57 protein-coding genes and 1 pseudogene (2 of these 58 cut by a window edge) are annotated in these 57671 nt (G+C 59.4%); 43 read left to right on the forward strand and 15 right to left on the reverse strand.

The window, feature by feature from the left end; genetic code table 11:
* The 6 genes from fmt to rsgA all read left to right on the forward strand — a co-directional run.
* A protein-coding gene (gene fmt / locus EDD77_RS07330; RefSeq protein ID WP_058965139.1) for a methionyl-tRNA formyltransferase crosses the window boundary here: on the forward strand, positions 1-841 show its 3' portion. Its footprint begins 74 nt before the window's first position; only the last 841 of its 915 coding nucleotides appear in the window; its start codon lies beyond the left edge, outside the window; its stop codon occupies positions 839-841.
* A gap of 24 nt (positions 842-865) precedes the next feature.
* A complete protein-coding gene (gene rsmB, locus EDD77_RS07335) occupies positions 866-2170 on the forward strand; it encodes a 16S rRNA (cytosine(967)-C(5))-methyltransferase RsmB (protein ID WP_058965138.1) in 1305 nt (434 codons plus the stop codon).
* Between the two features lie 3 nt (positions 2171-2173).
* Positions 2174-3214 (forward strand): 23S rRNA (adenine(2503)-C(2))-methyltransferase RlmN, encoded by a 1041-nt coding sequence (gene rlmN, locus EDD77_RS07340; RefSeq protein WP_058965137.1) that lies wholly within the window; start codon positions 2174-2176, stop codon positions 3212-3214.
* Complete coding sequence (locus EDD77_RS07345) at positions 3211-3951, forward strand: Stp1/IreP family PP2C-type Ser/Thr phosphatase (protein WP_058965136.1); 741 nt, start codon at positions 3211-3213, stop codon at positions 3949-3951. Before rlmN ends, EDD77_RS07345 begins: the two co-directional genes overlap by 4 nt.
* A gap of 1 nt (position 3952) precedes the next feature.
* Positions 3953-5860: a Stk1 family PASTA domain-containing Ser/Thr kinase gene (gene pknB / locus EDD77_RS07350; RefSeq protein WP_058965135.1), complete on the forward strand. Its 1908-nt coding sequence runs from the start codon at positions 3953-3955 to the stop codon at positions 5858-5860.
* A gap of 103 nt (positions 5861-5963) precedes the next feature.
* Entirely contained in the window at positions 5964-6839 is an 876-nt protein-coding gene (gene rsgA, locus EDD77_RS07355) for a ribosome small subunit-dependent GTPase A (RefSeq protein ID WP_058965134.1), read from the forward strand.
* A gap of 90 nt (positions 6840-6929) precedes the next feature.
* Here rsgA and EDD77_RS07360 read toward each other — a convergent pair whose 3' ends face one another.
* Positions 6930-7409 (reverse strand): DUF2798 domain-containing protein, encoded by a 480-nt coding sequence (locus tag EDD77_RS07360; RefSeq protein ID WP_058965133.1) that lies wholly within the window; start codon positions 7407-7409, stop codon positions 6930-6932.
* A 232-nt stretch (positions 7410-7641) separates the two neighbouring features.
* Between EDD77_RS07360 and EDD77_RS07365 the strand changes: the two genes are divergently transcribed.
* From EDD77_RS07365 to EDD77_RS07385, 5 genes are all read left to right on the forward strand, one after another.
* Positions 7642-8292, forward strand: coding sequence for a thiamine diphosphokinase (locus tag EDD77_RS07365; protein ID WP_058965132.1), 651 nt, complete (start codon positions 7642-7644; stop codon positions 8290-8292).
* Positions 8293-8575: 283 nt separating this feature from the next.
* Complete coding sequence (locus EDD77_RS07370; RefSeq protein ID WP_058965131.1) at positions 8576-10090, forward strand: DUF3794 and LysM peptidoglycan-binding domain-containing protein; 1515 nt, start codon at positions 8576-8578, stop codon at positions 10088-10090.
* Between the two features lie 18 nt (positions 10091-10108).
* Positions 10109-11584: a stage IV sporulation protein A gene (spoIVA, locus tag EDD77_RS07375; protein ID WP_058965130.1), complete on the forward strand. Its 1476-nt coding sequence runs from the start codon at positions 10109-10111 to the stop codon at positions 11582-11584.
* A 350-nt stretch (positions 11585-11934) separates the two neighbouring features.
* Positions 11935-13812 carry a polysaccharide biosynthesis protein gene (locus EDD77_RS07380; RefSeq protein ID WP_058965129.1) on the forward strand — a complete coding sequence of 626 codons (1878 nt, stop codon included), beginning with the start codon at positions 11935-11937 and terminating at the stop codon, positions 13810-13812.
* 30 nt (positions 13813-13842) lie between these two features.
* On the forward strand, positions 13843-14433 hold the full coding sequence (locus EDD77_RS07385; RefSeq protein WP_058965128.1) for a sugar transferase: 591 nt from the start codon (positions 13843-13845) through the stop codon (positions 14431-14433).
* A 93-nt stretch (positions 14434-14526) separates the two neighbouring features.
* Here the strand turns inward: EDD77_RS07385 and EDD77_RS07390 are convergent, their stop codons facing one another.
* Positions 14527-15111, reverse strand: a complete 585-nt coding sequence (locus tag EDD77_RS07390; RefSeq protein ID WP_058965127.1) for a DUF4364 family protein — start codon at positions 15109-15111, stop codon at positions 14527-14529.
* A 36-nt stretch (positions 15112-15147) separates the two neighbouring features.
* Positions 15148-16101: a S1 RNA-binding domain-containing protein gene (locus EDD77_RS07395; protein WP_058965126.1), complete on the reverse strand. Its 954-nt coding sequence runs from the start codon at positions 16099-16101 to the stop codon at positions 15148-15150.
* 158 nt (positions 16102-16259) lie between these two features.
* Between EDD77_RS07395 and EDD77_RS07400 the strand changes: the two genes are divergently transcribed.
* From EDD77_RS07400 to EDD77_RS07425, 6 genes are read left to right on the forward strand one after another with little or no spacing between them, the layout of a single operon-like run.
* The gene (locus EDD77_RS07400; protein WP_058965125.1) at positions 16260-16445 is read left to right on the forward strand and encodes a DUF951 domain-containing protein; all 186 of its coding nucleotides are present in this window, start codon (positions 16260-16262) and stop codon (positions 16443-16445) included.
* A 45-nt stretch (positions 16446-16490) separates the two neighbouring features.
* Positions 16491-17567: a peptide chain release factor 1 gene (prfA, locus tag EDD77_RS07405; RefSeq protein WP_058965124.1), complete on the forward strand. Its 1077-nt coding sequence runs from the start codon at positions 16491-16493 to the stop codon at positions 17565-17567.
* A 5-nt stretch (positions 17568-17572) separates the two neighbouring features.
* Positions 17573-18592, forward strand: a complete 1020-nt coding sequence (locus tag EDD77_RS07410; protein ID WP_058965123.1) for an L-threonylcarbamoyladenylate synthase — start codon at positions 17573-17575, stop codon at positions 18590-18592.
* The gene (gene coaE / locus EDD77_RS07415) at positions 18589-19188 is read left to right on the forward strand and encodes a dephospho-CoA kinase (protein WP_058965122.1); all 600 of its coding nucleotides are present in this window, start codon (positions 18589-18591) and stop codon (positions 19186-19188) included. Before EDD77_RS07410 ends, coaE begins: the two co-directional genes overlap by 4 nt.
* On the forward strand, positions 19189-19785 hold the full coding sequence (locus tag EDD77_RS07420) for a lytic transglycosylase domain-containing protein (protein ID WP_242868394.1): 597 nt from the start codon (positions 19189-19191) through the stop codon (positions 19783-19785).
* Positions 19786-19788: 3 nt separating this feature from the next.
* Positions 19789-21195, forward strand: a complete 1407-nt coding sequence (locus EDD77_RS07425) for an aminopeptidase (RefSeq protein WP_058965121.1) — start codon at positions 19789-19791, stop codon at positions 21193-21195.
* A gap of 107 nt (positions 21196-21302) precedes the next feature.
* On the opposite strand, the gene EDD77_RS07430 is transcribed toward EDD77_RS07425, so the two are convergent.
* The 5 genes from EDD77_RS07430 to EDD77_RS07450 form a co-directional block, all read right to left on the reverse strand.
* Positions 21303-21680, reverse strand: coding sequence for a PH domain-containing protein (locus tag EDD77_RS07430; protein ID WP_058965120.1), 378 nt, complete (start codon positions 21678-21680; stop codon positions 21303-21305).
* 116 nt (positions 21681-21796) lie between these two features.
* Positions 21797-22471, reverse strand: coding sequence for an ABC transporter ATP-binding protein (locus EDD77_RS07435; RefSeq protein WP_058965119.1), 675 nt, complete (start codon positions 22469-22471; stop codon positions 21797-21799).
* Positions 22464-22964, reverse strand: coding sequence for a hypothetical protein (locus EDD77_RS07440; protein WP_058965118.1), 501 nt, complete (start codon positions 22962-22964; stop codon positions 22464-22466). Before EDD77_RS07440 ends, EDD77_RS07435 begins: the two co-directional genes overlap by 8 nt.
* 30 nt (positions 22965-22994) lie before the next feature.
* Complete coding sequence (locus EDD77_RS07445; RefSeq protein ID WP_058965117.1) at positions 22995-24200, reverse strand: ABC transporter permease; 1206 nt, start codon at positions 24198-24200, stop codon at positions 22995-22997.
* Positions 24187-25512: an HlyD family efflux transporter periplasmic adaptor subunit gene (locus tag EDD77_RS07450; protein ID WP_082669612.1), complete on the reverse strand. Its 1326-nt coding sequence runs from the start codon at positions 25510-25512 to the stop codon at positions 24187-24189. Before EDD77_RS07450 ends, EDD77_RS07445 begins: the two co-directional genes overlap by 14 nt.
* An 11-nt stretch (positions 25513-25523) precedes the next feature.
* Here EDD77_RS07450 and EDD77_RS18025 point away from each other — a divergent pair.
* A pseudogene (locus tag EDD77_RS18025) lies at positions 25524-25919 on the forward strand (transposase); the annotation flags it as partial.
* A gap of 162 nt (positions 25920-26081) precedes the next feature.
* Positions 26082-27323, forward strand: coding sequence for a hypothetical protein (locus EDD77_RS07460; RefSeq protein ID WP_058965115.1), 1242 nt, complete (start codon positions 26082-26084; stop codon positions 27321-27323).
* On the opposite strand, the gene EDD77_RS07465 is transcribed toward EDD77_RS07460, so the two are convergent.
* The 3 genes from EDD77_RS07465 to EDD77_RS07475 form a co-directional block, all read right to left on the reverse strand.
* On the reverse strand, positions 27324-28127 hold the full coding sequence (locus EDD77_RS07465; RefSeq protein WP_058965114.1) for an HAD-IIB family hydrolase: 804 nt from the start codon (positions 28125-28127) through the stop codon (positions 27324-27326).
* Between the two features lie 165 nt (positions 28128-28292).
* Positions 28293-28556, reverse strand: coding sequence for a TIGR04076 family protein (locus tag EDD77_RS07470; protein WP_058965113.1), 264 nt, complete (start codon positions 28554-28556; stop codon positions 28293-28295).
* Complete coding sequence (locus tag EDD77_RS07475) at positions 28543-29079, reverse strand: HD domain-containing protein (RefSeq protein ID WP_058965112.1); 537 nt, start codon at positions 29077-29079, stop codon at positions 28543-28545. Before EDD77_RS07475 ends, EDD77_RS07470 begins: the two co-directional genes overlap by 14 nt.
* A 293-nt stretch (positions 29080-29372) precedes the next feature.
* Here EDD77_RS07475 and EDD77_RS07480 point away from each other — a divergent pair, with 293 nt between their 5' ends.
* The 22 genes from EDD77_RS07480 (at position 29373) to eutM (EDD77_RS07585) (ending at position 48281) form a co-directional block, all read left to right on the forward strand.
* Positions 29373-31775, forward strand: a complete 2403-nt coding sequence (locus EDD77_RS07480) for a DUF4125 family protein (protein ID WP_058965111.1) — start codon at positions 29373-29375, stop codon at positions 31773-31775.
* 39 nt (positions 31776-31814) lie between these two features.
* On the forward strand, positions 31815-32645 hold the full coding sequence (locus EDD77_RS07485) for a MerR family transcriptional regulator (RefSeq protein WP_058965110.1): 831 nt from the start codon (positions 31815-31817) through the stop codon (positions 32643-32645).
* A gap of 339 nt (positions 32646-32984) precedes the next feature.
* On the forward strand, positions 32985-33275 hold the full coding sequence (gene eutM, locus EDD77_RS07490) for an ethanolamine utilization microcompartment protein EutM (protein WP_058965109.1): 291 nt from the start codon (positions 32985-32987) through the stop codon (positions 33273-33275).
* Positions 33276-33293: 18 nt separating this feature from the next.
* Complete coding sequence (locus EDD77_RS07495) at positions 33294-34301, forward strand: DMT family transporter (protein WP_058965108.1); 1008 nt, start codon at positions 33294-33296, stop codon at positions 34299-34301.
* A gap of 1 nt (position 34302) precedes the next feature.
* Positions 34303-34587 carry a hypothetical protein gene (locus EDD77_RS07500; RefSeq protein WP_058965107.1) on the forward strand — a complete coding sequence of 95 codons (285 nt, stop codon included), beginning with the start codon at positions 34303-34305 and terminating at the stop codon, positions 34585-34587.
* A gap of 17 nt (positions 34588-34604) precedes the next feature.
* On the forward strand, positions 34605-34901 hold the full coding sequence (locus tag EDD77_RS07505) for a BMC domain-containing protein (protein WP_058965106.1): 297 nt from the start codon (positions 34605-34607) through the stop codon (positions 34899-34901).
* A 33-nt stretch (positions 34902-34934) separates the two neighbouring features.
* Entirely contained in the window at positions 34935-35246 is a 312-nt protein-coding gene (locus EDD77_RS07510; protein ID WP_058965105.1) for a BMC domain-containing protein, read from the forward strand.
* 27 nt (positions 35247-35273) lie between these two features.
* Complete coding sequence (locus EDD77_RS07515) at positions 35274-36653, forward strand: aldehyde dehydrogenase family protein (protein WP_058965104.1); 1380 nt, start codon at positions 35274-35276, stop codon at positions 36651-36653.
* 27 nt (positions 36654-36680) lie between these two features.
* Positions 36681-39236 (forward strand): choline trimethylamine-lyase, encoded by a 2556-nt coding sequence (gene cutC / locus EDD77_RS07520; protein WP_058965103.1) that lies wholly within the window; start codon positions 36681-36683, stop codon positions 39234-39236.
* An 83-nt stretch (positions 39237-39319) separates the two neighbouring features.
* Entirely contained in the window at positions 39320-40249 is a 930-nt protein-coding gene (gene cutD / locus EDD77_RS07525; protein WP_058965102.1) for a choline TMA-lyase-activating enzyme, read from the forward strand.
* A gap of 12 nt (positions 40250-40261) precedes the next feature.
* Positions 40262-40612 carry a BMC domain-containing protein gene (locus EDD77_RS07530; RefSeq protein ID WP_058965101.1) on the forward strand — a complete coding sequence of 117 codons (351 nt, stop codon included), beginning with the start codon at positions 40262-40264 and terminating at the stop codon, positions 40610-40612.
* Positions 40609-41082: a EutP/PduV family microcompartment system protein gene (locus EDD77_RS07535; RefSeq protein ID WP_058965100.1), complete on the forward strand. Its 474-nt coding sequence runs from the start codon at positions 40609-40611 to the stop codon at positions 41080-41082. Before EDD77_RS07530 ends, EDD77_RS07535 begins: the two co-directional genes overlap by 4 nt.
* Before the next feature lie 38 nt (positions 41083-41120).
* Positions 41121-42263, forward strand: a complete 1143-nt coding sequence (locus tag EDD77_RS07540; RefSeq protein WP_058965099.1) for an iron-containing alcohol dehydrogenase — start codon at positions 41121-41123, stop codon at positions 42261-42263.
* On the forward strand, positions 42260-42904 hold the full coding sequence (locus EDD77_RS07545) for a hypothetical protein (protein ID WP_058965098.1): 645 nt from the start codon (positions 42260-42262) through the stop codon (positions 42902-42904). The genes EDD77_RS07540 and EDD77_RS07545 overlap by 4 nt, the downstream gene beginning before the upstream one ends.
* Positions 42889-43731: an ethanolamine utilization protein EutJ gene (eutJ, locus tag EDD77_RS07550; protein WP_058965097.1), complete on the forward strand. Its 843-nt coding sequence runs from the start codon at positions 42889-42891 to the stop codon at positions 43729-43731. Before EDD77_RS07545 ends, eutJ begins: the two co-directional genes overlap by 16 nt.
* 5 nt (positions 43732-43736) lie before the next feature.
* Positions 43737-44042, forward strand: a complete 306-nt coding sequence (locus EDD77_RS07555; RefSeq protein WP_058965096.1) for a BMC domain-containing protein — start codon at positions 43737-43739, stop codon at positions 44040-44042.
* Entirely contained in the window at positions 44036-44302 is a 267-nt protein-coding gene (locus EDD77_RS07560; RefSeq protein WP_058965095.1) for a EutN/CcmL family microcompartment protein, read from the forward strand. Before EDD77_RS07555 ends, EDD77_RS07560 begins: the two co-directional genes overlap by 7 nt.
* A gap of 32 nt (positions 44303-44334) precedes the next feature.
* Positions 44335-44967, forward strand: a complete 633-nt coding sequence (locus tag EDD77_RS07565) for a cupin domain-containing protein (RefSeq protein ID WP_058965094.1) — start codon at positions 44335-44337, stop codon at positions 44965-44967.
* Between the two features lie 12 nt (positions 44968-44979).
* Positions 44980-45621, forward strand: a complete 642-nt coding sequence (locus EDD77_RS18665) for a BMC domain-containing protein (RefSeq protein ID WP_058965093.1) — start codon at positions 44980-44982, stop codon at positions 45619-45621.
* Between the two features lie 36 nt (positions 45622-45657).
* A complete protein-coding gene (locus EDD77_RS07575; RefSeq protein WP_058965092.1) occupies positions 45658-47286 on the forward strand; it encodes an acetaldehyde dehydrogenase (acetylating) in 1629 nt (542 codons plus the stop codon).
* 22 nt (positions 47287-47308) lie between these two features.
* Entirely contained in the window at positions 47309-47947 is a 639-nt protein-coding gene (locus EDD77_RS07580; RefSeq protein WP_058965091.1) for a phosphate propanoyltransferase, read from the forward strand.
* A gap of 49 nt (positions 47948-47996) precedes the next feature.
* Positions 47997-48281, forward strand: coding sequence for an ethanolamine utilization microcompartment protein EutM (gene eutM, locus EDD77_RS07585; RefSeq protein WP_058965090.1), 285 nt, complete (start codon positions 47997-47999; stop codon positions 48279-48281).
* A gap of 109 nt (positions 48282-48390) precedes the next feature.
* Here the strand turns inward: eutM (EDD77_RS07585) and EDD77_RS07590 are convergent, their stop codons facing one another.
* The 3 genes from EDD77_RS07590 to ahpC all read right to left on the reverse strand — a co-directional run bounded on the left by EDD77_RS07590 (position 48391) and on the right by ahpC (position 51521).
* Entirely contained in the window at positions 48391-49191 is an 801-nt protein-coding gene (locus EDD77_RS07590) for a class I SAM-dependent methyltransferase (RefSeq protein WP_058965089.1), read from the reverse strand.
* 79 nt (positions 49192-49270) lie between these two features.
* Positions 49271-50881 (reverse strand): FAD-dependent oxidoreductase, encoded by a 1611-nt coding sequence (locus EDD77_RS07595; RefSeq protein ID WP_243117488.1) that lies wholly within the window; start codon positions 50879-50881, stop codon positions 49271-49273.
* Positions 50882-50957: 76 nt separating this feature from the next.
* Positions 50958-51521, reverse strand: a complete 564-nt coding sequence (gene ahpC, locus EDD77_RS07600) for an alkyl hydroperoxide reductase subunit C (protein WP_058965087.1) — start codon at positions 51519-51521, stop codon at positions 50958-50960.
* 271 nt (positions 51522-51792) lie between these two features.
* Between ahpC and EDD77_RS07605 the strand changes: the two genes are divergently transcribed.
* Positions 51793-56040 (forward strand): choice-of-anchor I family protein, encoded by a 4248-nt coding sequence (locus EDD77_RS07605; RefSeq protein ID WP_058965086.1) that lies wholly within the window; start codon positions 51793-51795, stop codon positions 56038-56040.
* A gap of 166 nt (positions 56041-56206) precedes the next feature.
* Positions 56207-56827, forward strand: a complete 621-nt coding sequence (locus EDD77_RS07610) for a hypothetical protein (protein ID WP_058965085.1) — start codon at positions 56207-56209, stop codon at positions 56825-56827.
* Between the two features lie 234 nt (positions 56828-57061).
* On the opposite strand, the gene EDD77_RS07615 is transcribed toward EDD77_RS07610, so the two are convergent.
* On the reverse strand, positions 57062-57671 hold the 3' portion of the coding sequence (locus EDD77_RS07615) for an NAD(P)/FAD-dependent oxidoreductase (protein WP_058965084.1). It continues 287 nt past the right edge of the window; 610 of the gene's 897 nt are visible here — the last part of the coding sequence; its start codon lies beyond the right edge, outside the window; its stop codon occupies positions 57062-57064.

The raw sequence follows: 57671 nt of genomic DNA on the forward strand, positions 1-57671 counted from the left end.
GGTGTGCGGCGTGTTCACCCGCGAGGATAAGCCGGTGGGACGCAAGCAGATTCTCACAGCCCCGCCGGTAAAGCAGCTGGCGCTGGAGCATAATCTGCCGGTTTACCAGCCCAAGACCCTGCGCACCGAAGAGGTGCAGCAGCAGATCCGGGAGCTGGCCCCCGAGCTGATCGTGGTGGTGGCCTACGGCCGTATTCTGCCGCCGGAGGTGCTGTGCGTGCCGCCCAAGGGCTGCATCAATCTGCACGTTTCGCTGCTGCCCAAGTACCGGGGCGCCGCACCGGTGCAGTGGTCGGTGATCAACGGCGATAAGGAGACCGGCGTCTCCATCATGTATCTGGACGAGGGCCTGGACACCGGCGACATCCTGAACGTCGCCCCGGTGACCATCGGCCCCGAAGAGACCAGCGGCGAGCTGTTCGAGCGGATCACCGCGCAGGGCGCAAAAACGCTGGTGGAGACCATTGCCTCCATCGCCGCGGGCACTGCCGTGCGCACCCCGCAGGATCACAGCAAGGCCACGCTGGCCCCGCCCCTGACCAAGGAGATGGCCCGCTTTGCCTTTGATCAGCCTGCTCAGAAGCTGCACGATCTGGTGCGGGGCATGAATCCCTGGCCGGTGGCCTACTTCGAGCAGGAGGGCAAAAAGATCAAGGTGCGCAAAAGCCATGTGGCCGCCGGAAGCGGCGCGCCGGGCACCGTACTGAGCATCAAACCCCTCACCATCGCCTGCGCCGAGGGCGCGCTGGAGCTGGACGAGGTGGTGCCGGAGGGCTCCAAGCCCATGGCGGGCTCCGCCTGGGCGGCGGGCCGCCGCCTGAAAGCGGGCGACCGGCTGTAATTTTACCATTGGAGGAACACGTTTATGGATAAAGCCCGCCGCATCGCGGTTCAGGCACTGGTTCGCCAGGAGGAGAGCGGCTTTGCCAATCTGGTACTGAACGCAGTTCTGGAGCATCAGGATCTGAACGGCCGGGATCGGGCCTTTGTGAGCGCCCTGTTCTACGGCGTCACCGAGCGGCTGCTCACGCTGGACTGGGCGCTGGCGAACTGCCTGAGCCGCCCGCTGAGCAAGCTGGATCCTCAGGTGCGGGCCATCCTGCGCAGCGGCCTGTATCAGGCCCGTTACATGCAGGTGCCCCGTGCGGTGGCGGTGAACGAGTCGGTGAGTCTGTGTCGGGCGCTGAAAAAATCCAGCGCCGCCGGCCTTGTGAACGCGGTGCTGCGCAAGGCCGTTGCGCAGGATCCGGCCGCGGCCACCTTCAAAACTGAGGCCGAGCGGCTGAGCATCCAGTATTCCGTGGGCCTGCCGGTGGTAAAGCTGCTGCAAAAAAATTACCCGGAAGAATGCGAGCAGATTCTGCAGGCATTTTTTGAAACGCCCCGGGTGGCCCTGCGTTGCAACCCGCTGAAAACCACTCCCGCCCAGCTGACCGGATTGCTGGAAGCGGAAGGAGTGGAGGTGGAGCCGGGCTGTCTGGCGAACACGCTGCTGGCGAAATTCACCGGCAGCCCGGCGGCCACCGAGGCCTTTCAGAAAGGGCTTTACCATGTGCAGGGCCAGGCCTCCCAGCTGGCGGCTTACAGCCTGCAGGCCAGACCCGGCGAGAAGGTGCTGGATTTGTGCGCCGCGCCGGGTGGCAAAACCCTGACCATCGGCCAGGATATGGAGAACACCGGCACCCTCATCAGCTGCGACGCGGTGGAAAGCCGCCTGCCGCTGATCGAAAAGGCCGCCGCCCGTGCGGGCCTTACCAATGTGAAGGTACTGCACAATGACGCCTCCGTCTACCGGGAAGAATTTGCCGGGGCGGATCGGGTCTTATGTGACGTACCCTGTTCCGGCCTTGGCATCATTGCCAAAAAACCGGACATCCGCTACAAAACCATGGACGGTGTAGAGCAGCTGCACGGGCTGCAGGCGAAGATTCTGGCCACTGCCGCTCGTTATGTGAAGCAGGGCGGCCGCATCGTGTATTCCACCTGCACCATCGACCCGCGGGAGAACCAGAACATCGTGCGGGCCTTTTTGGAGCAAAACGCCGATTTCCGGCTGGTTTCGCCCCCCTTCGTGCCCGAAGGCGCACGGGTGGAGGACGGCATGCTGACCCTGTTGCCGGGCAAGGCCGGGCCGGACGGATTTTTTATTGCCATTATGGAGAAGTTGTGAACCATGCAGAAAACCTGTATTTCATCCTACACCCTTGAGCAGCTGGCCGAGCAGCTGAAAGCCATGGGCCAGCCCGCCTTCCGGGCGAAACAGATATTTCACTGGCTGCACCAGAAGCTGGTCACCGAGTTTTCGGCCATGACCGACCAGCCCAAGGCGCTGCTGGCGAAGCTGGAAGAGGAGTACTACATTGCGGCTCCCGTCATCCAGCGGCGGCAGCAGTCCAGGGACGGCACGGTGAAATATCTTTTCCGTCTGGCGGACGGCAACTGCATCGAGACGGTGGTAATGCGCTATAATTATGGTAACACCGTGTGCGTGTCCACCCAGGTGGGCTGCCGCATGGGCTGCCGGTTCTGCGCCTCCACCCAGGCAGGCCGGGTGCGCAATCTGGAAGCCGGGGAGATCGCGGCGGAGATCTACGCCGCCCAGAAGGACATCGGAGAGCGCATCTCCCACATTGTGCTTATGGGCATCGGTGAACCGCTGGACAACTTCGACAACGTGATGGATTTTCTCACCATCATCTCCAGCCCCGAGGGCGTGAACATCGGCATGCGAAACATCAGCCTGTCCACCTGCGGCATCGTGCCCCAGATCGACAGGCTGGCGGAAAAGAAGCTGCAGCTCACCCTTTCCATCTCGCTGCATGCGCCCAACAACGCCATGCGCAGCCAGATGATGCCGGTGAACGATGCATACCCGGTGGAAGAACTGATCGCCGCCTGCCGCCGCTACCAGAAGGTTACCGGCCGGCGCATCAGCTTTGAATATTCCATGGTGCGGGGCGTGAACGACAGCCCCGCCACCGCAAAGGAGCTGGCAAAGCTCATCCGGGGAATGGGGGCTCATGTGAACCTGATTCCCATCAACCCGGTGGACGGCAGCCCCTATTCCGCCACCGATGCGGAGAATGTGAAGCGCTTCCAGAATATGCTCACCGAGCTGGGGGTGAACGCCACCGTGCGCCGCCGTCTGGGCAGCGACATCAGCGCTGCCTGCGGCCAGCTGCGGCGGGAGGCAGCAAAGGAGGAACAGCCATGAAACTGGCCGGCAAAACCGATATCGGCAGCTGCCGCAGTGAAAATCAGGACAATTACCGGGCCGCCCGCCTGCCGGACGACACCGTCTGGGCCGTTGTGTGCGATGGTATGGGCGGTGCGGCATCGGGTCAGCTGGCGGCACAGATCGCCACCGATACCATGGAGTCCTGCTTTGAAAGCGGGCTGAAAAACCTGCCCAAGGGGCAGGAGCGGGCCTTTCTGATGCACTGCGTCACCCAGGCCAACCGGGCTATCTACGATCAGGCTCAGGCGCATCCGGAAAACAAGGGCATGGGCACCACCGCCGTGTGCTGCCTGGTGCGGCACGACACCCTGCATGTGGCCCATGTGGGCGACTCCCGGGCCTATCTCTGCCGGGAGGGCCAGATCAGCCAGCTCACCCGGGATCATTCCATGGTGCAGGAGCTGGTGGAAGCGGGTCGGCTGACCACCGAGGAGGCCGAGAACTATCCCCACAAGAACCTCATTACCAAAGCGCTCGGAGTGGAGCCGGGGGTTCGGGCTGATTATTCCAGCATGCCCGCCCAGCCCGGCGACGTGATCCTCATGTGCAGCGACGGGCTTTCCGGCGTGGTGCCGGACGGCCAGCTGCTGGCCATCATCCAGCACAATCCGTTTTTCACGGTGCCGCGGCGGCTGGTGGAGCAGGCGCTCCAGGCAGGCGGGCAGGATAACATCACCGCCCTGCTGATCGAGGTAGAGCAAACGGAGGACTGAGATGGATCAACTGATAGGCAAAAAGCTGGACGGCCGCTACCTGCTGGAAGAGCTGGTGGGCGTGGGCGGCATGGCCAATGTGTATAAGGGTGTGGACCTGAAAAACCAGCGCGTGGTTGCGGTGAAGGTCCTGCGGGAGGAATTCCTGGAAAATCCGGAGCTGGTCTACCGGTTTAAAAATGAGTCCAAGGCCATCTCCATTCTGGACCATCCGGGCATCGTGAAGGTGTTCGATGTGTCGGTCACCGACAAGCTCCAGTACATCGTGATGGAATACATCGACGGCATTACTCTGAAGGAGTACATGACCCGCCGGGGCGAACCCCTCACCTGGAAAGAGGTGGTGCATTTCACCGAGCAGATTCTGGATGCTCTGGATCACGCACACCGGAAGGGTGTGGTTCACCGGGACATCAAGCCCCAGAACATCATGCTGCTGACGGATGGCAAGGTCAAAATCATGGACTTTGGCATCGCCCGCTTCTCCCGCGCCGAGAGCCAGATGGTGAGCAACAAGGCCATCGGTTCGGTGCATTACATCAGCCCCGAGCAGGCGAAGGGCGACGTGACCGACGCCAAGGCAGACATTTATTCCGTGGGCATTATGCTGTACGAGATGCTGTCCGGCAAGCTGCCCTTTGAATCGGACGATGCGGTCTCGGTGGCCATCAAGCAGATTTCAGACAAGGCTGTCCCTCTGGGGCAGATCGCACCGGATGTGCCGCAGGCATTGCAGGACATCACCGCCCGGGCCATGGCGAAGGACCCGAACCGGCGATATCCCAGCGCCCGCGCCATGCTGGAGGACATTGAGGAGTTCAAACGCAACCCCAGCATCCGGTTTGAGTATGAGTATTTAACAGAGGATTCGCCGTCGAGGTATATTGACAAGGTGGTTAAACAAAGCAGATCCGGCTCCGGTCAGAACGATCCGCGGCGCACTGGTCAGCGCACTGGGCGCACCGGCAGCCAGCAGGCTTCCCGCAGCGGTCAGGGCCATACCACAGGTACCCGCAGCCGGAAAAAGAAGAAAAAACGCATCGGCCTGCTGCCGGTGCTGGCGGGCATGGCCACGGCCTTCGCCCTGGGCTCCGCCATTCTGTGCTTTATGATCTTTGCAAATTCCACCAACCCCCTGTTCAGCAGCAAGGAGGACGTGGAACTGCCGGACTTCACCGGTATGAACTGGGAGGAAGTGAAGGCCCAGTACAGCGATACCCTCAGCCTGACCGCGGAAATGGTGAACAGCAGTGAGACCGAGGAAGGCATCATCATCAGCCAGTCGCCCCGTGGGCCCCGTACCGTGAAGGAGGGCCAGAAGGTCACCCTGAAGGTAAGCATCGGCACATTGTATGTGAATATCCCGTCGGTGAACGGCTGGACTGCATCCGAAGCGGAGGAGGCTCTGAAGAACGAGGGCCTGCAGGTACGCCGGGTGAATGAGGCGGACGACACCGTACCGGAGGGCAGCGTAATCCGCACCGATCCCGCCAACGGCGAACAGGTGGCCAGCGGTTCCACCGTGACCATGTATGTGAGCCAGAAGAAGGTGGATCTGGAGCGTTCGGTGCCCCAGCTGATCGGTCTGACCGAGGCGGACGCCCAGAAGGCTCTGACCGCCAGCAACCTGCGCACCGGTACCCGTACCGAGGCTTACAGCAGCGAGTATGAGGCGGGCCGTGTAATTGACCAGACCTACGAGTCGGGCACTTTGGTACGCATCAATACCACGGTGGGCTACACCGTGTCGCTGGGGCCGGAGCCCACCCCGGAACCGACCCCGGAACCCACACCGGAGCCTACTCCGGAACCTACGCCCAGTCCCACCCCCAGTGCGACACAGCCGCCGGTGGTGGTTACTCCGGATCAGGGCAATTCGGATACCATGCAGAATCAAGAGGACGATTGATTCTGACTGAAATCACACGTCGTTCGGGCCGGGCCGTGGCATCTGCGGCCCGGCCTTTTGAACTGGTACAATCAAGGGAATGCAGGGAAAGGAACGCATTACTATGCCGGAAGGATACATCAAAAAAGGAATCGGCGGGTTTTACTATGTGCAGTGCGGCGATGAGCTGCTGGAATGCAAGGCCAAGGGCATCTTCCGCAAACGGGGCATTACCCCGGTGGCGGGCGACCGGGTCACGGTGGAGGTGGAGAACGGCGGCAATGTGATTGCCGAGATTGCGCCCCGCCGGAATGTGTTCGTGCGGCCGCCCATTGCCAATCTGGATGTGCTGTTCATTGTGGCCAGCACCACCCAGCCGGTGCCCAGCACGCTGGTGCTGGACAAGCTCACTGCCATCGCGGTGGACAAGGAGGTTCAGCCGGTGCTGGTGTTCACCAAGGGCGACCTAGCCAGCACCGAAAAGCTGACCGAAGCCTATGCGCTGTCCACCCTGCCGGTGGTGGTGATTGACCATGCCACCGGCGGCGGTCTGGAGGAGATCAAAGCCATGATCCGGGGCAAGCTCTGCGCGTTCTGCGGCAACTCCGGCGTAGGGAAGAGCACTCTGCTCAACGCCCTTCTGCCCGACCTTGCCCAGCAGACCGGCTCCATCAGCCAGAAGCTGGGCCGCGGCCGCCACACCACCCGCGAGGTGGAAATCTTCGAGGCCTTTGGCGGTTATGTGGCCGATACCCCGGGCTTTGCCAGCCTGGATACCGGCAAAGCCTGCTACATTCCCAAAGAGAATCTGCAATACGCTTTTCCGGAATTTGCGCCCTATGTGCACGAATGTAAGTTCACCGGCTGTGCTCACCGGGCCGAAAAGGGCTGTGCGGTGCTGGAAGCCCTGAAGGAGGGCAAAATCAGCCAGAGCCGATACGACAGCTACGCCGCCATGTACGACGAAGTGAAGGACATCAAGGACTGGGAGCTGCGCTGACCGCTTCTCTGATAAACAAAAAATGCCCCGCGTGTGCCGGAAACGGCATGCGCGGGGCATTTTGATGGGGAGAAAGAGGATGGGGGGAATTTATGCCGCAGAGGAGGTTTTGCCCCGGCGGAACAGCAGACGGAACAAAAAACGAACCAGCGGCCCGCAGAAAAAGATCTGCCAGAAAAACGCCATGGGGAAATTGCAGGCAACGGTCTGCAGCCAGCAGGGTACAAACTCCCAACCCGGCCGCTTGAAAATGACCGTGGCCCAGAAGCTCATGATGGGGCACATGAACGCCACCGTGATGCTGGCACGGGCCAGAATCACAAAAATTGGCCGGTCCACCGCCGGATCCACCAGACGGAAGGCGATGCGCGGAGCGAACCGGTCCACAAAGCAGAAGCCCATCACAAAGCAGATGGGAAAGATGATCAGCGTTTCCGGCAATGCGGCCAGAATCCCCGCGTTGGTCAGCCCGCCCATGCGCAGGCCGGTGTTATAAAGCTCCATGGCCAGCACCATGAACAGAGTCATCAGCAGGCCATACACCAGTTCTTCCAGTTTTGTCTTTGGCATGATAGAAAACACTCCTTCTTAAAATAAGAAAACGGCCCAGTCCATCGGATGAATAGACTACGCCGTAACGACTTATTTCTATTGTGCCAGACTCATGGCAGTTTTCTGTTTGAATTTATTATACCACTGTTTTTTCCAAAAGGCAAAGGGCGGTTTGCATCCCGGGCGGCAGTGTGGTACAATCAGGCGTAAGCTCTGCCGCCCCCAAGGGGGGCGCGGAAAGGAGAATCGTATGCAGCAAACACGATGCGTGATCGTGTCGGCCGCGCCACTGGCAGCCTCCATGAAGGAGCTGCTGCGGCCCGGCGACTATCTGATCGCCTGCGATGGCGGCTACCAGAGTACCCGGAAGATTCTGGGGCGGGAACCGGATGTGATTCTGGGGGATTTCGACAGTGCACCTGAGCCGGAAGGGACTGGCGCTGTGGTGCTGCCCCGGGTCAAGGACGACACCGACACCCACTACGCCGCGAAGCTGGCGGTGGAAAAGGGTTTTTCACAGGTTTTACTGCTGGGGGCGCTGGGTGGCCACCGGCTGGAGCATACGCTGGCCAACATCGGTACCGGCCTCTGGCTGGAAAAGCAGGGCGTGCAGGTGACGCTGGCCGATGAGGACAGCCTGCTCTGCTACCTGATGCCCGGCGGGCGTCTGGAGCTGCCCTACGAGCCGGAGGAATACTTTTCGGTGCTGCCGCTGGAGGGCAGGGCCGAGGGCGTGTGCGAGCAGGGCGCCAAATACACACTGGAGGACGCAACCCTCACCACGGTGGACTTCCCGCTGGGGGTAAGCAACGAGACCCTGCCCGGCGGAGCCGTTATCACGGTGCGGGAGGGTGCTTTGCTGGTGATTCGCACCAGAAAGGATCATCAGCTGGGCCAATGATGCACAAATCCCGGGGCGGATGGATATACTGAAGCAAAACCATCAGTCACAAGGGAGGGAAACGGCAATGCAAGTGATCGTGGTCAAAAGCCCCAAATGCCTGGCAGGAGTGCTGCGGGCGCTGTTCAAAATCAAGAAGGAAAACGGAACCTGACCTCATTGAAGAAGGGCCCGCTGCCTGTGTGTTTGCAGGCGGCGGGCCCTTTTTGCCTGCAAAAAGGGGTATGGCTTGCCCACAGCGCGCATATACATGGGACTAGAAACGCGCGAAAGGGGCGAAAAAATGGAATTGAAGGTATTCAGGGATTCGCTGTCCGCCATGGGGAGCCTGTGTGAAACCAAGGCAGAGCTTCCGGTGGAGGCGGAGATCCTTATTCCGGATTATCTGCCGCAGGTGTTCAAGATCATAAAATGCTTCGTCTACCTGGTGCCGCTGCAAAAACAGATCACGGCCGGCCGCCTGACCGTGGACGGCTACCTGCGGTGTGTGGTGTATTATCAGGCCGAGGAGGATCAGAGCCTGTGCCAGACCGAACAGAAGCTGCCCTTCACCCGGGCCATGGACCTGCCGGAGGGGGATTATTCCGGTTACAGCGTTCAGGTGGGAGGGCAGCTGGAATATCTGAACTGCCGGGCGGTGAACCAGCGCCGGGTGGATCTGCGGGGGGCCTATGCCCTCAGTGCCCGGGTGGCCTGCCGAACCGATCAGGAGGTGATCACGGCTCTGGCAGACTGCGGCATCGAGCAGCGGATGGAATCGGTGGAGGGGGTCAAGTGTTTGGCCAGCCTGGATAAGATGATCACCGCGGAGGAACAGCTGCAGTTTGCCCAGCCGCCCCAGGCCATTCTGGATGTGGCCGGCGTGGGCCAGGTGGAGGAGGTGAAACTGATTTCCGGCAAGGCGGTGGTGAAGGGCGCCATTCAGGTGAGCCTTTTGTACCGCACCGGCCCCGGCTATCAGATGGAGCAGACCCAGCAGCGGGTACCCTTCAATCAGATTCTGGATCTGGAGGGCGTGCCGGAGGACAGCGAGTGCTTTGCATCCGCCGAGCTCACCGGCTGCACCGTGATGGCTGCGGCGCAGGAGGGCGGCCACACCATCACCGCCACCGCGGCGCTGCATCTGCGGGTGTGGCGTAAAAATGAGTGCTATCTGGTCAGTGACGCCTTCTCCACCCGGTTCGAGACCCAGGTGAGCAGTCAGCGCATCCTCACCGAGCAGCTGTTCCAGACCCTCGCGCAGGAATGCGAGGCCCAGACCGGCGGCGCGCTGCCGGACGAGGAGGCCCAGATCATCCATTGCTTTGTGCTGCCCGGTCTACCGGAGCTCACAGCTGTGGGGCAGGGGGTACAGCTGACCGGCCGGGCCAGCGCCCATGTGTTCTGCATGAACTCGCTGGGCGAGATCGACTGCTACGACAAGAGCTTTGAATACACCCTTAATCCGCCCTGGCCGGGCAGCCCGGAGGAATATCGCTGCGAGTGCTGGCCCACCGTTACCGACATCGACGTGCGTAAAAACGGGGCCGAGATGACCCTGAGCGCCCGCATTCGGCTGGATGGCCTTGTGTTCAAGCGCAGCTGGCAGACCGCGCTGGAGCAGGTGGAGTGCGGCGAAGCACTGGAGCAGCCGGAGCCGGACATTGCCCTGCGTATCTACTACGCGGCTCCCGGTGAGGACGTATTCGAGATCGCCAAGCGGTACCATGTGTCGCCGGCGGCCATGCTGAAAAGCAACCAGCTGGAGGACACCCGCATCACCCAGGCGACCCGGCTGCTGGTACCGGCCAGTATGTGAAAGGAGGGGAGGAATCCAATGGAAACCCAGGGCGTATACAAGGACATCGCGGCCCGCACCGGCGGCGATATTTACATTGGCGTGGTGGGGCCGGTGCGCACCGGCAAAAGTACCTTCATCAAAAAATTCATGGAGGAGCTGGTGCTGCCCCAGCTTACCAGCCCGGCGGTGAAGAACCGGGCGAGGGACGAACTGCCCCAGTCCGCCGCGGGGCGCACCATCATGACCACCGAGCCGAAATTCATTCCGGAGACCGCCGTCACCATCGAGCTGGAGGGCGGCGGCAGCTTCAAGACCCGGCTCATCGACTGTGTGGGCTATATGGTAGAAGGAGCCATGGGCCACGAGGAGGACGAAAAGCCCCGCATGGTGAAAAGCCCCTGGTTTGAGGAGGAGATTCCCTTCGACCAGGCGGCCCAGACCGGCACCCGCAAGGTGATCCGGGAGCATTCCACCATCGGGCTGGTCATTACCACCGACGGCTCCATCAGCGACATTCCCCGGGAAAAATACCGGGCGGCGGAGACCCAGGTCATTGCCGAGCTGGATGAAATCAACAAACCCTTTGTGATTCTGCTCAACTGCGTGGATCCCCATAAGCCGGATGTGTACCAGCTGGCCCAGCAGATGGAGCAGGAATATGGCCATACGGTGATTCCGGTCAGCTGCCTGGATCTGGACCGGGCTGCCATCGGCAAGATTCTGCAAAGCGTCCTCTATGAGTTTGAGGTGAAGGAGATCGCCTTCGCCATGCCCAAATGGATTACCATGCTGGAGCCGGATCACTGGCTGCAGCAGCAGGTCTATGCTGCGGCCCGGGAATATGCGGACTCGGTGGCCCAGATGAAGGATGTGGCCTGCCGGGAGGATCCGGTGCAGTGCGAGGCACTGAAGGCCTCCCGCATCCGCTCGCTGGAGCTGGCCACCGGCCGGGTGGTACTGGAATTGGAGCTGCGGCCGGAGATTTTCTATCAGGTTCTGGGCGAGACCACCGGTCTGGAAATCTGTGACGAAGCCAGCCTGATGCCCTGTATCATCGGGTTGGCCCGTGCCAAGCGGGAGTACGAGAAGATTCGCAGCGCGCTGGAGCAGGTGGAGGCCACTGGCTACGGCATCGTGATGCCCACCATCAGCGAGCTGCGGCTGGAGGAACCGGAGATTGTGCATCAAGGCGGCCGCTACGGGGTGCGGCTGCGGGCCAGCGCACCGTCCATTCATCTGCTGAAGGCTACCATCAACACCGAGATTTCGCCCATTGTGGGCTCGGAAAAGCAGTCGGAGGAGCTGGTGGTCAGCCTTCTGCACGATTTTGAACAGGATCCGCTGAAGATCTGGCAGTCCAATATTTTTGGCAAGAGCCTGCATGAGCTGGTAAACGAGGGGCTGCAGAACAAGCTGCTGCACATGCCCCAGGAGGCCCGCGCCCGCCTGCAGGAGACGCTGGAACGGGTGATCAATGAGGGCTGCACCGGTCTGATCTGTATTATTCTGTAACAAAAAAGAGATTCTGAAAAAAGCCGCCGTATCGGCAGAATACGGCGGCTTTTTTGTGTGAAAATGGTGCAAACTAACCCCAATGAGGTGAACCGGACGCAAAAACATTGATTCTTTGGTGAAAATAGTGTAAAATTACAAGAAAACACAAGGGATAACACTGCACCATTTACGCTGCATTGCGAAGGCGGCGTAGCTGCGCCGAATATGTCGGCGCTTTCCAAGCGGGAAAAGGCGGGGTTATCCGGAACAATGGGGCATGGTGTCCTGTGGATCGCCGGCAGGGCACTATTTGTCGTGCCCGGGGTCCGGCTGAAAACAAAAACAAAGTTTGGTGATAGAATTTGTCAATGAAGATCGGTGCGATCCTGAGCAGATTCCGCAAGCAGATCCTGATGCTGTTCGACATCTGCGCCCTCACGGTCTGTTATCTGGCGCCCTGGGTGCTGATCAGCGGACGTGCGCCCTACGCACAGTATTCCAGCCTGCTGGTGGCCAGCTGTTTTCTGTTCGTCAGCTGCTTCGAGATCGTCTACGGCCTGATGGGTATGTACGACAGTCTGTGGCGTTACGCCGAAGTGGTAGAGTTCTTCCGGCTGTGTACCGGTTCGGCCATTGCAATTTTTCTGTTTGTGGCCAGCTCCATGCTCATCTTCCAGGGAACAGGCAGTCAGGTGCCCACTTCGGTCTACTTCCTCAGCGCCATGTTCTCGGCGGGTGTGACCATGTATTCCCGCCTGGTGTACCGGATGTACCGGAACGTGAAGCTGGGCAAAAAGGGCGGCCAGAAAGCCCGCCGTACCCTGCTGATCGGTGCGGGCGATGCGGCCAGCACCCTTCTGCATGAACAGTTCAAAAAGCCCAGCCCGGATATGAACATCATCTGCTGTGTGGACGATGCGCCGGAAAAGCAGGGCCGCTACATCATGGGCATCCAGATCATGGGCACCACTGAGGACATCCCCGAGATTGTGGAGCAGTGTGAAATCGAGAGCATTCTGCTGGCCATTCCCACCATGGACGAGGAAAACAAGCGGCGGGTGCTGTCCATCTGCAACAAGACCAAGTGCAACATCAAGATCCTGCCGGATATTGTGAAGATGATCACCGACGGGCAGGATCTTGCCTCCCGCATCCGCGATGTGAAGGTGGAGGATCTGCTGGGCCGGGAAGAGGTTCAGCTATCCGTTCGGATTGCGGAATTCCTGCGGGGCAAGCGGGTCATGGTCACCGGCGGCGGCGGTTCCATCGGTTCCGAGCTGTGCCGTCAGATTGCGTCCTGCGAGCCCAAGGAGCTGCTTCTGGTGGATATCTACGAGAACAGCGCCTACGCCATCCAGCAGGAGCTGCGCCGCAAATATGGCGACAAGCTGGATCTGCAGGTGCAGATTGCCTCGGTGCGTGATTCCAAAAAGATGGATGCTCTGTTTGAGCGCTACCGCCCCGAGATTGTGTTCCACGCCGCCGCCCACAAGCATGTGCCCCTGATGGAGGACAGCCCGGAGGAAGCGGTGAAGAACAACGTGTTCGGCACCTTCAACGTGGCCAGCTCGGCGGACCGGTACGGGGCCGAGCGGTTTGTGCTGATTTCCACCGACAAGGCGGTGAACCCCACCAACGTGATGGGCGCCACCAAGCGCGTGTGCGAGATGATCGTGCAGGCCATGGCCCAGCGAAGCAAGACCCGGTTTGCGGCGGTTCGCTTCGGCAACGTGCTGGGCTCCAACGGTTCGGTAATCCCCCTGTTCAAGGAGCAGATTGCCTGCGGCGGCCCGGTCACGGTAACACACCCGGACATCGTGCGCTATTTCATGACCATCTCCGAGGCGGTGAGCCTGGTGCTGGAGGCCGGTTCCATGGCCACCGGCGGCGAGATCTTCGTGCTGGACATGGGCAAGCCCATGCGCATTCTGGATCTGGCCGAGAACCTGATCAAGCTCTCCGGCTTCATTCCCTACAAGGACATTCAGATCGTGTTCACCGGCCTGCGCCCCGGCGAAAAGCTGTTTGAGGAGCTGCTGATGGACGAGGAGGGCCTGCGCAAGACCGAAAACCGGAAGATCTACATTGGCGCGCCCCTCAAGCTGAACAACCAGACCTTCTTCGATCACCTGATGACTTTGAAGCAGATCGCCTACACCAACAACAGCGACAATCTGGTGCAGGCGCTCATCGACATGGTGCCCACCTTCCACCACAAGACCAACTGTGGGCAGGAACCCGCCTGACAGGGCGAGACCAGCTAGGAGGAATGTTTCATGTATCGCAATGTGATCAAGCGTGTGATTGACTGGGTGCTTTCGCTCTGCGCCATCGTGGTGCTGTCGCCGCTGCTGGCGATTCTGGCCCTGTGCGTCAAGTTTTCGTCCCCGGGGCCGGTGCTTTTCTGCCAGAAGCGGGTGGGCAAGGGCAAAACCTATTTCCAGATTTATAAGTTCCGCAGCATGCGCACGGATACCCCCAAGGATATGCCCACGCATCTGCTGGAAAATCCGGATGCCTTCATCACCCCCATCGGACATTTTCTGCGCAAGACCAGCCTGGACGAGCTGCCCCAGCTGTTCAACATCTTCAAGGGCGAAATGAGCATCATCGGCCCGCGCCCTGCGCTCTGGAATCAGGACGATTTGATTGCCGAGCGGGACAAGTACGGTGCCAACGACTGCGTGCCCGGCCTGACCGGCTATGCCCAGATCCATGGCCGCGACGAGCTGCCCATCCCCAAAAAGGCGGAGCTGGACGGTTATTACGTTCAGCATCTGAGCTTCGGGCTGGACGTGAAGATCTTCTTCGGAACCATCCGCAGCGTGCTGCACCACGAGGGTATCGTGGAAGGCAAGCAGCCCTGAATTTACAAAAACAAAGAAAAACCGCCGCCGTGCAAGGTAAAATGCACGGCGGCGGTTTTGTTTGTGTTCGGTACAAAAGGGAAGGGGAGCGCGTCAGCCTTTGACAGTGCTGTCCGGCTCTTCCTGCCGGGTGGAATCGGTGGTCATCGTTTCCAGAAGCAGGGCGTAGATCTCGCTGCCCTTTTCGATGAAGGCGTTCTTCACCATTTCAGCGGTCAGAGGGTCGGGTAAGGTGAAGGAAAGGCCGAACACCTCGCTGCCCAGCTCATTGATGGAGCAGTGCACCACATAGCCCTGGTCGGTTTTGGTCACCTGAGTCTGGTGCTGGGCGGCCTTGCGCACCCACTGCTGCGCCCGGATCACCGCCCGGATGGCGGTCTCCCGCACACTGCGGGGCAACAGGTCAAAGCCCAGCTCGTCGGTCACCGAAATGCCCTTGGGGGTGATGTGGTAGCCGCCGTTTTCGTCCACGGTCACAAGGCCCTGATCCTCCAGATCGGCCAGGCTCCCGGCCAGCTCAAAATAATTCACCAGCTGCTCGCCCAGCAGCGCGTTTTCAATATCCTGCCGGCACAGGGGTGCGGCGGTGCGGATCAGGTAGCACAAAAGGATGCTCACCTGGGATCGGTCGGTCAGGCCGCCCGGCTTTACGCCAAAGGTAAATGCATTTCCGGCCACAGCAAACACTTCCTTTTCTTAGGTGTACTGTTACTATTATAAAAGGATTTGTTCGCCTGCGCAAGGCCCGGCAGCTGCCCGGGCTTCGGTTTCAAATTCCGTTTCGATGTGCTTGCGGCTGAAGGGGGTGGAATAGACCCAGCGGTCGATGTGACCCTCGGTTTGGGTGTAGGGCAGGGCAAAGCGCAGCGGCTCGCTCAGCTCCCGGTTCACGATCACCAGCTTCAGCTTCATTTTATCCGGCAGAATGCTCTTGATGTAAACGCTCACCGGCTGGCCCAGCCGCAGCCCTTCGGTGCGCTCGGCAAGGCCCGCCAGATTGGGTGCGATCTCGATGAACACCCCATAGTCCTCGATGCTTCGCACAATGCCCACCACCGTTTCGCCTACGGCAAACCGGCCCGCGTTTTCCTGCCAGGTGCCCAGCAGCTCCCGCAGACTCAGCACCAGCCGGCCCTGTTCGTCCCGGCTTTTGATCACGCAGAACAGATCCTCCTCCAGCTGTACCCGGTCCGCCGGGCTCTGGATGCGGGAGACGGAAAGGCAGTCGATGGGCAACAGGGCGCTGATGCCGCAGCCCACATCGCAAAAGGCCCCGAAGGATTCGATATGGGTCACCCGGCAGGGCAGAATGTCTCCGGGCTGCAGCCGGTCCAGATACTCCTCCCGGCAGCGGCGCTGGGCCAGCCGGCGGGAAAGCCGCCAGGCTCCGTCCGCCCCCGGGGCTCCGGTGATCACAAAACAGGTGGGCCGCCCCACCCGGGTGAGCACCGCAATCTCCCGCACCTGGCCGGAGTCGATGCCGTCGGCGCAGTCGTCGTGCTCCATGTAGGCGGGTTGGCCGTTCAAATCCAGCCGCAGCCGCTGCTGGCGGTCGAAGGCAAGGGCCGTGGCCTGCAGCACCTCGCCTCGGGTCAGCGCCTGGGCCAGCTGGGCACTGCTCAGTTCACACGCGGGGCGGCAAAGCCCCTCCGGTTTATATTCCACCATGAATCCTCATCCTCATTTCTACTGGTTTCAGATTGCGGCCGCGGCCGCTTAAAAAAATATATGCACCCGTCGGGTGGGATATTTGCAAATTCCGCAAGATAGGGTATAATGTATTAGTTAACGGCTGTATGCCGGAAAAACACAAAAGGAGGCCGCCTATGGACGTTCGTGTTGGGGATCAGATCCTCACCAAAAAGCCCCATCCCTGCGGAGCAAGCTGCTTCGATGTGCTGCGTGTGGGCATGGATTTCAAGATCCGCTGCACCGGCTGCGGCCGCGAGGTCATGGTGCCCCGGGCCAAGATCGAAAAGAACATCAAAAAGATCCTGCGCGGCGAAGAATAGCGGCTGGCGTTTCTTTTCATTTTTCACAAAAAGGAGAAACTGCCCATGCTGGAAAAACTGCGCGATGTACGCCTTCGTTACGACGAGGTGAACCGCCGATTGCAGGACCCCGCTACCGTCAGCGACAACAAGCTGTTCCGGGATCTGATGCGGGAATACAAGAATCTCACGCCCCTGATCGAGGCGATGGACGAATACGAGCAGGCCGAAGAAGCCTGCCGGGAGGCGAAGGAGCTGCTGGACGAAGGCGGCCTGGAGCCGGACTTTAAGGAAATGGTACAGCAGCAGCTGACCGAAAACAAGGAAAAGCTGGAACCTCTGGAGCAAAAACTCAAGCTGCTTTTGCTGCCAAAGGACGAAAACGACGGGAAAAACGTGATTGTGGAGATCCGCGGCGGCGCGGGCGGCGAGGAAGCGGCCCTGTTCGCCCACAGCCTGTTCCGGATGTACAGCATGTATGCCGCCACCAAAGGCTGGATCTACGAGGTGCTGAGCCTGAACGAGACCGAGCTGGGCGGCATCAAGGAGATTGTGTTCTCGCTGCAGGGCGAGGGCGCTTACAGCCGCCTGAAATTCGAGAGCGGCGTGCACCGGGTGCAGCGGGTGCCGGAAACCGAGACCCAGGGCCGCATCCACACCTCCACCGTCACTGTGGCGGTCATGCCCGAAGCGGAAGAGGTGGATCTGGAGCTGGACATGAACGATCTGAAGATCGACACCTTCCGTTCCTCCGGCGCCGGCGGCCAGCACATCAACAAGACCTCCAGCGCCATCCGGGTGACCCACCTGCCCACCGGCATGGTGGTGGAATGCCAGGACGAGCGCAGCCAGTACAAAAACAAGGACAAAGCCCTGAAGGTACTGCGCAGCCGCCTGCTGCAGCAAAAGCAGCAGACCCAGAAGGACGCCATCGACGCAGATCGCCGCAGCCAGGTTGGCACCGGCGACCGCTCCGAGCGTATCCGCACTTATAACTTCCCCCAGGGGCGGCTCACCGATCACCGCATCGGGCTGACCCTGTACAAGCTGGACAGCATCATGGACGGCGCGCTGGACGAGGTTCTGGACGCGCTGATCACCACCGACCAGGCGGAAAAGCTGAAAGCGGCAGAAAAGGAATGAGCTCCATGGAAACCTTATTGGAAAAAGCAAACGAAGCCTCCATCGCCAAAGCGGCGGAGCTTCTGAAACAGGGTGAAATCGTGGCGATTCCCACCGAAACGGTGTACGGCATCGCCGCCAGCGCCTTCGACGGCAATGCCGTCAAAAAGATCTTCGAGGCCAAGGGTCGCCCGCAGGATAATCCGCTGATTGTTCACATCGATCGGATGGAAATGCTGGACGGTCTGGTAAGCCGGGTGCCGGAGGGGGCCAGAAAGCTGGCCGAAGCCTTCTGGCCCGGCCCGCTCACCATCATCATGCCCCGGGGCAACAAGGTGGCGGACGAGGTTTGCGCCGGGCTGGATACCGTGGCCATCCGCATGCCCAGCCATCCGGTGGCCCGGGCGGTCATTGCCGCCAGCGGTCTGCCGTTGGCGGCGCCCTCGGCAAACCTTTCCGGCAGCCCCAGCCCCACCTGCGCTCACTATGTGATGAGCGATATGGACGGCCGTCTGCCCCTGATTCTGGACGGCGGCGACTGCCAGGTGGGCGTGGAATCCACCGTCATCACGCTGGCGGGGGATACCCCCATGCTACTGCGCCCCGGCTACATCACCAAGGAGCAGATGGAGCAGGTGCTGGGCGAAGAGGTTGTTTTGTCCGGCGCGATTCTGGCAAAACTGAAGGAAGGGGAAACTGCCCGTTCCCCCGGAATGAAGTATAAGCACTATGCCCCCAAGGCGGAGGTGACCATCGTCAAGGGCGATCTGGCTGCCTTTGCCGCCTATGTGGAGCAGCACAAGGCGGAGCATACCCTCTGCCTGTGCTTCACCGGTGAAGCAGAGCAGCTGCCTGTACCCTGTGTGGAATACGGTGCGAAGGAAAGCGGAGCCGAGCAGGCTCACGCTCTGTTCACCGCCCTGCGCCGGCTGGACGAGCTGGGGGCAAAACAGGTGTTTGCCCGCTGCCCGGCGGATACCGGTGTATCGCTGGCAGTGTATAACCGACTGCTGCGCGCCGCCGCTTTCCGGGTGGTGGAAGCATGAGAACCATTGGCATTACCGGCCGATCCGGCTGCGGCAAATCCACCGTATCGGCCCATTATCGCGCCCTGGGCTACCGGGTAGCGGATGCGGATCTGGTGGCGCGGCAGGTGTTGGAACCGGGTTCCGCCTGCATCCCGTTGCTGGTGGAGCAGTTCGGCGCGGACATCCTGGACGAAGAGGGCGGCATTCAGCGCCGCCTGCTGGCAGACCGGGCCTTCGCCCGGCCGGATGGCTCCCAGCGTCTGGTGAGCATCACCCACCCGGAGATCGTGCGTCGTCTGCTGCAGGAGGGCGAAGAGGCTCGGCAGGCAGAGCAGGATGTGTTTTTTGTGGATGGTGCGGTCATTGTGGGCGCACCCTTTGAACCCTATTGCGATGGGATCATACTGGTGAGCGCACCGCTGGAGGAATCCGTCCGGCGCATCTGCGCCCGGGACGGCATCTCCGAAGAATCCGCCCGCCGCCGGTTGGATGCCCAGCTGAGCGAGGAGACCCTGCGGGCCGCCTGCGCCTGGGAGATCCGAAACGACAGCACACTGACCGGCCTGCTGGAGCAGGCGGATCGGGTGCTGGAACACCTGAAAGGTGGGATGTGATTGTTGAAACGATACGGCAAGGCTCTGCTTTTCTTGGTGCTGGGCCTTGTGGCAGCTGTATTGCTGGCGCTGCCGCTGATCCGTGCAGGTTTGCACAAGCTGGATCTGGCGCGCTACCCCCAAAAGTATCAGGAGCTGGTGGAGCAGTATGCTCTGGAAAATCAGGTGGACCCGCTGGTGCTGTACAGCGTGATCCGCACCGAAAGCGGGTTTGACCCGCAGGCGGAGTCCAACGTGGGTGCACGGGGCCTGATGCAGATCACGGAAGAGACCTTCTGGTGGATCAAAAGCAAGATTGCGCCAAAGGAGGATCTGGATTTCGAGGATCTGTATGACCCGGAGACCAACATTCGCTTCGGCTCCTATTATTTGGCCGCCTGCCTGAATCGGTATGAAAACGATCTGGCCACCGCGGCGGCCGCCTATCACAGCGGCTGGGGAACTGTGGACGGCCTGCTGGAGCAGGAGGCCTATTCGGCCGATGGCGCAGTGCTGCACACCTTCCCCTATGAACAGATGAAACTGTATGTGTACAAGATCACACATGCGTTCCAAAAATATCAAACGCTGTATTCCAGCGTGGAAATCGAGGGATAACCAATGAGCAAGGAAAAGACCAAGGGCCAGCTGCTGGCCGACGAGCTGTTCTACGAAGCGCCTCTGGCGGCGGACAGCGCAGCCGATGCCTTTGAAAGGGCAAATGCCTTCTGCGAGGGCTACAAGACCTTCTTGGACGAGGGCAAGACCGAGCGCGAGTGCACCAGCTATGCGGAGAAGATGCTGGTGGAAGCGGGCTACAAGCCCTTTGAGCCCGGCGTGGTATACCAGCCCGGCGACAAGATCTACACCGTGAACCGCGCCAAGAGCATTCTGGCCGCCACCATCGGCACCAAGAGCATGGCCGAGGGTATGCACCTGAACATCGCCCATGTGGATGCTCCCCGCCTGGATCTGAAGCCCAACCCCCTGTACCAGAGCGCCGATCTGGCCCTGCTGCAGACCCACTACTACGGCGGCATCCGCAAGTACCAGTGGCCCACCCTGCCTCTGGCTCTGCATGGTGTTGTGTTCAAGAAGAACGGCGAGAAGGTGGAGATCAACATCGGCGAGAAGCCCGGCGATCCCGTTTTCTGCATCACCGATCTGCTGCCTCATCTGGGCGCGGATCAAAATGCCCGCAAGCTGAGCGAGGGCATCACCGGCGAGGAGCTGAACATTGTGGTCGGCTCTCTGCCCTACGAGGACGAGGAAGTGAAGGATCGGGTCAAGCTGCTCACCATGAAGCTGCTGAACGAGATGTACGGCATCACCGAGCGGGACTTCAACCGTGCCGAGATCGAGGCTGTGCCCGCCCAGAAGGCCTGCGACGTGGGCTTTGACCGTGGTCTGGTTGGCGCTTACGGTCAGGATGACCGCATCGACGCCTACCCGGCTCTGGTGGCGGAGGTCGAGACCAAGAATCCTGCCTTCACTACTGTCTGTGTCCTGACTGATAAGGAAGAGATCGGCTCCGACGGCCCCACCGGCCTGGCCAGCATGTATGTGTTCCACTTCATGCAGCAGCTGTGCGCTACCCATGGTGTGGACAGCATCACCTGCTTCAAGGCTTCCAAGTGCCTGTCTGCCGACGTGACCGCGGCTTACGATCCCACCTTCTCCAGCGCCTTCGAGCCCCAGAACAGTACATACGCCGGCAAGGGCGTGGCTCTGGCCAAGTACACCGGTTCCCGCGGCAAGGGCGGCGCCAACGATGCCAGCGCCGAGCTGGTAAGCTACTTCACCCGCATTTTTGACGATGCCGGCGTGGTGTGGCAGCTGGGCGAGATGGGCAAGGTCGATCAGGGCGGCGGCGGCACCGTTGCCAAGTATGTGGCGGCCCACGACATCGACACTCTGGATGTGGGTGTGCCGGTGCTGAGCATGCACTCTCCCTTCGAGCTTGCCTCCAAGGTGGATATCTACATGGCTTACAAGGCATTCAAGGCCTTCAACGAGGCGCAGGAATAATTTGCCTTTTGCGCAGCAGAACAAAAAGAACAGGGGTGCTTCCCGATTCGGGAAGCACCCCTGTTCTTTCTGCGCCAAAAGCGGCGAAAGGTATGCGTTAAAAAGACTTATTTCAGCGTATAGGTGCTGATGCAGCGGCACAGTGCGCCCACATCGGTTCTGGCGGCAAACTCGAATCGGATCTTACCCAGGCCGCTGAACCAGAGCTCCAGCTCACTGTCGATATCCAGCACGCCGGCAGTCTCCACCGAGAAGGCTTGAATCTTGCTGTAGGGCAGGGAAGAGATGTCCTTTTTCTTGCCGGTCAGCCCCTGAAGGTTGATGGCGAAGATACGGCGGTTGGTGAACACAATGGCATCCCGCACTGTTTTGTAGGCCTGAATGATCTCTTCGTCCGGGATCATCATGGGCTGCAGCATTGCCAGATAGGCGGAAGGATCGGCAGCGGCGAGCTTGTAAGCAGTGGGATTTTTAAAATCGATCATGACCAGAACCTCCAATGTGTGAAAAGATGATGGGAAGAAGTTTCCCTTTTTCTCTTGATTACCATATTTTCCCGATTTCGTCAAGAGAAAATCAACGGAAGGCTGCGCCAACAAGCTCATTGGTCGGTGAGCACGCCGTCGCGCAGATGCAGGATACGGCTTGCAGCGGAGGCCACCGTCAGGTCATGGGTAATCTGGATAATGGTGTGCCCCTGCCGGTTCAGCTGGCGGAACAATTCCAGAATCTCCCGCCCGGTGCGGGTGTCCAGTGCGCCGGTGGGTTCGTCGGCCAGAAGGAGGGCAGGCTTGCCCACCAGTGCACGGGCAATGGCTACCCGCTGCTGCTGGCCGCCGGAAAGCTGATTGGGCCGGTGCCGAAGCCGGTCCCCGAGACCCATGGCGGTCAGACTTTCCACGGCCAGCGGGGCTGCCTGCTGATGGGAAAAGCCCCGCAGCAGCAGCGGCATCATCACATTTTGCAGCACGTCGTACTGGGCCAGAAGGTGATAGCGCTGAAAAATGAAGCCGATTTTTCGATTGCGCAGCGCGGCCAGCTGTCGGGCCTCCAGGCGGAACACGTCCTCTCCGTCCAGCGAATAGCTGCCCCGGTCGGCGGTGTCCATACACCCGATGATGTTCATCAGTGTGGATTTGCCGCTGCCGGATATACCCAGAATCGAAATGAATTCGCCGGCCTGCACGGTAAGGCTTACCTGTTTCAGCACCTGCACCCGCTCTTCACCCATGGAGTAGCTTTTGTCGATATCCTGCAGCCGCAGTATATCACTCATACAGAACCACCTCGGTGACCTGCCCGTTCTCGTTGACGAATACGACCAGGATGCTGCCCTTCTGGATATCGGTGAGCTGCTTTTCCTCGCCGCTTGCACCGGTGATCTTCAGCCCGCCGGGGATCACCACGGATTTGCTTTCGCCGGTATAGTCCAGCTCGGTGCGCTCGCTGGCGCCGGTCTGACCACCGGCTTCACCGGCCTCCATGGCAGGAGCCATGACTGCGGCGGCCACTTCGCCGTCTGCGTTTTCCGGTGCGCTGGCGCCCTCGTCCTCGCCGGGCAGCTTGGCCAGATCCAGCGTCAATTCATTGCCGGCCACCTCACTCACCCGGTCGTACAGAAGCTCCAGATTCTGGGAAGAGGCACTTGCGCTGGAAGAACTGCTCTGAGAATTGCTGCCGGGCTGGGAATCAGGCGCAGTGCCTTTGCAGGCAGTCAGACAGGCGGCCATCAGGATGGACAGGGCAATGGCAAAAATCTTGGTTTTCATGGTTCAAAACTCCTTTTTGTTTTGTTTGCTTTATTCATAACTCAAAGCATCCACCGGTTTCAGGCAGGATGCTTTCCAGGCGGGATAAAAGCCGAACGCCGCGCTTGTGAGGATGGCGAACACGAAGGCTACAACCGCGCCCTGCACGGAAGGGGCAAGCGGCATGCCGGTGAAGCGAAGCACCCAGAGACCTGCGGCGCTGCATACGTGCCCCAAAAGACCGCCCACCAGCCCAATGGAGACCGATTCCAGCAGAAATTGCAGAAGAATGGTTTCGGCCCGTGCGCCAAGGGCTTTCAGCACGCCAATTTCCCGGGTGCGATCCTTGATGGTCACGAACAACACGTTCATGATGCCGATGCCGCCTACCGTCAGTACGATCATGGCCACTGAAATCAGCAGCATGCTCATGGTCCGCGCCGAGCGGGTCGCCGCTTCAATGCGGCTGCCCGCGTTTTCCACCTTGTATTTGTGGGCGTCGTTCATGTAATAGTTCATGGTGCTTTGAATCCGCTTCATGGCGCTTTCCACCTGACGGATGCTGGTGGCCTTGGCTGTGAGCTGCGGAACCGCGCCTTCGCCGCTCAGCTTGCAGTCCTCCATGGTGTTCCAGGGCAGATAGATGGCGTTGTCGTTGTCCACACCTTTCAGCCCGTCGCCGCTCTGTTGCAGAACACCCACCACGGTGAACCAGTTTTCTCCTATGCGCAGCTTGCGGCCGTCGGCTTCGGCGGCGCTGCCGAAATATTTTTCTGCGATCCTGCCGCCGATGATTGCCACCCGGCGGCTGCTGTCGAAATCCTCTTCGGTAAAATCGCCGCCCGCGGCGAATTCCAGCAAGAACACCTGGCTGTATTCCGAGGTCACGCCGGTCACGGTGAGATATTCCTCGGTGCGGCCCAGCTGCACCTTGGCGCTGGTCTCGTTTCGCAGGCAGACCGAGGAGAGCGCAGGGTTTTCCTCGCGGATGGATTCCATCAGCTGCGGGGTAAGTTTTTCCAGGCGGCTGGTATCGAAGCTGTCCTGCATCTGCTGGTAGTCCAGATTCACAAAGATCGTATCGGCAGACATGCCGGAATACTGGGCTTCCGCCTCATCCTTCGCACCCTGACCGATGGCGGTCACCAGAACGATGGTGGCGGTGCCCACGATAATGCCCAGACTGGTGAGCAGAACGCGGCCTTTGTTTTGCAGGGCGTTCGTCCGCACCAGCCGGAGCAGCTCACTGATCCTCATACACTTCCTCCACCAGAGCCACGTCGCCGTCCTTCAATCCGCTCTGGATTTCGGTAAGGCGGCCGTTGGTCACCGGCTGGCGGCGCAGAGCATTGTTTTCGTCCGCCGGGAACACATAGCTTTCACCCGCATCAAACTGGATGGCTTTGTTGGAAACGGCAAGCACGTCTTTTTTCTCTTTTATGATCAGGGTGGCGTTTGCGCCCATGCCGTCATACAAGGGCTGCTCGCCCGGCTCGAAGGATGCGGACACCTCGAACTTTCCTGCGTCATTCTGAATCTTGGAAACCGACTGAACGGTGCCGGAAAAAGTGGCTTCCGGGTAAGCATCCACATAGAAGGTAAGCGCCTGGCCCGGCTGCACCTGACCCACATCCACTGGATCAATCTGCAGAACAAGGCTGCGCTGTGTCTCGTCGCCGATCTTTGCCAAGGGTGTGGCCGGGTCGACTGCTGTGCCGCCGGTTCCGCCCAATGCGGTCACGATTCCCGGCCGATCCGCCCGCAGTGTGGGATCGCTGCACAGCTGCAACAACTCATCATAGCTTTTCTGTGCCTTGTCCCGTTCCAGCTCGGCGGCTTTGCGCTGGCTTTCCAGAGTGGTCTGATCCGCCGCGGCCTGCTGCCGCAGTGTTTCGATCTGCCGATCCTCCTCCTGCCGCAAGGCCTGCCGGGCTTCGTCGCTTTCCCGCAGCTTTTGTTCCGCCTGATCCAGCTGGCTTTGCACCTGATCACCGGCGCTTTTGGCTTCGTCGGCCTGCCGCTGCTTTTCCGCAGCCTGGCCCTCATAATCGGCGGTGGCCGCTTCATCGCGGGTGCGCTGTACGTCGGCGGTGTCCACCTCGTTCTGGGCAAGCTTGCGGCGGGCTTCCTGAAGCTGCTCCTCGGGAGCGCCCTGCGCGATCAGTCCGTCCAGCTCCTGCTGCAGCTGGGCCCGCTGTTCCTCCAGCTGGCTGAGTCGGCTGTCGCAGTCCGCAATCACCTGGGCACGCTGCTGCTGTTTGTTCAGCAGCGCCTCGGCCTCCTGCCGGGCGGTCTGCTCGGTCTGGCGGTGCCCGTTCAGCTGGTTTTTCAGCGTCTGCTTTTCCGTTTCCAGAGCTTCCTGCTCTGCGCTTTTCTGCTCGCTGCCCGAGGCACGCAGCTGGTCAATCTTCTGCTGCAGCTGTGCGTCGGCATCCGTTTTCTGTTGGGTCAGGCGATCCAGCTCGCTCTGCTTCTGAGCCAGCAGGAGCTTGCTCTCCTGGGCCAGGCGCTGCAAATCTTCCAGGTCATACTCCGCCAGAATATCACCTTCTGCGACCTGATCGCCCACGTTCACCTTATCTGGTCAGCTACACAATCTCAGAACGACCTGCCCTGAGCATGGTAACCACCATGTTGAAGAAAGCTTTTGAAACGATACCGGACAAGATCGATCTGATTCTGCATTCTGACCAGGGCTGGCAATACCAACACAGGCAGTATCAGCAGATGTTAAAACGCAAAGGCATTCGGCAAAGCATGAGCCGCAAAGGAAATTGTCTGGACAACGCTGTCGTGGAAAATTTCTTTGGATTACTCAAAAGTGAGCTGCTGTACCTGCAAAAATTTGATTCCATGGAGCACTTCAAGCAGGAACTGATAGACTATCTTGATTACTACAACAACCGCAGAATTAAGGCAAAGCTAAAGGGCTTGCCGCCTGCAATACACAGACAACAAGCCCTTTCGGCTTCTTAAACAATTTTCGGTTTCAAATATTGTCTAACTTTTTGGGGGCACTTCAAAAGATTTGAGGGCCTGCCTTTTTGATGTTTGCAGTTTCGATACAATACGGTGGTGGATTTTGTGCAAACGGCTGCGCTATCCTGAAAGCAGATCAAACTCCCATGGAGGTGCAGTATGAATCGTTCCACCCTTGCAAAGATTGTTTCACCGCTGGCGCTTGCTGCCATGCTTGTGGCCTGTGGCAGCCAGCCGTCCGGCACAGAAATGGTGGTGCACCCGGCGAACGATACGCCCATTACCCACATTGCCAACTATGACATGCTTGGGGATACGGCAGCTTCCCCGGAGGGGCTGTATGAGGTGTGTTCTGTTCGATTGGGCAGCTGTAACCTTCTTTATGTGGATGCAGCCACCCGGCAGGAAACCTATTTGTGCGCTACGCCGAATTGTACCCACGATTCCGAGAGCTGCAATTCCTATCTGCCTTTGGAAGAGGGACGCTACGGTTACCAGTTGTTCTTTTTTAACGGTTATCTGTATGCGGCCCAGTGTACGCCCATTGAAAGTCAGGGTCCGTACCTGATGCGGATGGATCCGGATGGAACAAACCGGGAGATCGTTCTGGAGCTGGAGAACGGCGAGTGCTTTAGCGGAATGCTGTACGGCTATGGTGACCGGCTGCTTTTGCAGATCAGCAGGGTGGATGAGAACGGCAACAGTGAGACCTGCATGGAAATCTTTGATCCGCAGACCGGGGAACGGAAGCGTCTGTTTTCCTTGCAGTTGGAACCGGGCGGCAAAGAAAGCGCAAGCCTGATGGGCGCGGCCGGCACATCGCTGATTTTTCTGAAGAGCGACGAAGAAGGCCGTCAATATTACAAAGTGGATCTGGCAAGGGAAAATCCCACATTGGAACAGGGCCAGACCAACCTGCTTGGGCCGGAATTTGACGAGAACAGTCTTTACTGTACCGTGCAGGGAGATTATTTCTGTACCTATGACATTGCAGCGGGCCGTCTGAGCTGGGAGAACCTGCTCACCGGCCAGAAAAAGGAATTTTCACTGCCGCAGCTGAGCGGAGAGGAGACCGTTTATGGTCTGGCCCTTCTTTACGATGATCAGTTTGCTTTGTCCATGAGCAGTTCGGAAAAGGGTTCCATGAATCTTCTGCTGAACCCGGAAACCGGCGAGTCCACAGGGGTGTATTATTATCCCACCCGGGAAAGCGGCTACGATATTCTGGCGGATTTTGGCGATGAGCTGCTTTATAAAGTGCGCACCGACGAGCGGCCGCTGGAAGGTCAGGCCGCTTATGGACTGGTGGGGGAAGTGAGCTACCACAATGTGTATGCAATGGTAAGCAAGGAAGATTTCCAGAGCGGAATCCCCGGCGAGGAGATTCCGTTCCCGGAATAATCAGCATTCTAAAAGACAGCCGGTTTCCAACAGATGTTCCAGAACTTCGGGCACACTGGTGCACTGGCGGGGCAGCTTTTCTGCCAGCCGGGGATCGGCGCTGGCCATCAGATAGGGGTGTCCGGCAGCTTCCAGCATGGGCAGATCGTTCCAGTTGTCGCCAAAGGCCAGTGTGTTTTCCAGCGGGATGCCCAGTGCACCGCACAGCTGCCGTAGGCCGATGCCCTTGTCCGCCAGCGTGAAGTCCAGCCACTCGGCCCCGGCCACAGCCATACGGAATATACCGGGCCATTTTCCGCCCAGAGCCTTTTCCGGCACAGCGGCGCCCGCCGGGCAGTAGGCGGAGATCTTGATGATGTCCTCCTTAATTTCTTCCAGAGAACGCACCACCCGCACATGATTGCCGGTGCCGTCCCGCATGCGGGCTACAAAGGAGTCGTCGCATTGGTACAGGTAGCTGCAGTTTGCGCCGGAAATCAGAACCTCGCAGCCTTCCAGCGCAAGAATATCCTGAATCAGGCCCATGGCGGGGGCGTGCTCCATCACCGTCCTGCCCAGAATCGGGGCGGCTTCCTCGGTGCCGGAACCATACAGGATTGCCCCGTTTTCACACAGATAGCACAGCTCATCCTGCACCGGGCCGAACAGTTTTCGCAGCGAATGAAACTGCCGCCCGGAAGCAGGGCAGAATCGGATTCCCTGCTGAGAAAGACGATGAATGAGCGAAAAAATGGACGGATCCAGCTGCTTTTGCCCATAGGGCAGCAGCGTGCCGTCAATGTCACTTACAATCAGTTGGATCATGGAAAATACCCCTCCTCACACATACGCCCGCCATCGGGCGTTCCTCATTGGTTATACCATATTTGAGGGGGGCCGTAAATGCCGGAATTTCGGCAGGGGTGGATAAAAACAGGCCGGGTGCAAAACCACAGGAAAAGGTTTGCATCCGTCCTGTTTGCATAATGCTCAGCCATCCTCCACCTGAATGCGGAATACGTTGATCACATCCACATCCGGGCAGCAGAACAGGATGGAACCATCCGGCTGGGTGGGCAGGCTTCCGCCATAGCGAAGAATGTCAATGTAAGGAAAGGCCACATGCATGGCCATGGGGCACAGCCTGCCCCGTTCGGTGTCGAAATCAAAGGAATCGCCGATTTGGTGGCCATGATGGCAGCCTCTGCTTCCTTTCTGATCCACCAGCGTCAATGTGATTTTAGGCTTTTTCATGGTGATCCTCCTTGGAATTTGAAACAGGATTCGGATGCAGGCACAGCTCCAGCAGCTGTTTGCCGCAGGCTGTTTCAAAAAGACTGCAGATCATTTTCTCCTGCTTTGCGTCCGGCCGGTTTTCATAGCAGTTTACAATCAGATCTGCCTCAATCAGCAGCTGCAGCAGCTTGCTGCGGGGGCTGTGGTAATCGTGATGACGCAGAACCAGCTCCAGAACAGGGGCAACACTTCCCGGGCAATATCCGGCCTGCTCCAGAAAACTTCGTACCAGACGGGGCGCCTCCCGCTGCTGATTCTGCTGGCAGGCATCGCCGCTGTAATGCTCCTTGCAGAAGCGGATGGGAATGTCGTGCAAAATGGCGGCAGCCTGCAAAAGCTGGCGCTGCTCGCCGTCGAGGCCTTCCGCCTCGCCCAGCAGCTTTGCAAGAGCATATACCTTTAAAATGTGCTGCGTTCGCCGTTCGTGGCCCTGTTCATAGCACAGAGCGCGGAACAGAAGGGTGGATTCGTTGCCTTGCATGAAAGAAACACCTGCTTTCCGGAATTGACTGTCTTCAGTATAGCAGAATTTGACGGGAAAATTTGTTGTAATTCCCACAGATTTCTCAAAAAGACTTGGGCGTTTGCAAGCCTTTTCCCAAAATTACCAAGCCAAACCCACAAAAGAACGGCTGTGTTTTTGTGACTTCTCTCAAAAATATGTTCCACCCTATGCAAATGCTTGCAAATGCACCGGTGATTTGCTATAAAGTGAATGGGCAATTCTGCGACGAGATACACCAAAAGACACAAAATATCGGAGGGGTCTTGCAAGTGTTTCAAATCACGGAATTTATGAAAAAACTGGACGAACTGTATCAGAAAAAGCAGTTCTCTGGCATAGAATCCTATTTGAATAATGGGATTAATGATGCGTTGGGTCGGCACGATGAGGGCACGGCCCTGATTTTGTTGAATGAATTAATGGGCTATTACCGTTCCGTCAGCCGCCATGCGGATTGCGCCGAAGCTGCTGAAAAGGCGCTGGCGCTGATTCGCGCCATGGGGCTGGAGGGAACGGTGAACCACGGCACCACCCTGCTGAATGCAGCCACCGGTCTGCGGGCGGCAGGGGAAAAGGACCGGGCGGAAGAGGCCTGTCGGAAAGCGAAGGCCATTCTGGAAAGCCAGCTTCCGGCGGAGGATTACCGCCTGGCTTCTCTTTACAACAATATGAGTTTGCTCTATGCGGCTATGGGCCGTCTGGAGCTGGCCGCGGAATATGCCCGGAAAGCCCTGGAGCGAATTGAACAGAACCCGGATGCACAGGCAGAACTGGCAATTTCGCTTTCCAATCTGGGCGGAATGTATACCCGGCTGGGCCAGTCTGAGCGGGCGCACCGGTGTCTGGAGCGGGCGGTACGCTTGTTTGAGCAGCTGCCCGGCGGGGATGATCCTCATTATCCGGCGGCGCTTTGCGCGCTGGCGGAGCTGCATTTTCATCAGGGCGAGCCGGAAAAGTCGGCAGAGCTGTTTCGCCGTGCGCTGGGCCTGATCGAGCGGACCTATGGCCGGAACGATGACTGGCAGACCACCCGGCGGAATCTGGCTGCGGCCGAGGATCTGATCGCCCGGCGGAATGCGGTGAAAAACAAAACCGGAATGGAGCTGGCCCGGGAGTTTTACGAACAGGCGGGTAGACCCATGCTGCAGCAGAAATACCCGGAATACGCGTGCCGCATTGCGGCAGGGCTGGTGGGCGAAGGGGCTGAGTGTCTGGGCTTTGACGACGCCTTTTCGGTGGATCACGATTTTGGCCCGGGCTTCTGCCTGTGGCTGACCAGAGAGGATTATCAGGCCATCGGCAGCCGGTTGCAGGCGGATTATCAGGCGTTGGCGGCCCGGTGGCCGGGCGCTCCGGCCCGAAACGTCACCCCGGAGGGCACAAACCGGGTGGGCGTGATGGAGATCGACGAATTTTTCCGCCGGTTCACCGGGCATACCCATGCGCCGAAGGCGGATTCGTGGCAGGATATCATGACCTGGAACGCCATTCCCACCGATCGGCTTGCATCAGCAGTGAATGGCCAGGTATTTGAGGACCCGCTGGGGGAGTTTACCCGGCGGCGGGAGGAATTTGCCAGATATCCCGAGCCGGTGCGGCTCTGTCGTCTTGGACAGGCTCTGGGCCGGATGGCGCAGGCGGGGCAGTACAATTACCCCCGGGCAAAAAAACGGCAGGATGCGGATATGATGTACGCCTGCCTGGCGGAATTTGTATCCGCCGCACAGGAAACGGCCTATCTGCTGGATGAAACATACATGCCTTTTTACAAGTGGCGCGCCCGCGGAATGGAGCGGCTGGAGTATGCAGGCAGCCTGATTCCTCTGCTGCACCGGTTGATGGAGCGCCCTGCCGCCGACGGGCAGGCAGAGGAGACCATCGAGGCGGTGTGCGCCTGCATTGCTGCCGAGCTGAAGCGGCAGGGCCTTGCAAGTGTGGAAGATACATTTTTGGAATATCACAAACGGGAGGTTTTACAGCGAATGCAGCAGATGCTTCAAAACGACGGGGCAGAGAAGGAGTGCGCTTCGATGCCGTCGAAAAAAGCCGCCCGGATCGCAGCCATTGTGGACGAGGAATGGCGGCAGTTTCAGCAGGTGCAGAACGAGGGCGGACGCGCGTCCTGTCAGGATGACCGGGACACCTTTGGGCTCATGCGTACCAGCCAGTTCACCCCCTGGGCCGAGGAGGTGCTGGCCAGCTACCAGCAGGATCTGAAGCGGGCAGGGGAAGAGGGCTGGAATCTGCTCACCGAAAAATACGCCCGCATGATGGAGCACACCGCACCACAGCAGTATGCCCGGCTGGCGGACCGTCTGCCCGAACGGAGCGCGGAGCGGCTGCAGCTGCAGGAGCTGCTGATTTCCATTATGATGCGCTGGACCCGTGAGGTGGAGCGGCGCTGCCCCCATCTGATGGGCAGAGGCCGGAACCTCTCTTCCGAGCAGGATGGGCCCTGGAACGTTTCCAGCGAGACCTATCTGCGGGGAGAACTGGGCACCTATTCCGACGAGACGCTGCGCCTTTATGCACAGATGGTGCTGGAACTGTTGTCGCAGGGAAAAAACCTGGTGGAACAGAACATGACCTGCATGGCCCGGGGCTACGGCTACCGGAGCCTGGAGGATGCTGAAAATGCCTGCGCCGCCCAGGCGTGCACAGGCAGACCCTGAGCACAACGCTCCTGTCCGAACAAGAAAGGAGACGGACTTATGGCGAAAGAACAGTTGTACACCATCGGTGAAGTGAGCAAGCTTTGCAACGTTTCCGCAAAGGCTCTGCGTTTTTACGATAAAATCGGCATGATCGCGCCGGATAAGATCAGCGAAAGCGGTTACCGGTATTATAGTCTGGACACGATTCTCTCCATCCCCATTGTGAAGTATTATAAGCAGATGGGCTTCCGGCTGGAAGAGATGCAGGGGCTGGTGAACGGCGATAACTACTATGTTGTGGAAGGCAGCTTCCACAACAAAATCAACGAGCTGTGGGAACAGGAGCATGCCATCCACAACAGCTACATCGCGGTGAAGGAATGGTATGAGCTGATTCAGGAGGCCAAGGCGGTTCGCCTGAACAAGGCCCAGGAGGTGGGCATGCGCTATGTGGCGGCCGAGGACATGTGCTGCCTGGAGCAGGAGTTTGAATACCATTACATGGATTCCATCATCAACATTCCCTGGGTGAATTATCTGGATTCGGTGAAAAACGAGATCTCCGGCCCGGTGATTCTGGAGTTTGACTCCTGGAAAGACAAGATGGAGGGTCATGCCACCCGGGCACGAATTATGCAAAAGCCCATCCATCGCTGTGCCTGCGGCACCAACGAAACCCGGTTCGGCGGCTTTATGGCGGCCACGCTGTATCATGTGGGCCCGCTGGAGCGCATTGAGGAAAGCTATGCCAAGCTGGTGGAATGGGCCAAAGCCAAGGGTGTCAAGCTGGGGCAGCGGGTTTTTGAGCGGTATGTGGTGGACTATTGGACCACCCGCAACCGGGAGGAATTCGTTACCGAGCTGATTATTCCTCTGGAAGACGGCTGATCCCGGGAGCATGCACCGGGCAGAAAGAAAAGGATAACCTTTCCCTAAGGGGGAAAACTGAGCGGACCGTTTTTCGGCCCGCTTTTTTTGTTTTAAAAAGGCGATTTTGCAGGATGCACGAAAGGAGCAGCTGAGATTGTGATAAATTGCACAAAGCTCTCTGACAAAGTGCCCAAAAATGAGTGGTTAAATATTTACTCAATTCCCCCTTGACCTTCCACCAATGGGCAAGCGGTATACTGAATCCACAGAAAGGCGACGGCCGGTTCCAAAAAACTATGCAGATTGCCCCGCGAACGGCCGCCGCCAAATTCCACGAAAGCAAAAGGAGATCCAAACATGAAGTACGACGCATTGGGCATGATCGAGACCAAAGGTCTCATCGCATCGATCGAAGCAGCCGACGCCATGGTAAAGGCGGCCAACGTTACCCTGATCGGCAAGGAGCGCGTAGGCGGCGGCCTGATCACCGTTCTGGTACGCGGCGATGTGGGCGCGGTAAAAGCCGCCACCGACGCGGGCGCCGCAGCTGCCCAGCGGGTAGGCGAGCTGGTTTCCGTGCATGTGATCCCCCGCCCCCACGGTGAGGTCGAGACCATTCTGCCCACCTCGGGAAAGGCCAGCGAATGATCAAAGGAGAGAACCATTATGAACCATAGCGCCAACACGGCAAGAGCATCCCTGGCAGATGCGAAAATGAAACAGGTGAACAAAAAGTTCCGGATCACCGGCCTGACCACCGGCGCCCTGTCCGGTCTGACCTACGGCATCTACACCACTCTGGTGCTGGTGGCCGGCTACTACGAGCCTCTGGTCAGCGCAGTGGGCATCCTGGCAGCGCCCTATGTCTGCTCCGGTCTGAACGACCTTTTCGCCGGAATCTGGCTCACCATCTACAACGCCAAGAAGGGCCGTCTGGCTGAGATCGGCCGAACCATCAACACCTTCCCCGGCAAGATGATGGTTCTGGGCGCGCTGCTGGGCGGTCCCATCGCCAACGGCGCTTACCTGGTGGGTCTGGCGCTGGCCGGTGCCTACGCCATTCCCATCTCCGCCACCTGCGGCCTGTTCGGCGCTCTGTTCGCCTGGATCTTCCTGAAGCAGCGGCCCACCAAGCGGGTGGTCGCCGGCATGATCATCTGCGTGAGCGGCGCGATCATCATCAACTGGGTCAAGCCGGAAGGCAGCCCCAACTTCACTCTGGGTATCATCTGCGCACTGATCGCGGCCATCTGCTGGGGCCTGGAAGGTATGCTCTCCAGCTACGGCGGCTCCATGATCGACACCGACGTTGCCACCAACATCCGCGAACTGTTCTCCGGTCTGGTTGATCTGGTCATCATCGTGCCTCTGGTTGGCGGCCTGGGTCTGCTGGGCGGCACCCTGAGCGCCGGTATGCCGGTTCTGTGGCTGGCAATTTCCGGTCTGAGCGCGGGCGCTTCCTTCCTGCTGTGGTACAAATCCAACGCCACTGTGGGCTGCGCCATCGGCATGAGCCTGAATGTGACCTATGCGTTCTGGGGCGTTCTGTTCTGCATCCTGTTCCTGAACCAGCCCGTCACTCTGACCATTGTTGTGGGTTCTGTTGTGATCATCTTCGGTGCAATCCTGGTGACCATGAACCCGCTGGACTTTTTCAAGAAAGGGGAGGCGTAACATGCTGTTGCCTGCACGAATGGCGGTGCTCAACTACCTGAGCAGCGTGGAAAACGCGGATGTAAACGAGATCATGGAGGCCATGCGCCCCCTTTACGGCAAGGAACGCCAGTTCACCAAGGACGCTTATCTGGATCATGTGATGTCGCTGGAAGCGAACGGGCTGTGCAGCCTGATCCGCTATGAGCTGGACGACAAGGACGAGCTTTCCCTCCGGTTCGCCATCAACGACGATGGCCGCGCCGCGGTGGAAAAATACGTTCCCGCAAAATACCGCAACAAGTAAAACAGGAGGAACCCTGCATGAGATATTACGGTGAAGAAGCATTGGGCCTGGTGGAGACCCTGGGCCTGGTTCCCGCTCTGGAAGCTGCCGACAAGATGCTGAAGGCGGCGGATGTGGAGCTGATCTCTTACGAGAACGTGGGCTCCACCTTGGTGACCATCATGGTCAAGGGCGATGTGGCCGCGGTTCGTTCCGCGGTGGAGGCCGGCGCCGAGGCGGCCGCCGCCATCGGTAAGCTGACCGCCAAGAACGTGATGCCCCGGCCCATCAAGGCAGTGGGCGCGATCGTGTCGGCTCACGACATCGACGCCTGACCGACCATCAACGATTGCACGAGAGGAACGACTATGGAAAGATACGAAGCCATTGGATTGATCGAGACCTTCGGCCTGGTCTTCGCCCTGGAGGCGGCAGATGCCATGTGCAAGGCCGCGGATGTGGACCTGATCGGCTATGAGAATGTGGCCTCCGGCTACATCTCCGTGGTGGTACAGGGTGATGTGGGTGCCTGCCGCACCGCAGTGGACGCGGGCGTGAAGGCGGTAAAGGCCATGGACGCCGACGTTTACAGTTCGGTGGTCATCCCCCGCCCGCACCCGGATCTGAGCAAGATCGTGGCCCGCTACAGTCTGCCCGATGACCTGCTGCCGCAGGAATAAACCGAAAGGGCATGAAGGAGCAGTGAAATGAGATCCATCGACAAAGATCTGAAAGCGGTCCAGGAAGCCCGCGTCCTGATGGAGGATGCGGCACAGGCGAAAAAAACACTGGCTCTTTTTGAACAACACCAGCTGGACCGGATCACAGAACAGATGCTGCGGGGCATCCGGCCCCGCCTGGAAGCCCTTGTTCGGCAGTCGGTGCAGGAGACGGGCCGCGGCGGTGAAGCCGACGAGCTGCGCCTGTGCCGGATGCTGGCAGAGGGCATGGAAAAAAGCCTCGCCGGTATGAAGTGCGTGGGCGTTCTGGAGCAGGACGAGAAAAATGGCCTGTTGGAAATCGGCGTGCCCATGGGCGTGATCGCGGCGGCGGTGCCGTCCATCAGCCCGGTGGCCGCGGTGCTCTGCGCGGCGGTGGCGGCGGTTAAGGCCGGGAACGCGGTGGTGTTCGCCCCGCATCCCGCAGCGGCCGGTGTTACGGCCCAGACCGCAGCCGTTCTGGCCCAGAGCGCGGAGGAGGCCGGCCTGCCCAAAGGGGCACTGGCCTGCGCGGAGACCGCCGCCCGGGAGGGTGCGCTGGCCATGTTCCGCCACCCCCACGCGGCACTGATCCTGAATATGGGACGGTGCAGCCTGCTGGAGGAGGCCGCAGCCACCGGCAAACCGGTGCTGTACGGCGGCATCGCCCCTGGCCCCGCCTTCATTGAGAAAACCGCCGATCTGGAAAAGGCGGCGGCGGACATCGTGGCCAGCCGAAGCTTCAACAACGGCATGGGCCCAGGCGGAGAACAGTATGTGGTGGCGGACCGGCAGATCGCTGAAGCTGCCACAGCCCAGCTGAAACGCCAGGGCGCCTACTTCATGACTGCGGAGGAGCAGAAGCAGCTCACGAATCTGCTGGGGTTGCATCCCCATTGCGCTGCCGGAGCCGACAAAGCCTACATCGGCAAATCGGCCTGCTGGCTGGCTGCAAAGGCGGGCTTCACGGTGCCGGAGGGCACCCGGGTGCTGGTTTCACAGCAGGCCTACATCACCGATTACAACCCCTACGCCAACGGGCTGCTCTGCCCGGTGATGGCCTTCTACATTGAAGAGGACTGGACCCACGCCTGCGAAAAGTGCATCGAGCTTCTGGTGAACGGCAGCAAGGGCAACACCCTCACCATTCACTCCCGCGACCCGGAGGTGATCCGGCAGTTCGCACTGAAAAAGCCGGTGGGCCGGGTGCTCATCAACACCCCGGCGGTGATGGGCGCAGCGGGCGTTACCACCCGGCTGTTCCCCACGGTGATCCTGGGCAGCGTGAGCGCGGGCCAGGGCATCACGGCGGATAATATTTCCCCCATGAATCTGATTTATCGCCGAAAGGCAGCGTTCGGAATGCGCGGCTTTTCCTCGAACCAGTAACTCCACAAGAAAGAGAGGACACTGATTTTGGATATTCGAGAATTTTCCAACAAGCTTGCAGAAGCTGCAAAGAATATGACGCCGGAGGAAAAGGCGTCGCTGATGAAGATGTTTGAGTCCGTTTCCCAGGAAATCACCCGGGAAGAGGCTCCCGCCGAGAGCTGCGGCTGTGCGGCGGAGTACCCCGCTGAGGGCACCGGCATTCCCGACGGCATGACCCGCCGCCTGAAGCTGCTGAAGGAGAACTACCTGAAGCAGAAGCCCTCCATCACCACCTACCGGGCCCGCGCCATCACCAAGATCGCGGCCGAGAACCCCGGCATGCCCAAGATCGAGCTGCGCGCCAAGTGCTTCCGCTACTGCTGCGAGACCGCTCCTCTGGTCATTCAGGACAACGAGCTGATCGTTGGCGCTCCCTGCGGCGCCCCCCGCGCCGGTGCCTTCTCCCCGGATATCGCCTGGCGCTGGATGGTGGATGAGATCGACACCATCGGCACCCGCCCGCAGGATCCCTTCTACATTTCCGAAGAGGACAAGCGCATCATGCGTGAAGAGCTGTTCCCCTTCTGGAAGGGCAAATCCGTGGACGAGTACTGTGAAGACCAGTACCGTGAGGCCGGTGTTTGGGAGATGTCCGGCGAGTCCTTCGTGTCCGACTGCTCCTACCACGCTCTGAACGGCGGTGGTGACTCCAACCCCGGCTACGACGTGATCCTGATGAAGAAGGGCATGCTGGACATCCAGAACGAGGCCAAGGAGCACCTGAGCCAGCTGCACTACGAGAACCCCGAGGACATCGAGAAGATCTACTTCTACAAGTCCATCATCGACACCACCGAGGGCGTCATGATCTACGCCCGCAGAATGTCCGAGTACGCCCGCGAGCTGGCCGAGAAGGAGACTGATCCCAAGCGTAAGGCGGAGCTGTACAAGATCTCCGAGGTGAACGCCCGCGTTCCCGCCCACAAGCCCGAAACCTTCTGGGAAGCCATCCAGGCCGTGTGGACCATCGAGTCCCTGCTGGTGGTGGAGGAGAACCAGACCGGTATGTCCATCGGCCGCGTGGACCAGTACATGTACCCCTTCTACAAGGCGGACATCGAGTCCGGCCGCATGAACGAGTTCGAGGCCTTCGAGCTGGCCGGCTGCATGCTGATCAAGATGTCCGAAATGATGTGGATCACCAGTGAGGGCGGCTCCAAGTTCTTCGCCGGTTACCAGCCCTTCGTGAACATGTGCGTGGGCGGTGTGACCCGTGAGGGCCGCGACGCCACCAACGACCTGACCTACCTGCTGATGGACGCCGTTCGCCATGTGAAGATCTACCAGCCTTCTCTGGCCTGCCGCATCCACAACAAGTCTCCCCGCAAGTACCTGAAAAAGATCGTGGACGTGGTTCGTTCCGGCATGGGCTTCCCCGCCTGCCACTTCGACGACACCCACATCAAGATGATGCTGGCCAAGGGCGTTTCCATCGAGGATGCCCGTGACTACTGTCTGATGGGCTGCGTGGAGCCCCAGAAGGCCGGCCGCCTGTACCAGTGGACCTCCACTGCCTACACCCAGTGGCCCATCTGCATCGAGCTGGTGCTCAACCACGGCGTGCCCCTGTGGTACGGCAAGCAGGTCTGCCCCGATATGGGCGATCTGAGCCGCTTCAAGACCTACGAGGAGTTCGAGGCCGCCGTCAAGGAAGAGATCAAGTACATCACCAAGTGGACCAGCGTGGCCACCGTCATCTCCCAGCGCGTACACCGCGAGCTGGCTCCGAAGCCCCTCATGTCCATCATGTACGAGGGCTGCATGGAGAAGGGCAAGGACGTATCCTCCGGCGGCGCCATGTACAACTTCGGCCCCGGTGTGGTATGGTCGGGTCTTGCTACCTACGCCGACTCCATGGCCGCCATCAAGAAGCTGGTCTTTGACGAGAAGAAGTACACGCTGGAGCAGCTGAACGAGGCTCTGAAGGCCGACTTCCAGGGCTACGAGCAGATCCGCACCGACTGCCTGAACGCTCCCAAGTACGGCAACGACGACGACTACGCCGACGATATTGCCGCCGATCTGGTGAACTTCACCGAGCACGAGCACAGAAAGTACAAGACCCTGTACTCCATCCTGAGCCACGGCACCCTGTCCATCTCCAACAACACTCCCTTCGGTCAGATGACCGGCGCGTCCGCCAACGGCCGTCACGCCTGGATGCCTCTGTCCGACGGTATCAGCCCCAGCCAGGGCGCGGACTTCAAGGGCCCCACCGCCATCATCAAGTCGGTGTCCAAGATGTCCAACGACAGCATGAACATCGGCATGGTTCACAACTTCAAGATCATGGCCGGTCTGCTGGATACCCCGGAAGGCGAGGAGAGCCTGATCACTCTGCTGCGTACCGCCTGCATGTTCGGCAACGGCGAGATGCAGTTCAACTATCTGGACAACGAGACTCTGATCGAGGCCCAGAAGCATCCCGAACAGTACCGCGACCTGATCGTTCGCGTGGCCGGTTACAGCGCCTTCTTCGTGGAGCTGTGCAAGGACGTGCAGGACGAGATCATCAGCCGCACCATGCTGAACCATTTCTAATTCATTAAAACAGGGCCGGGGCCCGCTGGACCCCGGCTACTACAACGGATCAAACCGGACCGTGGTTAGGAGAACGAAGCAAAATGGAACGAAAAGCTCTGATCTTCAATGTGCAGAAATACAATATGTACGATGGCCCCGGCATCCGGACGATCGTCTTTTTCAAGGGCTGCCCGCTGCGCTGCAAGTGGTGTGCGAACCCCGAAGGCCTGGAGCGTAAGGTGCAGGTCATGTTCAAGAAAAATTCCTGCGTGGACTGCGGCCTCTGCGTGCAGGCCTGCCCGGTGGGCATCCACACCATCTCGAAAGAGACGGGCAAGCATGAGGTCCGGCGGGACATCGACTGCACCGGCTGCCGCAAGTGCATCCAGGTCTGCCCCCAGGCAGCGCTGGAGATCACCGGTCAGGTAAAGACGGTGTCCGAGCTGCTGGAGATCGTGCAGGAGGACGCAGCGTTTTACAGCATGTCCGGCGGCGGCGTGACGCTGGGCGGCGGCGAATGCACCGCCCAGACCGAGGCCGCCCGGGATCTGCTGATGGAATGCAAGGCCGAGGGCATCAACACCGCCATCGAGACCTGCGGTCACATCAAGACTGACAAGCTGCTGCAGATTGCCGAATATGTGGATCTGTTCCTGTTCGACATCAAGCACATGGATCCCAAACGGCACAACGAGCTCACCGGTATCGGCAACGAGCAGATTCTGCAGAACCTGAAGGAGCTGCTCAAGCGCCGCTACAACGTGAAAGTTCGCATGCCCATGCTGAAGGGCATCAACGACAGCAGGGAAGAGATCGATCAGGTGATCCAGTTCCTGCTGCCCTTCCGGGACGACCCCAACTTTAAAGGCGTGGACCTGCTGCCCTACCACAAAATGGGCGTGGGCAAATACGCCCAGCTGGACAAGCCCTATCCCATCGAGGGCGACCCCAGCCTGAGCAAGGAGGATCTGGACCGGATCGAGGGCTGGATGAAGGAATGGAACTTCCCGGTCACCGTGGTCCGGCACTGAGGAGGCGAAACCATGAACGAAACGCCCATCCCGGCCAGCCGGGTGATCGAGGAATCGGTTCCCGGCAAGCAGGTGACCATCGCCCATGTGATCGCATCCCCTGTGCCGGAAATCTACGAATGTCTGGGCATCGAAGGCAAGGGAGCCATCGGCATCCTGACCCTGTCGCCCTTCGAAACCGCCATGATCGCCGCCGACATCGCCGCGAAAGCGTCGGATGTGGAGATCGGTTTTCTGGACCGGTTCACCGGTTCGGTGGTGATCACTGGCGACGTGGAAAGCGTGGACACGGCGCTGGCCGCTGTGACCGACACGCTGGAGCGCGTGCTGGGCTTTGCCGCTGCGAAGGTGACCCGGACGTGAGAAGAAAACGGATCATGCTCATCGGGCCGCAGAAAAGCGGCAAGACCACACTGGCCGCCCTGCTGGAAGGCAGGGAGATGGCAATACGCCGGGTGCCCAACATGGTGTATCGGGAGAAAACGCTGGATACACCGGGCGCCTATCTGGAAAGCCCCTGGATGCACAAGCACCTCATCGCCGCCGCGCAGGATGCCTGCTGTGTGGTGATGGCGGCGGATGCAGCCGGAAAAAAGCGGGCCTATCCGCCCGCCTTTGCAAAGGCCTTCCGAGTGCCGGTGATCGGCGTGGTGACCCGCTGTGATCTGCCCGATGCAAACCCGGAAAGCGCACGGCGGCAGCTGCTGGAAGCGGGCGTTCCAGAGCCGGTGCTGCTCCTGAGCATCCGCGAGGCGGAAAGCGTGCAGGCGTTTTTAAAAACGCTGGCGCCCCACATGCCGCCAAGAAATGAAACCCAACGCCCCGAAGAATGAACCGGGGCAAACACAACAAGGAAAGGAGGGGAAAGAGGATGGCACATTTTCTCATGAGTACCCGCATCCACATGGGCCAGTCCTCGCTGGAGGAGATCAAGGGCCTTGGCATGAAGCGGGCCTACATCATCTGCGACCCCTTTATGAAAAAATGCGGCCGGGCAGAGGAGCTTGCCTCGATCCTGCACGAAGCGGGCACCGAGACCGAGATATTCTCGGATGTGGTGCCGGACCCGTCCATTGAGGTGGTCACCGCCGCCATTCAGGGCATGAAGAAGTTCGGGCCTGATGGCATTGTGGCACTGGGCGGCGGTTCGGCCATCGACACTGCCAAGGCAGCCGGTCAGCTGTACGGAGCCATGAACGGCGGGGCGCGGCCCATGCTGGCCGCGGTGCCCACCACCAGCGGCACCGGCAGCGAGGTGACCTCTTTCGCGGTCATCTCGGACACCCAGGCTCAGGTGAAATACGCGCTGCGGGATCAGGCCATGGTGCCGGACGCAGCCTTCCTGGACCCGGCGCTCACCGCATCGGTGCCCCCGGCCATCACCGCTGACACCGGCATGGACGTGCTCACCCACGCGCTGGAAGCCTATGTGTCCACCAAGGCGGATGACTTCACCGACGCCTGCGCCGAAAAGGCAATCCGGCTGGTGTGGCAGTATCTGGAACGGGCCGTGGCCGACGGATCGGACATGGAAGCCCGGGAACACATGCACAACGCCTCCTGTGTGGCAGGCATCGCCTTCAGCAACGCATCGCTGGGCATCTGCCACAGCATGGCCCACGCACTGGGCGCGGCGTTCCACATCCCCCACGGCAGAAGCAACGCATTGCTGCTGCCCCATGTGGTCGCCTACAATGCGGCGCTGGATTACAAGGACGAAAGCCGGGCGCTGCTGCGGTACGCCCAGATCGCCCAGATGCTGGGCATCGGCGGCGCGACCCCCAAAGCGGCGGTACACAACCTGCTCCGGCAGATCCGGAACCTGATGAAGCGGATCAACGAGCCCTTCTATGTGACCGATTGCCGGGTGGAAAAGGAAGCGTTTCTGGAGCAGGTGCCGGTCATGGCCCAGAAGGCCATGCAGGACGGCTGCACCGAGACCAATCCCCGGGTACCGGAACCCTGTGAACTGGAAGACCTTTACAGGGAACTCTGTAAAGGGGGTTCGGTATGAAATTCATCACCGAGCAGGACCTGCGCAACCGCTACCGTGCGGAACCCTTTACCAGCTACACACCGGAACCGGGCACCCGCCTTACCCCCGGAGCCCGGCAGTTTCTGACCGACCGGGGCATTCGGCTGGAAGCGGACGGCCCCAAAAAGCCAGCCGCTCACCCAGCCGATCCCATAGAGAAGCCCGTCGCCCAAAGCGCGGAAAACAGCGATGCGCCGAAAGCGGACTGGCAGCTGGACCTGAAAGAATTACAGGCGGAATTTTTGCAGGCGGGTCTGGACCTGATGGACCGGGACGTGCTTGCAGCGGGCCAGGTCTTTGATCTGGAACGCAGGCTGGCCCGGCTGGCTGGGGAAGAACCGGTCGAGCAGGCCGAGTGGCTGGCCCTCTGCCCCCGGTGCACCGGCATCGGCCCGGAAAACTGCGGCCAGTGGATGGAGGACTGCTTTGAAGTCACCGGCTTCCACGCCCAGACCCCCGGCGGAAAAACGCTGGTCAGACTGCATCTGCTTCGCTGCGGCCTGCGCCGTCTGGAAGCTCACCTGCCGGAGGAAAAGAAGCTGCCGGCCCATTGCATTATTAACCGATTGTCTCAGATGATCTGCCATTCATTTGGAGGAACCGTATGCCAGAAGAAGTAACATTTGCAGAATGCGACCGCCTGGTCAAAGAATTTGAACAGGTGATCAAAAAGCCGGTGAAAACGCCCTCTTCCGTTTACTATACCGGCGTGGATCTGGGAACCGCCTGCGTGGTGCTGGCGGTTCTGGATGAAAACCGCCGGCCGGTGGCAGGCGCATACCGGTATGCAGATGTTGTTCGGGACGGCATGGTGGTGGACTACATCGGAGCCATCCGGCTGGTGCGGGAGATGAAGGAGGAGCTGGAGGAAAAGCTGGGCACCGAGCTCATCTACGCCGCAGCCGCCATCCCTCCCGGCACCGACAGTCTGGACGGCGGCGCCATCAAGAACGTGGTGCAGGGCGCAGGCTTTGAAATCACCGCCCTGCTGGACGAGCCCACCGCCGCAAACCAGGTGCTGAAGATCAAAAACGGCGCCGTGGTGGACATCGGCGGCGGCACCACCGGCATCTCCATCCTGAAGGACGGCAAGGTGATCCGGGTGGACGACGAGGCCACCGGCGGCACCCACTTTTCGCTGGTGCTGGCGGGCGCCTACAAGATGGAATTTGGCGACGCGGAAAAATACAAGCGCCAGCCGGAGCACCACAGCGAGATCCTGCCGGTACTGAAGCCGGTGATCGAGAAGGTGGCAGCCATCATCAGCCGTCAGGTGGAAGGCTACGACGTTCAGGGCCTGTATCTGGTGGGCGGCACCTGCTGCCTCACCGGCATCGAGTCCATCATCGAAAAGAAAACCGGCATTCCCACCTACAAGCCCCGTAACCCCATGTTCGTCACCCCGCTGGGAATCGCCATGAGCTGCACCGATCAGGAAATGGAGTGAGCGCCATGGAGTGTCGAATCATCAAATCCCCCAGCCCGGGCACGCTGGAGATTCTCTCCCGCCGCAAGGGCTCGGGGCAGGCGAATAAGCTGGAGCAGGTGGATGCCATCGGCCTGGTACAGGGGCGGCTGATCGAGATGGTCTGCGCCGCCGATGTGGCCGAAAAGGCGGTGGGCGTGACCGTGGAGGACATCCGCGGCAGCTGCCCGCAGAATATGATTTTACTTGCAATCTTCGGCGACACCGCCTCGGTGGAAGCGGCGCTGGAGGAAATCAAACGAAGAGAAAAGGAGGGGCAGATGGAATGGTAACCGCAAGACTCACCGGAAACATCTGGGCCACCCGCAAGGCGGACGGTTTGAATGGCTACAAGCTCCTCCTTGCTCAGGTAATCGGCGGCACACGGGCCGGGGAGCGGATGGTAGTCATCGACACCATCGGCGCCGGAATCGGCGACCGGGTGATCGTGGCCACCGGTTCCTCCGCCCGGCGGATGCTGGGCGACGACGAGATCCCCGCCGACGCGGCGGTGGTCGGAATTATCGACGAGGACTGCGACTTTGAGGAATGACCGAAAGCGCGGTCAAGAGAGGACGTGAAACTATGAAGCAGCTGATTTGCGCGGCGGATGTGGAAGCGCTGAAGCAGGCGGGCAAGACCGTTTGCGTGGTAACGCCGGGGGCCATCGTGACCCCCTCGGCCCGGGATGCTGCCGAGGCACTGGGCGTCACATTCGCGGACAAGGAACCGGAATGCGCCCCGGCTCCGGCCTGCTGCGGCCCCGAGCTGGACAGCGAAAAGATCTATCAGGTGCTGAAGGTGCTCATGGAAAAGGGCATGCTGGAAGGTTTACTGAATACAAAACCCTTCCAGGAGCAGCGCCATTCCAACGGCCTGAAGGTCGTTCGCGGCAACACCGTGAAGATGGATGTGTTTGACACCGGCAACCCCAATGCAACTGCTTATTTCCAGGAGCTGGTGAACAAGGACGAGTCCCACATCAGCGCGGGCTTTCTGGTGATCGAGAACTCCAGCTTTGACTGGGAGCTCACCTACGAGGAGATCGACTATGTGATCGAGGGCACCCTCACGGTGACCATCGACGGCACTACCTACACCGCCCATGCGGGCGACGTGCTGTTCGTTCCCTCCGGCTCCAAGGTGACCTGGGGCTCGCCGGACAAGGCCCGGGTGTTCTACGCCACCTACCCGGCGAACTGGGCGGACCTTCTGTAAGGAGGGGTGCGCATGCAGGCACTGGGAATGATCGAAACCAGAGGGCTGCTGGCCTCCATTGAAGCGGCGGACGCCATGCTCAAGGCGGCGGATGTGACCCTTCTGGATCGTACCAAGGTGGGCGGCGGACTGGTGACCATCTCGGTCACCGGCGACGTGGCGGCGGTCAAGGCCGCCGTGGGCGCGGGCGCTGCCGCCGCCGAACGGCTGGGTGGCGGGCTTCTGGTCACACAGCATGTGATCGCCCGCCCCCAGCAGGACGTGGAGCCGCTCTTCCGCCCGCCGGAGGAAAAAGCGGCGAAACCGGAAGAGATTCCGGAGGAGCAACCGTCTGATGAGGGCGGTGAGGAACCCCTGCCGCAGGAGCCTGAGCCGACTCAGGAGCTGGAACAGGAACCGGAGCAGCCGGAGCAAAAGCAGGCGGTGGGCCAGATCAGCCGGGAATGGTGCGACGCACTGTTCCGGCAGGAGGGAACCGCCCGCCTGATGGAAGTGCTGGGCAGCTGTTCGGTGGTAAAGCTCCGCTATCTGGCAAGGAGCTATCCGGAATTTGAAATTGCGGGCAGAGCGATCTCCAAGGCAAACCGCTCCCGCCTGCTCAAGGAATTTGAACGCTGGTATGACCGGCAGGCCGCGGAACAAACGGCGCAATAAAACGACTGGGCAAAGAACCAGGGAAAGGATAAAACAATGGAACAGTTTGATCTGGATCTGCGCTCCATCCAGGAGGCCAGAGATCTGGCCCGCAAGGGTGCCGCCGCCGCAAAGCAGATGGCGGGATACACCAGCGAGCAGATCGATCGGATTCTGAAGAGCATGGTGGAGGCCGCGCGTGAGCACGCCGCCTGTCTGGGCAAGATGGCAGTGGAGGAGACCGGCTTCGGCAAGGCGCTGGACAAGGCCTACAAAAACCACGCCGCCTCGGTGCTGCTGTACGAGGACATCAAGGACATGAAGACCGTGGGCATCATCTCCGAGGACCCGGAAAAGAAGATTCTGGAGGTTGCGGCTCCGGCTGGTCTGATCATGGGTATCGTGCCCTCCACCAACCCCACCTCCACCGTGATCTACAAGTCCATGATCGCCATCAAGGCGGGCAACGCCATCGTGTTCTCGCCCCATCCCTCGGCTGCAAAATGCACCCTGAAGGCCGCCGAGGTCATGCGCGAAGCTGCCATCAAGGCAGGTGCTCCGGAAGGTGTCATCGGCTGTGTGTCCATGCCCACCATGGCAGCCACCAATGAGCTGATGCACTGCAAGGAGGTTGCGCTCATCATCGCCACCGGCGGCCCCGGCATGGTAAAGGCCGCATACAGCGCAGGCAAGCCCGCCATCGGCGTGGGCGCGGGCAACTCTCCCGCCTACATCGAGCGCTCGGCAGATGTGAAGGCCGCTGTGGATGCCATCATGGCCAGCAAGACCTTCGACAACGGCACCATTTGTGCCTCCGAGCAGTCCATCATCTGCGAGACCTGCAACCGTCAGCAGGTGGTGGATGAGCTGAAGCGCCAGGGCGCTTACTTCATGACCCGCGAGGAGACCGAAAAGGTCTGCCGCCTGCTGTTCAAGAACGGCCACGCCATGAACGCCAAGTTCGTGGGCCGTACCCCGGACGTGATCGCACAGGCCGCGGGCATCTCCATCCCCATGGGCACCCGGGTGCTGATCGGTGAGCAGGATGGTGTGGGTGAGGGCTACCCCCTCTCTTACGAGAAGCTGACCACCGTTCTGGCCTTCTACACCGTGGAGGACTGGAAGCAGGCCTGCGAGCTGAGCATGCAGCTGCTGCAGAACGGCATCGGCCATACCATGAGCCTGCACACCCAGAACGAGGACATCGTCCGCAAATTCGCGGTGAAGCCTGCTTCCCGCATTCTGGTGAACACCGGCGGCAGCATGGGCGGCACCGGCATCAGCACCGGCCTGAACGTGGCCTTCACTCTGGGCTGCGGCACCTGTGGCGGCAGCTCGGTATCCGAGAACGTGAGCCCCCTGAACCTGATCAACGTGAAGAAGGTGGCCTACGGTCTGAAGAACTGCGCCACCCTGCTGCAGGACGACAAGTCCTTCTGCCACCCCGATCTGGGCCGCACCGCAGCTCCCGCTGCGGAATGCTGCAGCCAGCGCCCGCTGGACTTCAGCCCTGCGGACATCGTGGCCTCCTTCGAGAGGCGGCAGGGCTGCCCCAGCTGCGGCGCAGCGGTGCAGGAATCCAGCATCGACACTCCGGAGCAGCTGAAAAACGCTTCTCAGGGCTTCACCGATGACGCTCATCTGGCGGAGCTGGTTCGGAACCTGATCGCTTCCATGAATCACTGATTTGGAAAGGAGCGGCGAACCAATGAGTCAATGCGATGAACTGCTGGCGCTGCTGATGGAAGCAGTGAAGCAGCAGGCAGCTCCCGGCGGGGAAGAGAAGCAGATTCCGGTGGGTGTTTCCAACCGGCATGTGCACCTTTCCCAAAGTGATCTGGACCGGCTGTTCGGACCCGGCCACACGCTGGAGAAGATGAAGGATCTTTCCCAGCCCGGCCAGTACGCCTGCAAGGAGACGGTCACCGTCTGCGGCCCCAAGGGTGTGATCGAAAAGGTGCGCATCCTTGGCCCGGTACGCAGCCAGACCCAGGTGGAAATCCTGGCAGCCGACTGCTTCAAGCTGGGCGTGAAAGCCCCCATCCGCCTGTCCGGTGATCTGGACGGCACCCCGGGCGTCACGCTGGTGGGCCCGAAGGGCTCGGTGCAGACCGAAAAGGGCGTGATGATCGCCCAGCGCCACATCCACATGCACCCGAAGGACGCCGAGAAATTCGGCGTGCACGACGGCCAGTGGGTGGACCTGCAGGTGGACGGCCTGCGGGGCGGCGTGCTGAAAAACACTGTAATCCGTGTGACCGGCGAATCCGCGCTGGAATGTCATGTGGATACCGAAGAGGCGAATGCTCTGGGCCTTGGCTCCGCGTCGTCTGTTCGGATCGTATAAACAACATTTGCTGAATCAAACATTATAAAATTTTCAGGAGGAAATTATTATGAAGTACGATGCTCTGGGTATGATCGAGACTAAGGGTCTGGTAGGTTCCATCGAAGCGGCCGACGCCATGGTAAAGGCTGCCAACGTCACCCTGATCGGCAAGGAATTCATCGGCGGCGGTCTGGTTACCGTGATGGTTCGCGGCGACGTGGGCGCCGTGAAGGCTGCCACCGACGCCGGTGCCGCCGCTGCTCAGCGCGTGGGCGAGCTGGTATCCGTTCATGTGATCCCCCGCCCCCATGCCGAGGTGGAGACCATCCTGCCTTCCGTGAAGGAAAACTAAATTTATCTTCCCCCATTTTTCTTCTCACAGCACGGAATCCATAGAGCAGAACGGCCCCCGAAGGATTTTCCTTCGGGGGCCGTTTCTGCGTATGTGATTAAGAAAATGTTTAGAGCTGCAGGTGTATCATCTTTACCATGGAGAATCGGTCAGAAAGCTTCATGTTGAGCCGTGTGGATAATTTTAGCCCGGTTCTGGGGATATGGCAATAGAAGGGTTCTTCTGTAAGGACCTGAAGTCGATAACCGGTTTTGATGGCCAACTCCTGGGCGGTATCCACCGCAAAAAACATCTGCACATTGGAGTGGCCGACCTGTTTCATGTATTTTTTCTGTATCATCAAAAGCCCGGTGCTGCTTACGGCGTCGAAGACAAGCTCAATATTTCCGTAAGCAGCCAGCATCCGAAACAGACGCAGAATTTGAGTTTCTTCAAAGTAATGGAATAATCCGCCTGCGGTTACAAGCAAAGGTGTGTGCGGCAGCTCTGTGCGGATCCGATGAATCCATGTTTCAGAAAAAGCATCTCCGGCGATAAGGTGCTCCCGTTCCGGCTCTCCAAGCAGTTCTTTTCGGAAGTCAATCACATGGGGCAGATCCAACGCATACCAGAGGGTCCGCCCGTTGTCGCAGCGGAAATAGGCTGTTTCCAGTCCGCAGCCCAGTTGAACGATTGCACCGTCCGGTTTGCGTGTTAAAAAGTTTCGGACAAAACGGTCCATGTTGGCTGCCCGGCAGGCGGAGGCAAGCAGTGCATATTGGCTCTGATGGGGTTGTTCTGTGAGGGGAAGCTGCAGCTTCAGGTTCAGCGCACTCTTATCGTACAGGATATGCGGGTATCGTTCACTGGCGTATATTCTGCCCAACAGAGGAATAAATAGCGTGTCTTCTATGATTCCGAATTTTGACATGGCGGCTCCTCTTATCTGTTCAAATGACGGATTCTAAGCAGCTTGCGCCGCACGGATATCCGTGCGGCGCAAACTGTTTTCAGGAGTTCAGCAGTTCCAGAAGCTGCGGAAGGTTCTTTTTACCAAAGAGAATTTGTTCGCCGTCGTTGACTACCAGGCAGGGAACGCTCATTACCTGGTATTTCTCTCGCAGATCGGGGAAATGGTTCAGGTCATATACCTGTGCCGTCACCTGAGGATGAGCCGCGGCCAGACGCTGGGAAGCGGTCACCAGCTCCGGGCACATGGTGCAGGATAGGGAGACCAGCACCTGAAGCTTCACAGGCTTTTGCAGCGCCTGAATGGCCGATTCGGTCTGTGGGTCCAGGCTCTGGCCGGGCCCGGCAGCATTGTACAGGCCCAGAACGAAGGAGGTGAACTCATGCCCGCCGGGTACGCCGTGGAAAGCAAGCCCGGTCCAGCTGCCATCCTCGCGGCAGATCTGCACACAGGGCAGGTGTTCCGCTCCGGACGGAGCGACAATCTCCACCGTCAGCTTGTCGGTGTGGGCGGCCAACTCTTCCATATACCCGCGCAGCTCCCGGGATACGGCGGTCTGATCCAGGTAGAGGCGAAGAATCAGGGAAGAGGACATCCGCTCAAAAAGGGTGCGAAGCTGCGCAGCCATCTCCTCGCTGATAAGCTCACCGCCGCCGGAAACGGGTTCCGGGTCTGCGCCGCGTGCTGTCGGCTGCGTGGGATGAATCCCGGTTTTGGCCTGCATGGCGGCGCAGAGCAGCTCCAGCTGAGTGGCAGCCAGAGCGCCGTCTCCCACGGCAGTGACCACCTGGCGCAGCGGCTTGACGCACACATCTCCGGCGGCATACAGCCCGTCCGCCGAGGTTTTCTGGCTGCGATCCGTGAGGATGTAGCCCTGCTCGTCCAGTTCTGCCACACCCCGGGCGAGATCGGTGGAGGGGGAGTAACCAGCAAAGACGAATACGCCGAAGGTTTCTCCCTCCGCCGCCCGGTGCTCGGTTTCCTGTCCGGTTTTCGTGTTACGGATCCGGATGCGGCGGGGAGCGGTATCGCCGGAAAGCTCCACCACCACGGTGTTGGTCAGGATGCTGATTTTTTCGTGATTCCGGGCAGCATCCGCCACAGCCTGCGCACAGGTGAAGTATTCCTCCCGGATCAGGATGGTCACATGGCGGGCATATTTGGTGAGAAATACGCTTTCCTCCGCAGCAGCAAAACCGCCGCCCACCACAAAAACATCCTTGCCGGTAAAGAATTCACCGTCGCAGGTGGCGCAGTATGCCACACCCCGGCCTCGGAACTGTTCCTCTCCGGGAAAGCCGATCATGCGAGGATGCGCGCCGGTGGCCAGCAGTACGCCGAAGCACTGCAAGGGCCCCCGGCTGGTCTGCACGGTTTTGATCTCGCCGGTCATGTCCAGCGCCGTAACCTCTGCCAGCAGAAACTCTGCGCCGAAATGCTCCGCCTGTTTGCGCATGGTTTCGGTAAGCTGGGTGCCGCTGGTGCGCTCCACGCCGGGATAGTTGACCACCTCGGAGGTGATGGTGATCTGCCCGCCGAAATGGTCCTTTTCCACCACAACCACCCGGTAACGGGCCCGTGCCAGATAGAGAGCGGCGGTAAGCCCGGCCGGGCCGCCGCCGATAACGATTACATCGTAGAAATTGTTCATACTGAAACCCATTTGCCCATGGCCCGAAAAGGGCCATGGGTCTTTGTCAGGAGTGTGATTGGCAACCGTTTTCTCGTTACAGCTGGCCCACCAGATCCAGGCTGGGCTTCAGAGTCTCTGCGCCGGGCTTCCACTTGGCGGGACATACCTCGTCACCGTGCTTTGCCACGAACTGACAGGCCTGAACCTTGCGCAGCAGCTCATCGGCGTTGCGGCCTACGTTGCCTGCGTTTACCTCATAGGCCACAATTTTGCCTTCCGGATTCACGATAAAGCTGCCGCGCTCCGCCAGACCGTCGGCCTCAATGTATACCTCAAAATCCTTTGCCAGGCAATGAGTAGGATCTGCCAGCATGGGGTACCGGATCTTCTGAATGCGCTCGGAAGCATCGTGCCAGGCCTTGTGGACAAAGTGGGTGTCGCAGGAAACTGCGTAGATCTCGCAATCCGCTGCCTGGAACTTCTCGTAAAGATTTGCCAGATCCTCCAGCTCGGTGGGGCAGACAAAGGTAAAGTCAGCGGGATAGAAGAAGAAAACGCTCCATTTGCCCAGCACATCCGCCTTGCTCACAGCGCGGAAGGCGTTGTCCTGGTAACACTGGACGGTAAAATCGGCAATTTCTTTCTGAATCAGGGACATAGAAGTGTACCTCCATTTCAATGTGATTTTGATGCTGGCCTGCAAATGCGAACCATTACTGAAATTATATGCAAACGCAGTAGAACCGTCCAGTTGTGATTGGAAACAGTTTCTTTCTTTTCTTGCACACCCGAAAAAACAGGTGCGGCGGATTTTACGATAAATTAACGAAAGCATGGCGGAAGCTGGGTGCAAAACCCGTTAGCATAGGAAAAGGGTGTGGATGAATCCAGAATCCTAATTCTAGCTTGAAGGAAAAGGAGAGCGCTTTATGAGAGACACATGGAAGCGTAGACTGGTGGCGGGAATCATGGCCGCCACAATGGCTGCGTCAATGTTTCCCGGCGGGCTGACGGTTGCGGCCGAGGAAGGAACAACCGCCGGAGTCCCTTATAACCAGGATGGGGGATATGATGTAACGGTCCCTCATGTTCTGGTCAATCAGGTGTACGGCGGAAGCGATGACGGTTATGCCAGCCACAGCTTTATTGAACTGTACAATCCCTGTGATGCGGCGGTGGATCTGACCGGCTGGGAGCTGCAGTACCGCTCCAGTACAGACGGCGGAGACACTGCCTGGCACGAGCTTTCCCTGACCGGAACGATTCCGGCAAAGGGCTATTATCTGGTGCGCTGTGCGGCGGTTGCCGATCCTTCCGGAGACTATCAGGTTCCGGCCGGAGACCAGGAATGGGAGGTTGCCCTTCACAACAAGGGTGTGGCAGTGGCGCTGTTCAGCCAGGATGTGACTCTGGAGGAAACCTTCTCCGGAGCAATCACAGACGAAAACCGTCCGCAGGGATATGTGGATCTTCTGGCGGTTCAGGGAAATGATGCCGAAGAGGCGCAGATCCCTCCGGCGTATGAAGGTGCGTATTCCGATATCCAGTCCAAGAAAAAGGCAGTCCGCAGAAATGCGTTCACGGATACAGACAACAATCAGACTGACGGCGGCGAGGTCAGCTATGCGGATACAGTGGACGCCGAGCAGGGCCCGCATAACTCCAGCGGGGAAACCGGCAGTGTAACACCGTCCGAGCCGGAAGGCGAACCCCTGCGCACCGGCAGCTTTGAGGAAAACGCAGCCCTCACGCTGGAGCGGCTGAACAGTGTGGCCATCGGAGCGGCAAATAAGGATGGCGGCGTTGCAGAGATCGTTTCCTACAATGCGGACACCGGTGAAGCCTATGTGGTCAATGGTCAGGATGGACTTTTGTACCGCCTGGCTGTTTCGGAAACCGGGCTGGCCATCAAGGACGTCAAGGATATGCGGGGCCTGGTGGAGGGCTTTGCCTATGGCGATATGACCAGCGTGGCCGTGGATACGGTCAATGATCACATTGCGGTGGCGCTTCAGGCGGCAGGCTATGCGGACAATGGCCGCATCGTTCTGCTGGATTATGATTTCAACATGATCGCGGCCTATGAAACCGGTGTTCAGCCGGATATGGTTACCTTCACCCACAATGGCCGCATGATCCTTTCCGCCAACGAAGGCGAGCCCCGGGAGGGCTACGGGGAAGGCACGGTTGATCCCGCCGGCTCGGTTTCCATTGTGGATCTGGTGGAGGATACCGTGACCACCGCCGGGTTTGAAGCCTTCGACGCAGCGGAGCTGGCCGCAAACGGCGTGCTCATAGGCGTTGTAAACGGCCAGATGAACACCGCCGCAGCGGATCTGGAACCGGAGTATATCGCGGTTTCCCCCGATGATGCCAAGGCATATGTTTCCCTGCAGGAAGCAAACGCCATTGCTACGGTGGATCTGAACAGCAAGACCATCACCTCGGTCAGGAGCATGGGCTTCAAGGATCTGAGCCTGGAGCAAAATGCCATCGATCTGGTGGAGGACAAAAAGTACGAAGCCAAAACATATCCGGGTGCGTTGGGCGTTTACATGCCGGATGCCATCAGCGTTTTTGCGGCAAACGGCACCAGCTATCTGGTAACGGCCAACGAGGGCGACGCACGGGAATGGGGCGACTATGTCAACGAGGCAAAGGCGACCCTGACCGCCTCCGATGGCTCCCAGGCGGAAAAGGTGCGTGTGCTGGACAAAGGCTGCACCACCGTACCGGATGCCGCCAAGGAATACCTTTACGGCGGCCGCTCCTTCGCCATTTATAATGCGGATACCATGGAGCTGGTCTACGAGAGCGGGAATGATTTTGAGGCAAAGACTGCCGTCTATCTTCCCAGCTGGTTCAACTGCTCCAACGACAATACGGATATTGACGATCGCAGCGCGAAGAAGGGCCCGGAATCGGAATCCGTTACCGTGGGTCAGATCGGCAGCTGCACTTATGCGTTTATTGCACTGGAGCGCATCGGCGGTGTTATGGTCTACGATGTGACCGACCCGGCCAATGCCAGCTATGTGAACTATATCAATACCCGTGATTTCAGCGAGGCAATCAAGGAGGATGTGTCCCCGGAGGGACTGTGCTTCCTCTCCCTGAACGGCAAGCCGATGCTGCTGGCAGCATGTGAGGTTTCCGGCACCGTTGCGGCCTACTCCTTCGGAGGCAGCGCGGCTGGTAATGTGCCGGAGGGCCCGGACTACGAGCCCATTCCGAACAATGCTGTGATTCTGTACACAAACGACGTCCACTGTGCCATGGAGGATTATTCCGCCCTGGCAGCCTACCGGCAGCAGATGCTGGACGAGGGCTATTCCACCATTACCATCGACGCGGGCGACGCGGTGCAGGGCGAGGTGATCGGAACTCTGACCGAAGGCTCGGCCATTGTGGAGCTGATGAATTCCGTGGGCTACGATTATGCGGTGCCCGGTAACCACGAGTTCGACTACGGCATGGATGTATTCAAGCAGCTTTCCGGGCAGACGGAAGCGGATGTGATGCCGGAATATGAATATCTGAGCGCCAATTTCGTGGATCTGAAGACCGACGATACGGTGTTTGATGCATATGATATGGTGTCTGTTGCGGGTCAGAAGGTGGCCTTCCTGGGAATTGCCACCCCGGAGACCTATACAAAATCCACACCTGCCTATTTCCAGGACGAAAACGGAAACTACATCTACAGCTTCTGCGAGGATGCGTTTTACGAGACCATTCAGAATGCGGTGAACGCCGCCAGAGCAGAGGGTGCAGAGCTGGTCATCGCGGTGGGTCACCTGGGAACCGACGCAGGTTCGGAGCCCTGGCGTTCCACCGATGTGATCGCCAATACCACGGGCATCGATGCGTTCATTGACGCACATTCTCACAGCACCATTACGGACGAAGCGGTCAAGAACAAAAATGGGGAAGACGTTCTGCTCACCTCCACCGGCACTAAGTTTGAAAACTTCGGCAAAATGACCATCTACGCGGATGGCAGCATTACCAGCCAGCTTCTCAAGCCGGAGGAGGTGGATGTGGACGCCACCGCTTCTTCTCTGGCAGCCTACGAGGAGACTCAGGCAATCATCGATAAGTATGAGGAAATGCAGGAGTTCACCTACGAGGAGCTGGGCTCCACGGAAGCGGCTCTGACCACCGTGGATCCGACCACCGGCGACCGGATTATCCGCAACCGGGAAACCAACCTGGGCAACTTTGTGGCGGATGCCTATCAGGTGACCACCGGCGCGGACATTGCCTTTGCCAATGGCGGCGGAATTCGCGCAAATGTGGACAAGGGCATTGTGACCCGGAAAAATCTGATGGATGTGAACGCATTCGGCAATACCATGTGCGTGCTGAAGGTTACCGGTCAGCAGATTCTGGATGCGCTGGAATGGAGCGCCCATGCCCCGCTGAATGAGGAGGGCACCGGTCTGACGGAAAATGGCGGCTTTATGCACACCGCCGGTCTGACCTATGAGATCAATCTCCATGTGAAGGAAAGCCCGGTTCTGACCGACAGTCAGGGCGTATACACCGGCATCGATGCCTCCAAGCCCCGCCGGGTGCAGAATGTGAAGGTGAACGGCAAAGCCATTGATCCGGCGGCTTTCTATACGCTGGCAGGCAGCGCGTATACCCTGCAGAGCGGTGGTGATGGCTACACCATGTTCAAGGGTGCGGAAGTGGTACAGGAGGATTGCGGAAAGGATCAGGATCTGCTGATCCGCTACCTGCAGAATGATCTGAAGGGTATGATCTCTGCGGCGCAGTACGGCAATCCCTACGGTCAGGGCCGCATCAAGCTGATCGACGCAGCCTCCGAGGAGGCACATCGCTTCGTGGAAACCGAGCGTGTGGAAGCGACCGGCGATCAGGACGGCTACATCAAGTATGTGTGCAGCATCTGCGGAGAAACAAAAACCGAGGTGCTGCCGAAGCTGGGCCCGACGGCAACTCCTTCCACCGACGATAGCAGTTCGTCTCAGGAATCCGTTTCCCAGGATGCTTCCGGCGCGAACAGCACCACTGCCGCACCCAAACCGGCAAATGGGCCTCAGACCGGCGACTCGGCCAATCTGGTGGTCTGGGTTGGCGTGCTGCTGCTGGCGTCTGCCGGAATGATCGGTACCGTGGTTTACAGCAAAAAGCAAAAGGAAAAGTACTGAGCATTCGCTGAGTAAAAGACAAAAGGAGCGATACCGCCGCTTTCGGGTATATTCCGACGGCATTCTGGAATACAGCCAGTGGAAGGAAGAGCTCTTCTGGCAGGATGATGAGCAGGAAAAAATTGCCCGGGCGTTTCAGGATGATCGCGGAAAAGTAGATCCTCATGTGGAGGGACTGGTCTATCAGGATCCCGATAATATCCATGTGATCCGAAAAACAGATCGGTACACATTGCCGGAAATCACTCTGCTGCAGGAACTGTTGGCTCGAACCCCCAATGGCGAACAGTTGAGCGTGGAGCCTCTGGCAGCGGTTGTGCAGAATATGTTTTCTGATGCCCCGGAAAAAGAGCGGCAGGCACTGGAGATCATTTACAGCGATCTGTTGGCGCTTGCTCCGCAAGCCACACGCAAACAACTGTCCAGTTGCCTGAGACTTCGCACGGTATTGGGGCGGCGGGTGAATGAGGAAATCTTCGCACGCACTGGTGTGCTGCTCGGCAGCGGAATGAAGCAGAACAAAACAAAGGAACAACTTTTTGCAGGGACGTTGGATATCCGCCTGTTTACACAGGACGATGCCCAATACTATTACAGCGGCCCTTGCGGTCAGTCATTGCAACAATCGCTGGCGCGTGCGTGCTGCATCCGCAAGGTCACAGCCACTGGCGGACAACCTCAGTTTGCGGAGTATCTGCCCCTGATGGAGGTGGATTTTGTGCGCGCCAGTGCGTGGACGGTGCTTCCGTTTCCCTTCAAATATCTGCGCGAATGGAAGCCGCAATAAGCGTGCAAATCAACACCTGTTGCCTTTCACCGAACATCAGTAAGCCCCCTGACGCAGGTTCCCTGTATCAGGGGGCTGTTGCTTTTCCTTGGGACGAAACCGTGAAATGTAAAACTCCCGGGAACATTGAATTGTTCCCGGGAGTTTTACAGGTGTGATGTGGAGAAATTATATAGAAAGAAGGATAGCAAAGTTCAAAATCTGAAATAAATTGTGCCTTGCACTCTGCTGCAATCACATCGCCGCATTGATGGCAGCAATTGCACCATCGGATACAGCGGTAGCCACCTGCCGGACCTGCTTGACGCGGATGTCGCCGGCCGCATAGACACCGGGAATGGCGGTTTCCATCTTCTCGTTGGTGGGAATGTAGCCATCCTGCAGCGTCAGTTCCGTGTAGAGTTCGGTGTTGGGCACAACACCGGCGTAAACGAAGATTCCGCAGCCGGGATCTTCCACGCTCTCGATGCTGCCGTCGTGCACGTTGGCAATTTCCAGACGCTCCACCTGATCCTGACCATAAACGGCATGAAGCCGGGAAGCCAGCCGCAGAGAAATGTTGTTGGTGGCAGCGATCTTCTGGAGAAACTCCGGGATACAGCCCAGCTGCTCCTCGAAGTGAATGATGGTCAGATGCTTGGCAAAGGAAGCCAGATACAATGCCTCTTTCACGGCACCATCGGCGCCGCCCACCACATAGACATTTTGGCCTTTATAAGCAGCACCGTCCCGGGCGGCATTCATTCCCATTCCTTTGCCCGCCAGTTCGATTTCACCGGGAATGCCCAGTTTGCGGGGTGTACCGCCGTTGGCCAGGATGACCCGCCGGGCTTCGTAAGTGCCC

The organism is Allofournierella massiliensis, assembly GCF_004345265.1.
Taxonomy (GTDB): Bacteria; Bacillota; Clostridia; order Oscillospirales; family Ruminococcaceae; genus Allofournierella; species Allofournierella massiliensis.

Coding starts and splice junctions, on each gene's coding strand:
- EDD77_RS07445 (WP_058965117.1), bottom strand. CDS start 24,200: ATGAGGATCAGTGAGCTGCTCCGGCTGGTGCGGACGAACGCCCTGCAA.
- EDD77_RS07530 (WP_058965101.1), top strand. CDS start 40,262: ATGAACGAAACGCCCATCCCGGCCAGCCGGGTGATCGAGGAATCGGTT.
- ahpC (WP_058965087.1), bottom strand. CDS start 51,521: ATGTCCCTGATTCAGAAAGAAATTGCCGATTTTACCGTCCAGTGTTAC.
- EDD77_RS07345 (WP_058965136.1), top strand. CDS start 3,211: ATGAAACTGGCCGGCAAAACCGATATCGGCAGCTGCCGCAGTGAAAAT.
- EDD77_RS07470 (WP_058965113.1), bottom strand. CDS start 28,556: ATGAAAAAGCCTAAAATCACATTGACGCTGGTGGATCAGAAAGGAAGC.
- EDD77_RS07515 (WP_058965104.1), top strand. CDS start 35,274: ATGAGATCCATCGACAAAGATCTGAAAGCGGTCCAGGAAGCCCGCGTC.
- EDD77_RS07410 (WP_058965123.1), top strand. CDS start 17,573: ATGGAAACCTTATTGGAAAAAGCAAACGAAGCCTCCATCGCCAAAGCG.
- EDD77_RS07560 (WP_058965095.1), top strand. CDS start 44,036: ATGGTAACCGCAAGACTCACCGGAAACATCTGGGCCACCCGCAAGGCG.
- eutJ (WP_058965097.1), top strand. CDS start 42,889: ATGCCAGAAGAAGTAACATTTGCAGAATGCGACCGCCTGGTCAAAGAA.
- EDD77_RS07555 (WP_058965096.1), top strand. CDS start 43,737: ATGGAGTGTCGAATCATCAAATCCCCCAGCCCGGGCACGCTGGAGATT.
- EDD77_RS07395 (WP_058965126.1), bottom strand. CDS start 16,101: ATGGTGGAATATAAACCGGAGGGGCTTTGCCGCCCCGCGTGTGAACTG.
- eutM (WP_058965090.1), top strand. CDS start 47,997: ATGAAGTACGATGCTCTGGGTATGATCGAGACTAAGGGTCTGGTAGGT.
- coaE (WP_058965122.1), top strand. CDS start 18,589: ATGAGAACCATTGGCATTACCGGCCGATCCGGCTGCGGCAAATCCACC.
- EDD77_RS07440 (WP_058965118.1), bottom strand. CDS start 22,964: ATGAAAACCAAGATTTTTGCCATTGCCCTGTCCATCCTGATGGCCGCC.
- EDD77_RS07365 (WP_058965132.1), top strand. CDS start 7,642: ATGCAGCAAACACGATGCGTGATCGTGTCGGCCGCGCCACTGGCAGCC.
- EDD77_RS07540 (WP_058965099.1), top strand. CDS start 41,121: ATGGCACATTTTCTCATGAGTACCCGCATCCACATGGGCCAGTCCTCG.
- EDD77_RS07505 (WP_058965106.1), top strand. CDS start 34,605: ATGAGATATTACGGTGAAGAAGCATTGGGCCTGGTGGAGACCCTGGGC.
- rsgA (WP_058965134.1), top strand. CDS start 5,964: ATGCCGGAAGGATACATCAAAAAAGGAATCGGCGGGTTTTACTATGTG.
- EDD77_RS07385 (WP_058965128.1), top strand. CDS start 13,843: ATGTATCGCAATGTGATCAAGCGTGTGATTGACTGGGTGCTTTCGCTC.
- EDD77_RS07545 (WP_058965098.1), top strand. CDS start 42,260: ATGAAATTCATCACCGAGCAGGACCTGCGCAACCGCTACCGTGCGGAA.
- EDD77_RS07370 (WP_058965131.1), top strand. CDS start 8,576: ATGGAATTGAAGGTATTCAGGGATTCGCTGTCCGCCATGGGGAGCCTG.
- EDD77_RS07380 (WP_058965129.1), top strand. CDS start 11,935: ATGAAGATCGGTGCGATCCTGAGCAGATTCCGCAAGCAGATCCTGATG.
- EDD77_RS07485 (WP_058965110.1), top strand. CDS start 31,815: ATGGCGAAAGAACAGTTGTACACCATCGGTGAAGTGAGCAAGCTTTGC.
- EDD77_RS07465 (WP_058965114.1), bottom strand. CDS start 28,127: ATGATCCAACTGATTGTAAGTGACATTGACGGCACGCTGCTGCCCTAT.
- EDD77_RS07500 (WP_058965107.1), top strand. CDS start 34,303: ATGCTGTTGCCTGCACGAATGGCGGTGCTCAACTACCTGAGCAGCGTG.
- EDD77_RS07565 (WP_058965094.1), top strand. CDS start 44,335: ATGAAGCAGCTGATTTGCGCGGCGGATGTGGAAGCGCTGAAGCAGGCG.
- EDD77_RS07360 (WP_058965133.1), bottom strand. CDS start 7,409: ATGCCAAAGACAAAACTGGAAGAACTGGTGTATGGCCTGCTGATGACT.
- EDD77_RS07595 (WP_243117488.1), bottom strand. CDS start 50,881: ATGAACAATTTCTACGATGTAATCGTTATCGGCGGCGGCCCGGCCGGG.
- rsmB (WP_058965138.1), top strand. CDS start 866: ATGGATAAAGCCCGCCGCATCGCGGTTCAGGCACTGGTTCGCCAGGAG.
- spoIVA (WP_058965130.1), top strand. CDS start 10,109: ATGGAAACCCAGGGCGTATACAAGGACATCGCGGCCCGCACCGGCGGC.
- EDD77_RS07510 (WP_058965105.1), top strand. CDS start 34,935: ATGGAAAGATACGAAGCCATTGGATTGATCGAGACCTTCGGCCTGGTC.
- prfA (WP_058965124.1), top strand. CDS start 16,491: ATGCTGGAAAAACTGCGCGATGTACGCCTTCGTTACGACGAGGTGAAC.
- pknB (WP_058965135.1), top strand. CDS start 3,953: ATGGATCAACTGATAGGCAAAAAGCTGGACGGCCGCTACCTGCTGGAA.
- EDD77_RS07495 (WP_058965108.1), top strand. CDS start 33,294: ATGAACCATAGCGCCAACACGGCAAGAGCATCCCTGGCAGATGCGAAA.
- EDD77_RS07460 (WP_058965115.1), top strand. CDS start 26,082: ATGAATCGTTCCACCCTTGCAAAGATTGTTTCACCGCTGGCGCTTGCT.
- EDD77_RS07425 (WP_058965121.1), top strand. CDS start 19,789: ATGAGCAAGGAAAAGACCAAGGGCCAGCTGCTGGCCGACGAGCTGTTC.
- eutM (WP_058965109.1), top strand. CDS start 32,985: ATGAAGTACGACGCATTGGGCATGATCGAGACCAAAGGTCTCATCGCA.
- EDD77_RS07400 (WP_058965125.1), top strand. CDS start 16,260: ATGGACGTTCGTGTTGGGGATCAGATCCTCACCAAAAAGCCCCATCCC.
- EDD77_RS07435 (WP_058965119.1), bottom strand. CDS start 22,471: ATGAGTGATATACTGCGGCTGCAGGATATCGACAAAAGCTACTCCATG.
- EDD77_RS07575 (WP_058965092.1), top strand. CDS start 45,658: ATGGAACAGTTTGATCTGGATCTGCGCTCCATCCAGGAGGCCAGAGAT.
- EDD77_RS07475 (WP_058965112.1), bottom strand. CDS start 29,079: ATGCAAGGCAACGAATCCACCCTTCTGTTCCGCGCTCTGTGCTATGAA.
- EDD77_RS07605 (WP_058965086.1), top strand. CDS start 51,793: ATGAGAGACACATGGAAGCGTAGACTGGTGGCGGGAATCATGGCCGCC.
- cutD (WP_058965102.1), top strand. CDS start 39,320: ATGGAACGAAAAGCTCTGATCTTCAATGTGCAGAAATACAATATGTAC.
- EDD77_RS07430 (WP_058965120.1), bottom strand. CDS start 21,680: ATGATCGATTTTAAAAATCCCACTGCTTACAAGCTCGCCGCTGCCGAT.
- EDD77_RS18665 (WP_058965093.1), top strand. CDS start 44,980: ATGCAGGCACTGGGAATGATCGAAACCAGAGGGCTGCTGGCCTCCATT.
- rlmN (WP_058965137.1), top strand. CDS start 2,174: ATGCAGAAAACCTGTATTTCATCCTACACCCTTGAGCAGCTGGCCGAG.
- EDD77_RS07590 (WP_058965089.1), bottom strand. CDS start 49,191: ATGTCAAAATTCGGAATCATAGAAGACACGCTATTTATTCCTCTGTTG.
- EDD77_RS07580 (WP_058965091.1), top strand. CDS start 47,309: ATGAGTCAATGCGATGAACTGCTGGCGCTGCTGATGGAAGCAGTGAAG.